Genomic DNA, 57,671 nt, shown 5'->3' on the forward strand with positions numbered 1-57,671 from the left:
GCGGCAGGAAGGGGCTCATAGCTGACTTTCGCAAGTCGGGCCGCCTGGCGGGCGGCGCGATGACTCGTTGCCGCAACGGCAAACAGCGGCTGGCCCACATGTTCGACCACATCTCCGGCCAGAACCGGATCGCCAGGAAAGACCGGCCCGATGTCGGTATGGCCGGGCACGTCCTCGACGGTCATGACCGAAACCACGCCGGGGTAGGCCCAAACCTCGCTGAGATCCATGGCGGTGATACGGGCGTGGGCGTGCGTACTCTGGCCGACGGCCGCGTGCAGGAGTTCTGCGGGCTCGGGGAGGTCGTCTATATAGCGGGCCTGTCCACGAACGTGCTTCCAGGCACTGTCATGAAATGCCTGGGTGCCTGTCAGCCCTTTCGCCGTTGTGGTGGGCCGCGGAATATTGGGAGGTAGTTTACGCATAGTCAGTCACCATGAGGGGCTGGTTTGTTGTTGTGGTGTCTTGAGTGCTCTCCAAAAACGCGCGGCGCAGCAGGTTGCCGGCTACTTGCAGGCGATAGGCTGCGGACCCCCGCACGTCTGTCATGGGTTCAAATTCGAGTTCCAGTGCGGCAATGGCGGCCGCAACCGTGTCTGCATTCCAGGGCTGGCCTCGAAGCGCCGCTTCAGCACCACTGGCCCGCTTTGGCGTTGCCGCCATCCCGCCAAAGGCCAGTCGGCAGTCCTTGATTGTTTCGCCGTCGCGCTTGAGCCAAAAGGCGCCCAGCACTGCCGAAATGTCGTCATCAATGCGCTTGGAGACTTTATAGATGAACAGCTTTTCGTCAGGTGCCGGGTTGGGGATCCAGGTGCCCCGAATGAATTCGTGAGGCTGGAGGTCGGTCTGCTTGTAGCCGTGGAAGAAGTCCTCAAGGCGCAGGCGCCGGGTGCCATCAACGCTGTCCAGGTCGAGCTCTGCGCCCAGCGCAATCAGTGCGGGCGGCATGTCGCCGATTGGCGAAGCGTTCCCGATATTGCCCCCAACAGTCCCGCGGTTGCGGATCTGGCGTGAACCCAGGCGCTCCAGCATCGGCCCGAAGTGCGGCCAACGCTCCTCGAGCTTATGGAACATGGCGCGGTAGGTCACTCCGGCTCCGAGATAGATCCCGTCTTCGTCCTCGTGGATCTCCTGTAGCTCCTTGATGCCACTCAGACCGATCAGGTGATCAAGGTCTTTGAGCTGTTGGGTGATTTCAAGGGACAGGTCGGTGCCGCCGGCAATCAACCTTGCCTTGGGAAACTGACGGCATAGTCCACGAAGCGCGTCCAGAGTGGCTGGCGCATCGTATCGGTAGCCGTGATCGTCGGTGAGTTCGCCAGCCGTATTCTGTACGCTTAACAGGTCGGCGATCATTTCGGGGTTCTGCAGCCAGGCTATGCCGCTAAGGCCCGGCGCGGGGTTGTTCGGAGCCGCGCCATCCGGGCCGCTGAGCGCACTGCTTCGGCTCAGAACCGCGTTACCGGTGCCGGGTTCCCACGTTTGCACGCAAGCCCGACGCCCGGCCTCGATGATTGGCCGGTAACCCGTGCAGCGGCAAAGGTTGCCGGACAGCGCCTCCAATAAGGCGTCGTCGTCGGGCACGGAACCGTTCGCTGCGCTTTCTGTATGCAGGGCAAACAGCGACATGATGATGCCTGGTGTGCAGAAGCCGCACTGGGCTCCGTGACACTCCACCATCTCCTTCTGTACCGGGTGAGCTGGCTCCTGGGTTAGCGCGTCGACGGTCACCAGATGTTTGCCATGCAGGCTTCCGACGAGCGCGATGCAGCTGTTCACGCTGTCGTAGCGGAGTTGCCCGGACTGCTCAGGGTCGGGCGATCCGATCACCACGGTGCAAGCCCCGCAGTCACCCGATGCGCAGCCTTCCTTGGTGCCTGTCAGTCGCTTCCTGGTGCGCAGCCAGTCGAGGATGCTTAGATTCGGGTCGACTTGGTTGAGTTTTTGTAGTTGGCCGTTCAAGTAGAATCTGATCACAAATTTTCCCGCTCTTCTGCACTTGCGCCTGTCTCTTTCTGCTTTTCTCTTTGTTTAAGACTGAGCATCAGAGTCATTGGCGTAAGCCCTTGATTGATTTCAGTAGTTGCACAGGCGATGCCGCATCACGGATGCCAAAAGTCACATGGGCCCGTTATTCTTTTTACAATTTCCTGACCAAATAGTCCAGTTTTTTGTGTAAAGACTATTCCTTTGATTGCCGCACAGAGATCGGCTATCGTCGGAGCCTCGACGTTCCAACCTGAAGCTACTCGACACCATGACCCGTCAAATCGAACCAGACTCCCCCGAAACGAAGCGAACAACGTCATCAGGCAGCAAGCGCAAGAAAGTGCGTCCGGGCCGAATCCGTGAGCGCAATCGTGAGCGTATTCTGATGGCCGCGGAAAAGGAGTTTTCCCAGAACGGCTTCGGGGCAACCACCGTTCAGAAGATTGCGGACAGGGCGGGGCTGCCGAAATCCAACGTGCTTTACTATTTCAGCAATAAAAAACGCATCTACTACGCGTTGATGGATGACATCATGGGGCGGTGGAACGAGATGTTCTCGAAGATACAGCCAGAAGATGACCCCGCCACGACCCTGGCCAGTTTTATTCACGCCAAGGTAGAGCTATCCAGGACCCACCCCCTGGCATCGCGCCTGTTTGCGCTGGAAATTATTCAGGGGGCGCCGGTCCTCAAGGACCATCTGTCTACGACCATGCGTGAGTGGGTGCAGGCGCGAGCGGGTGTGATTCAGCAGTGGATCGACGCGGGGCGAATGGCGCCCGTTGATCCGGTGCAACTCATCCTCCTGATCTGGTCATCCACGCAACACTACGCTGACTTCCAGGTCCAGATCCTCGCGATTGAGGACAAGAGCGAATACACCGAAAGTGACTTTCAGCACGCTGCGGATTTCTTGACGTCTGTCATCCTGCGCGGTTGTGGCCTCGCCGAGCCTTAACGCCTGACTCCGGAATGCCTGGCATAACGCCCGTCGTATGCCTTCGATGGAGTTCGGTCTTGAAAATTTCCTGACTTATTGGTCAGTTTTTTATTGACCAGGCTACCAATCCTGTTTAAATTTCCCTGAGACACGCAATCCAATCGTCGCCAACAATACCAATGCGACAACAAGACTGACGAGAGTGACCATGTCCCAGCGCAAAGCCTACCGTGCCTCTGTTTTCCACTGCATCGCCGACCCGGGCGTGGTGGGTGCGGAACGTTCCTACGAGTATTTTGAAGATGGCCTGTTAGTGGTCGAGGACGGCACGGTCGTCGAGATAGGCGCGGCGGAGAGCCTGTTGCCAACACTGTCTCCTGGTATCGAGGTCGTCCACTACGAGGATGCCCTGATAACCCCGGGCTTCGTCGATACCCATATCCATTATCCGCAGGTGGGAATCATCGGCTCCTATGGCGCCCAGTTGCTGGACTGGCTGGAAACCTACACCTTTCCCTGCGAGGGACAGTTTGATGATTCACGGCACGCTCATGCCCAGGCTGAGATCTTCCTCCGTGAACTGTTGAGAAACGGGACAACGACGGCCCTGGTCTTCGGAACCGTCCATAAGCAGTCGGTGGATGCCTTTTTCGAACATGCCTCCAAGCTGAACCTGCGGATGATTGCGGGCAAGGTGTTGATGGACCGTTGCGCGCCTGACTATTTGGTGGATACAGCGGAATCCGGTTATGCGGACAGCAAGGAGCTTATTGAGCGTTGGCACGGAAAGGGCCGTTTGTCCTATGCGGTGACGCCCCGATTTGCGCCGACGAGCTCCGATGAGCAACTCGAGCTGGCGGGTAAGCTCTTCAAGGAATTCCCGGGCTTGTACATGCACACCCACATTTCCGAGAACCGACAGGAGATTGAGTGGGTTAAAGAGCTGTTTCCTGAGCGAGATGGTTACCTTGATGTATACGACCACCATGGCCTGATTGGTGAACGGTCAGTGTTTGCACACGGTGTTCACCTGCATGACGACGAGTGCAGGCGGCTGGGCGACACTGGCTCTGCGGTTGCCTTTTGCCCGACGTCGAACCTCTTCCTTGGCAGTGGTTTGCTCGACCTGGCGCACCTGGAGTCCCATGGGGTTCGCGTTGGCCTGGGCACGGATGTAGGGGCGGGTACCAGCTTTTCCCAGCTTCAAAGCCTTAACGAGGCGTACAAGGTGTTGCAGCTGCAGGGGCAGAAACTGGATCCTTTCAAAGCCTTTTACCTTGCAACGCTCGGCGGAGCCCGGTCCCTCTACCTGGATGACAGGATTGGCAGCCTGCAGGCCGGGAAAGAAGCGGACTTTGTTGTGCTGGATTACGAAGCCACGCCGCTGATCAGTTACCGCCTGAAGCAATCCAAAAGCCTCGAGGAAACACTGTTTGCCCTCATGATTCTTGGCGATGACCGCGTGGTGAAGGAAACCTTCAGCGCGGGCATGTCCGTTCACCGCCGATAGCGTGCCACTGGTGGGCTGCCCGTTGCCGCTGATGGGCACGCCCACCCTCGGTCCAGAATCTTTCTACCACGCCTCTTCGGGTCCTTCTTTTTTCTTGTGCACAATCGTTATAAGAATTTTGTTGCAATTGTTGTATACAAAAGCATAATCGGAGTTGTGGTTCCTGACCGATAAGTCAGGAAATGCCGATATGGCAAACCAGCCATCACCTGCCTCAAGGGCTCTGCTCTGGGTGATAGAAAACAACAATGATGAGGAATACCTTGTGGAAAACATCGATCAGCAGAAGCGCTCGCTCGGAGCGTTAGCGAGAACGGACTGGCTCGAGCGCATTTTCAAGCTCCGTCAGCATGGAAGCTCAGTCAAGATTGAGCTGATAGCAGGCCTGACCACCTTCGTAACCATGGCCTACATTATCTTCGTTAATCCCAATGTTATGGCTGCGGCCGGCCTTGATCATGGTGCTGCGTTCGTCGCCACCTGTCTGGGGGCGGCACTTGGCTGCCTGCTCATGGGGTTCTACGCCAACTGGCCGGTGGGACTGGCGCCGGGCATGGGGCTCAACGCGTTTTTTACCTACACCGTCGTTGGTGAAATGGGTTACACCTGGCAGGTTGCCCTTGGCGCGGTCTTCCTCTCCGGCATCCTGTTTATGATTATGAGCCTCTCGCGAATCCGCGAATGGCTGCTTAACAGCATTCCGATGAGCCTGCGTTTTGCCATGGGGGCAGGGGTTGGTCTGTTTCTCGGGCTCATTGGCCTGAAGACGGCGGGCATTGTCGTCGACAGCCCCGCGACGCTGGTGACGATGGGGTCTTTTGGTGAGCCTTCGGCACTACTGGCCGCCATCTGCTTTTTGCTGATCGCGGTGCTTAGCCACCGCAATGTGTTTGGCGCCATCCTGTTGAGCATGCTCATTGTAACGGGGATCGGCTGGAGTATGGGGCTTGTGGAGTATGGCGGTGTTGTGTCGCTCCCTCCCAGCCTGGCGCCAACCTGGCTGGCGATGGATATTGCGGGCGCGTTGAACGTGGGAATGATCAGCGTTGTGCTCGCGTTTCTCTTCGTGAACATGTTCGACACCGCGGGAACACTGATGGGGGTGGCTCATCGTGCAAACCTGGTTGACGAGAACGGCAAGATAGAAAACCTTTCCAAATCCCTCAAAGCGGACAGTACATCCAGTGTCCTGGGCTCATTTGTGGGTTGCCCGCCGGTAACCAGCTACGTTGAAAGCGCTTCAGGCGTAGCCGCGGGTGGTCGCACTGGTCTGACGGCAGTCACTGTCGGCGTGCTATTCCTGCTGGCAACCTTCTTTGCACCTCTTGCGGGAATGATCCCGGCCTACGCGACCTCAGGCGCACTGATATACGTCGCTATGCTGATGATGAGTGGAATGGCCCACATCGACTGGAAGGACATCACCGACACCATTCCGGCCATCATTACTGTGGTGATGATGCCGCTGACCTTCTCCATCGCCAATGGCATTGCGCTGGGCTTCGTTACCTATGCCACGTTGAAGCTGCTTACCGGGCAGAGGAAGAAAGTATCCGTAAGCCTGTATGTTCTCTGTGTCATCTTCATCGCCAAGTTCGCCTTCCTGTGATCAAGGCACTCGGTTGACCCGAACCCGAGGTTTTACCCCAAAACAACAAAACGAGAGGTAGTAAAAATGAAACTGTTGCAAAAAATCCTGCTGGCGGCGTGCGTTTTCACCGCGTTTGTTCCGGTTGTTCACGCTGAAAAGTTCTTCGGCAGTTCCAGTGTGTCGCTGCTTTATAGCGATGACTATGAAATCTTTGGCTCTCAAAAAGAGTCTGCGACCGTGTTTACCTTTGAAAACGTGACCGCCCACAACTGGGGGGATACGTTCTTCTTCATTGACCGCTATCAGGTTCAGGGGGATTCCGGTAACGCTGACTCCACCTATGGGGAGTTCGCGCCCCGGCTGAGCCTGAGTTGGCTAAGCGGCCAGGATCTGGGCTTCGGGCCGGTTAATGACGTCTACCTGGCAACCCAGTATGAGTTCGATGGTGGGGTAGAGGCGAACAACTACATGTACGGTCTTGGATTGGGCTGGGACATCCCTGGATTCCAATACTTCAACACCAATGCCTACTATGTTGAAAACAACACCGCGTTCGACACGCCGGACGACTGGCAGCTGACCGTAACATGGGGGGTGCCGTTCGAACTGGGCAGCGCGGCGTTTCTCTTTGACGGTTTTATCGACTATTCATCGGGGGTAAGCGGTGCTCAGAGTGCAGACTTGCACATCAACCCGCAGTTCAAACTCGACCTTGGTCATTTCACGGGAGAGGCTGGCGTGTTGTATGCCGGTATAGAGTACTCGTACTGGCGTAATAAATTCGGTAGCCCAAACATAGATACGGAGAACGCTGTTAGCGCACTGGTCAAGTTCCACTTCTGACCCGCGCTATCATCATCGGATCCATTGGGCCGCTGGTTTCAGCGGTCCAGCTGCCATCACATGACAGGAGAACTTTATGGGACGCCTTACCACACACGTACTGGATACTTCGCTGGGACGCCCCGGACAGGGTATTCGTATCGAGGTTTACCGACTGGAGGGTGAATCGCGCACCTTGCTGAAAGAAGTCACCACTAATGATGATGGCCGTTGCGATGCCCCGATACTTGAAGGTGAGGCCTTTACCGAGGGCCAGTTCGAGCTGGTCTTTCACGCTGGAGACTACCTCCGGCGCCAGGGCGTAGAGGCTGACGAACCGCGCTTTCTCGATGTTATCCCATTGCGTTTCGGCGTGGCTGACGCCTCCCAGCACTTTCATGTGCCCCTCCTGCTTTCTCCCTATAGCTACTCCACCTACCGCGGTAGCTGAGTCGAGATGGTCAGTCATCAATACAACAGTGCGAACAAGAGAACAGGTTAATGGAAGCTTACATTCTGGATTTTGTGAATTTCATGTTGCGGTGGCTGCATGTGATTGCGGCGATTGCGTGGATTGGTGAGTCAATCTACTTCGTGATGCTGGATAACAGCCTCAAGCCGCCACAGGCCGAAAACTGCAAAAAGAAGGGGGTTTTTGGTGAGATGTGGGCTGTGCATGGGGGCGGTTTCTATCACAACCAAAAGTACGCCACCAGTCCGGGTACCTTGCCTGCCGACCTGCATTGGTCGTTCTGGAAATCGTACACCACCTGGCTGTCGGGTTTCGCGCTGTTCGTTATTCTCTACATGGTCAACCCAGGCTTCTACCTGGTGAACACCAATAGCAGTTGGCAGTGGGCTGCTGAGTTAAGTGGATGGCAGGCCAACGTTGCGGCGGTGCTTTTTCTGGTGTTCGGGTGGGTTGTATACAATGAGCTGTGCAAGCGCATAAGCCCGAACATGGAGCGGGACGGCATCCTGAGTATTGCGGTTGGGGTGCTGCTTGTCATAGTTGCCTATGTAAGCACTCAATTGTTTGCTGGCCGTGCTGCGTTCCTTCTGACCGGTGCTGTCATGGCGACAGCCATGTCCGCGAACGTTTTCTTCTGGATCATTCCGGGCCAGCGCCGCATGGTCGATGCCATGAAGGCGGGCGAGGAGCCCAATCCGATTGATGGCAAGCGCGGTAAACAACGCTCTGTCCACAATACCTACTTCACGCTTCCCGTTGTTCTGTTGATGATCAGTAATCACTACGCCTTCGCCTATACAGAGGCTCAGGCATGGTTGGTCATGTCGCTGCTCATATTTGCCGGCGCCGTTATCCGCCAGTTCTTTGTACTGATGCATGCGGGCAAAACCCAACCTTCCTACCTTCTGGCCGGTGGTGTGCTGATCCTGCTGACGTTCTGGGTGGCCGCGCCCACGGGAGAGTCCCAGGTGGCAACGGCTCAGGCAAACGCCGAGCCCAATACGACGACGCATGAGACAAGTGAATCCCCCCTTGCTGCGAACGTGGGCGCGACCATTGAACAGCACTGTGCGGGATGCCATTCAAAGCAACCTGAGAACCCGGCGTTTTCGGCTCCGCCGGCGGGATTTGCGTTTGATGCGGTTGATCAGATCCTCAGCCATCAGGCCAAGATCCAGGAGGTTGTGGCGAACGGATACATGCCGTTGGGCAACGCCACGAACATGACCGAAGAAGAGCGCGAAATCATCAAGAACTGGGGTGAATGAGTGTTGCGTTCATGTTGGATACAATATAGTATGTTTAAGTATACAATACATATTGAAGGCGAGCTGGTACCAACGGCCTGCCAAACGGATTGGAAGAAGGAAGTTGCTTGATGAATCCGGCTAATCCAGACCATTACCCCCGAGACCTGATTGGTTACGGTTCTGAGCCTCCCCATGCAAATTGGCCTGGCCGGGCACGCATTGCCGTGCAGTTCGTTCTCAATTACGAGGAAGGTGCGGAGAACTGCGTCCTGCATGGCGATACGCATTCGGAGCAGTTCCTGTCCGAAATCGCCGGGGCTGAGGCCTACCCAAGCCGGCACATGAGCATGGAGTCAATCTATGAGTACGGCTCGCGGGCAGGGGTATGGCGGGTACTGAAGGAGTTTCAGCGCCGCGGCATGCCGCTGACGGTATTTGGTGTGGCGATGGCCCTTGAGCGACACCCCGAGCTTGCCCATGCGTTTAAAGAGCTGGGGCATGAGGTTGCCTGTCACGGTTGGCGCTGGATTCACTACCAGAATATTCCGGAAGGTATAGAGCGCGCGCACATGCGCCGGGCCATCGAGATCTTCGAGGCTTTATACGGCGAGAAACCGGCAGGGTGGTATACCGGTCGCGACAGCGAGAACACGCGCCGTCTGGTGCTGGACGAAGGCAGCTTTCTCTACGACAGCGATTACTACGGGGACGATCTGCCGTTCTGGACCCGTCAGTACGATAGTGGGGGCGAAATGCACAACCACCTGGTAGTGCCTTATGCCCTGGACACCAATGACATGCGCTTCGCTTCAGCGCAAGGCTTTGGTACCGGAGAGGACTTTTACCAGTATTTACGGGATGCCTTCGACGTGCTTTATGCCGAGGGTGAGGACGCGCCAAAAATGCTGTCTGTTGGTCTCCACTGTCGGCTGGTTGGCCGGCCGGGACGCTTCCGGGCCCTGCAGCGATTCCTCGATCACATAGAAGCCCATGATCGTGTCTGGGTTACGAGACGTGTGGATATTGCTCGCCATTGGGCCGAGCACCACCACCCGCTCTCATCCAAGGAGCAGCAATGAGCAATCGATCTGTGAACAAACCTACGTATTACGCTCCCGCTGGCGGGCATCCACCTCAGACCCAGTTGTTGTCTGACCGTGCGGTTTTTACCGAAGCCTACGCCATCATTCCCAGGGGCGTGATGCGGGATATCGTCGCCAGTGCCTTGCCGCATTGGGAAAAAACCCGGCTTTGGGTGCTTTCACGCCCGCTGTCTGGATTCGCCGAAACGTTCTCCCAGTACATCATGGAGGTGTCCCCTGGGGGCGGCAGCTCGCGACCAGAGCTGGACGCTTGCGCGGAAGGGGTTCTGTTTGTGGTTGAAGGCAAGATGACCCTGACCATCGCCGGCCAACAACACCGGATGCAAGAGGGCGGCTATGCCTTTATCCCGCCGGGTGCGTCCTGGCAGTTGTTGAACGAGAGCGATTCGCCGCTGCGTTTTCACTGGGTGCGAAAAGCCTACGAGCATGTGGACGGTATTGATGTGCCTGAAGCTTTTGTCACCAATGAGACGGACATAACGCCCACCGAGATGCCGGGAACTGAGGGGCGCTGGACGACAACACGCTTTGTTGATCCGCAGGACATTCGACATGATATGCACGTCAACATTGTCAATTTCCAGCCCGGCGGAGTCATTCCATTTGCCGAGACCCACGTGATGGAACATGGCCTTTACGTGCTGGAAGGGAAGGCGGTTTATCACCTCAACCAGGATTGGGTTGAAGTGGAGGCGGGTGACTACATGTGGCTTCGCGCCTTCTGCCCGCAAGCGTGCTATGCCGGTGGGCCGGGGCCGTTCCGTTACCTGCTTTACAAGGACGTGAACCGGCACATGAAACTCAGCGGATTCGGTTCGCGCTGAGCTGAGACGAGGACATTTTTATGCTGGAACTCAAAGCACAACCGTTGAGCCCGGAGGCATTCGCCGAATTCGGGGATGTTATTGACCGGCGCACGGCTGACTCCTTTCCCATCAATGGGGGGCGCACCCAGCGCCACCATGATCTGGCGAAAGTGGAGCTGCTCGGTGATGAGGCGCGGGTTCTGGTGAGTATTTTTGTCAGCCAGCCGGTGACGTTACCGCTGGAGCTGTCGTTCCTGGAGCGCCACCCGCAAGGCAGCCAGGCCTTTATGCCTCTGCACGAGGAGCGATTCCTGGTTGTTGTCGCACCCCCAGGCGACACGATCAGCCCTGATGAAGTTCGCGCCTTTGTCACCGATGGTTTCCAGGGAGTGAATTACCGCGCGGGTACCTGGCACGCCGTGCAGTCGGTGTTGGATCGGGAAGGTGAATTCCTGGTTATCGATCGCGGCGGCTCGGGGAACAACTGCGACGAGTACGGAATGGAGGTGCGTGTGCTCCTCGACCTATCTGACTGATCTACCGGCTGAATTTCCATTCAACCTTTACCGACGGTGCACATACGTTTCAGGCGCCGGGACGAGCTTCGCCTCGAATACAAGAACAACCTTACTTCGGAGGAAACACCATGACTCGCATGACCGCAGCAGAAGCAGCTGTTCACGTTTTGAAGAAAGAAGGTATCGACATTGCCTTTGGAGTGCCCGGAGCGGCGATTAACCCGTTCTATTCCGCCATGCGCAAGGTTGGAGGAGTTGACCATGTCCTTGCGCGCCACGTGGAGGGGGCCTCTCATATGGCAGAGGGTTACACCCGCACAAAAGCAGGCAACATCGGTGTCTGCATCGGAACGTCAGGGCCTGCCGGCACCGACATGATCACCGGGCTGTACTCTGCCACGGGCGACTCCATACCCATTCTCTGCATCACTGGGCAGGCGCCGCGCAGCAAACTGCACAAGGAAGACTTCCAGGCGGTGAACATCCAGGCCATCGCCGGCCCGGTGACCAAATGGGCGGTTACCGTCCTTGAGCCAGCCCAGGTGCCGCGGGCGTTCCAGCAGGCGTTCCAGTTGATGCGCAGCTCCCGTCCAGGTCCCGTTCTGATTGACCTGCCCATCGATGTACAGATGAGCGAGATCGAATTTGATCCGGACACCTACGAATCGTTGCCTGCCTACAAGCCGTCGGCTTCACGGGCGCAGATCGAAAAAGCACTGAACTTGCTGAACGAGGCTGACAAGCCCCTGCTGGTTGCCGGTGGCGGCGTTATCAACAGTGATGCGAGCGACCTTCTGGTTGAGTTTGCAGAGCTTACAGGTGTTCCCGTTGTTCCGACCTTGATGGGCTGGGGGACGATTCCGGATGACCATCCATTGATGGCCGGCATGGTGGGGCTCCAGACGTCCCATCGCTATGGCAACGCCACCATGCTCGCGTCCGACTTCGTGATGGGTATTGGTAACCGCTGGGCGAACCGGCACACCGGTAGCATTGAGGCCTATACCAAGGACCGGAAGTTTGTTCATGTTGACATCGAGCCCACCCAGATCGGCCGTATCTTCGGGCCGGATTACGGGATTGTCTCTGATGCCAAGGCGGCGCTGGAACTCTTCATTACCGTGGCCAAGGAGTGGCGCGCCGAAGGCAAACTCAAGGATCGCGGAGCCTGGGCCCAGGAATGCCAGGAGCGTAAGCAGACACTGCTGCGCAAGACTCACTTCGACGACGTGCCGGTCAAGCCGCAGCGCGTCTACGAAGAGATGAACAAGGTGTTCGGCAAGAATGTCCGGTACGTGACCGCCATTGGTCTGTCCCAGATTGCCGGAGCCCAGTTCCTGCACGTGTACAAGCCGCGGCACTGGATCAACTGCGGTCAGGCCGGGCCGTTGGGCTGGACCATTCCAGCTGCCCTGGGTGTATGCCGTGCCGATCCCGAGGCCGAGGTCGTCGCTCTCTCCGGGGACTACGACTTCCAGTTCATGGTCGAGGAGTTGGCTGCCGGGGCGCAGTTCAAGCTGCCCTACATCCATGTCCTCGTGAACAACTCGTATCTGGGACTGATCCGTCAGGCGCAGCGTGGTTTCGACATGGACTACTGCGTGCAGCTGTCGTTCGAGAACGTCAACTGCCCCGAGATTAACGACTATGGCGTTGATCATGTCTCGGTTGTCGAGGGCCTTGGTTGCAAGGCGTTGCGGGTCACCAAGCCTGATGACATTGGCCCGGCGTTTGTACAGGCGCGGCAACTGATGCAGGAACACCGGGTACCGGTTGTGGTTGAGATCATCCTTGAGCGTGTGACCAACATTGCCATGGGGACCGATCTTGACGGTGTTAACGAGTTCGAAGCACTGGTAGAGAACGTCACCGATGCGCCGACCTCAATTGCCAGCCTGACTTAAGCAACGCAATCAATCGCCCCCGAACCTTTGGGAAATCAACAGGTAGAGGGGGCGAAGACCCAAAAATGGACGAGTAGGAGACCCCAAAATGCCTAAGTTTGCAGCGAATCTAAGCATGCTGTTCACCGAGGAGGATTTTCTCGACCGCTTCCAGGCCGCCGCGTCGGCAGGCTTCCAGGGCGTAGAGTATCTCTTCCCCTACGATTTTCCCGCGGCAGACATCAAAAAGCAGTTGGATGCCCATGGCCTCACCCAGGTGCTGCACAACCTTCCCGCAGGGGACTGGGCGGCTGGTGAGCGCGGTATTGCCTGTCACCCGGACCGGGTCGAAGAGTTTCGTGAAGGCGTGGATCTGGCGATTGACTACGCCACCGTGCTCGGGTGTAAGCAACTGAATTGTCTGGCAGGTATCCGACCTAACACGGTGAGCGAAGAACAGGCCCGTCGCACACTGATCGACAACCTCCGCTTCGCCGCCGAAAAGCTGAAAGCGGCAGGCATCCTGTTGCTCGCCGAGCCCATCAACACCCGGGACATCCCCGGCTTCTTCCTCAACCGGACGGAGCAGGCTCTGGCGCTGTTTGAGGAAGTGGGCAGCGACAACCTGCAACTGCAGTACGACATCTATCACATGCAGATCATGGAGGGCGACCTGGCCCCGACCATCGAAAAGCACCTTTCGAAAATCGGCCATGTGCAGCTGGCGGACAATCCAGGGCGCCACGAACCCGGCACCGGGGAGATTAATTACCCGTTCCTGTTCGGCCATCTTGATCGCCTGGGCTACCAGGGGTGGATCGGCTGCGAGTACAAGCCTGCGGCGACGACGCTGGAAGGGCTCGGCTGGCTGGATAACGCACGATAAGGTCATTCAACAAAAAAGTTAGTAAGGAGAGGATTATGAGCAAGATCGGATTTATTGGTCTCGGAATTATGGGGCGGCCCATGGCCGGACACCTGATGGAAGCAGGCCACGAGCTGGTGACCTATGTTAAGTACGGCTCCCTGGACGAAGGCCTGGCGGCCAAGGGCATGAAAGAGGTCGATAGCCCCAAGGCAGTTGCGGAACAGGCCGAGATTATCATCACCATGGTTCCGGATACCCCCGATGTTGAGGAAGTGCTGATTGGTGAGGGCGGCATCGTTGAAGGTCTCCAGCCCGGTACGCTGGTCATCGATATGAGCTCCATTGCGCCGATCCCCACCCAGGCATTTGCCAAGCGCATCACCGAGGCTGGTGGTGAGTACGTTGATGCCCCGGTATCTGGTGGCGAGGGTGGCGCTGTTAACGCAACCCTGACCATTATGGTAGGTGGTACCAATGAAGGCTTTAACCGGGCTCTGCCCGTCCTTGAGGTCATGGGTAAGACCATCACCCATATTGGCGATCACGGCGCCGGTCAGATCTGCAAAGTTGCCAACCAGATCGTGGTAGCACTGACCATCCAGGCCGCGGCTGAGGGTCTGCTTTTCGCGTCGAAAGCCGGAGCGGATGTAACGAAAGTGCGTGAGGCCCTGCTGGGTGGTCTGGCCCAGTCGAAGATCCTCGATGTCCACGGAGAGCGCATGATCAAGCGTACCTTTGACCCTGGCTTCCGTATTCGCCTGCACCAGAAGGACCTCAACCTGGCCCTGGAAAGTGCACGCAGCCTGAACCTGTCGCTACCTGGCACCGCCAACGCCCAGCAACTGTTCCAGGCCTGCGCCGCGAACAATGGCGCGGATTGGGATCACGCAGGCATTGTGAAGGCCCTGGAAAAACTGGCAGACCACGAGATTGGTGCCTAGTTAAGCAGCCGGCGCAGCACTCAAACCCAATGGCCGGTGTCGATTCGGCACCGGCCATTAGGGCGCGATTGGGGGCGCGCCGGCGTACCACGTCGTTTCTTTAATTTCTATCCGTTGCGAGGAGCCGCAGATGCACGCCTTGTCCAATTCGCTGTCCTTTGATCATCCGACAGAAGTGAATGTCTGGCTCAGGCAGCTTGCCGCAACGGCGGTCTCCGCCGTCCATCCCGATACGCTGCTTTCGGCTGGCCAGCTACCGCCGCGCCCGGCCGGACGTACCGTCGTGATTGGGGCTGGCAAAGCGGCGGCGGCAATGGCTGCGGCCTTCGAGCGCACGTGGGCTGATACCTACGAAGACGCCGACCTTTCCGGCCTCGTTGTTACCCGGTATGGACACGGTGCGGAATGTCGTCACATTGAGGTACTGGAAGCTTCTCATCCCATGCCGGACGAATTGGGCGAGAAGGCTGCCCAGCGTATGCTCGAGTCGGTGGCCGGGCTGACCGAGAATGATCTTGTTGTCGCTTTGATTTCCGGTGGCGGTTCCGCACTCATGACGCTGCCGGCGCCAGGGCTGACACTGCAGCAAAAGCAGGCCATCAACAAGACGCTGTTGCGTTGTGGTGCCCCGATCCGGGAGATCAACACGGTGCGGCGCCACCTTTCGCGCGTCAAGGGTGGGCGCCTGGCTGTCGCTGCCCATCCGGCGAGGGTGATTACCTACCTGATTTCCGATGTGCCCGGCGACGATCCTGCGCTTATCGCCTCAGGGCCAACCATTCCAGATGCGACAACGCCAATGGATGCCCTGGAAATACTGGAGCGGTACTCCATTGATATTCCAGAGGCTGTGCGCAGCCACCTGGTCAGCGACGATACTGCCCCCAAGCCGCATTCACCCGAATTTGGACTTGACCGCACGATCATTCAGGCCAGGGCCTGTGATGCACTTCGGGCCGCCGAAGCGTCCGCAAATCTGGCCGGTGTGGATGTTCGAGTGTTGGGTGACGATCTTGAAGGAGAAGCGAGGGAGCTCGGAGGTGAGCACGCGACAATGGCGTTGAAGCTGCAAAAAGACCTCAAAGAACCTCTGTTGATCCTTTCAGGCGGCGAGACCAGCGTTACGGTGTCCGGTGAAGGGCGAGGAGGTCGCAACGTCGAATACCTCCTGGGTGCCATCTCGGTCCTTCAGGGAGCGTCCAATATTCACGCTTTGGCCATCGACACGGACGGTATTGATGGCTCCGAGGATAACGCCGGCGCCATTTTCGGCCCCAATGACTGGTCGCGGGTTCAGGCCCTGAAGCTTGACCCTGCCACCTATCTCGCCCGCAACGACGCCTACAGCTTTTTTGAGGCGCTTGATGGCTTGATCATCACGGGTCCGACTCGCACCAATGTTAATGATTTTCGGGCCATTCTGGTGCTTCCGAAGTCCATGTGAGGGAAGCACCGAGCACTAATATCGGTCCTGTACGCGGATACCGTGGCAGGGCCTTATTGTTTGGTGCCGGCTTTTTTCCGGGCAAAACCGATGTGTGAAAACACCGCATGCAGGTCATCGGTTGTGCTTTCGTTATCAAAGTTCAGTTTCGCATCGATATGATCCATGTGATGCATCATCAACGAAACGGCTTTGTCGGTGTCACGGGCGGATATCGCATCCAGTAGCTGGTTGTGCTCATCATAGGAGCAGTGCGAACGGGTTCCCTTTTCGTATTGGGCGATGATCAGTGAGGTCTGCGAAACCAGGCTGCGCTGGAAGCCAACGAAGGGGGCGTTGTTTGCCGCCTCGGCCAGTTTCAGATGGAATTCGCCAGACAAGCGAATACCGGCGCCCCGATCCCCGCGGGCGAAGCAATCATGCTCTTCTGTCACCATCTCCCGCAGCTCATCGATCTGTTCTTCAGTGGCGTGCTGAACGGCAAGCTCTGTGATGGCACGTTCGACCAAACGCCTTGCGTAGAGAATCTGGCGGGCTTCCTCCACGCTTGGGCTGGCCACCATCGCGCCCCGGTTGGGGCGAATGGAAACGACACCCTCATGTGCCAGCTGTGACAGCTCCCGCCGGATAATCGTGCGGCTGACTCCAAAAATTTCTCCCAACGCCTCTTCGCTCAATTTGGTTCCCGGGGCCAGGCGATGCTCAAGAATAGCGTCGAACATGTGGGCGTATATGGTGTCGCTTGTCGCCCCCGTCCGTTTCTTCTCGGCTCGGTTCGGGCTTTTGGTGGGCTGCGCTTGTTTGCTCATAATGTCTCGCGAATGAGGTGGTGGAAGTACGAAATCCGGTAGTGGGATAGTATACGAGAAATGACCCCGTTTAGCCGAGCCTGATCCGCTCCCGTGCCACCTTTTGGAGCTCCAGGTCATCGCTGGGGTTGGGGAAGGGGCAAAAAAAACCCGCCGGGAGGCGGGTAAAAACACACTGAGGCAAGTCGAGTGTGTTGCAGGAGGGCGGGTAAGGTTCGCAGATCGAATGTCACAACACCTCCCCGCCGTGGCCACGATGACCTGATCAAAGAGTAACATAATCCAGTCATAAGTGAATACACAATATAGGAATATTGTATCCCATAAATTAATAAATGTCGTCTTTTGTGGATCTTTTGTGGCTTGGTGGTGGTGAGTGATCGCCATGCTGAAGCCAGAGATATTGCCGGCCTGCAAAAAGAATTGCCTCACATTGGTGTCTATGTTAATTGTATACGATATTATGGTGTTTCGCTCTGAAGCGTGGGCGCCAATCGCATTCATTGAGGTATCAGGAGTAAACAATGAGCCGTTTTCGAACCCTGACTCCGTCCAGCCTTGGGCGCGAGGACTTCGTAGCCGCATTTGCGGACATCTATGAGCATTCACCGTGGGTAGCGGATAAAGCCTATGAGATGGGCATCGATGAGACATGTGATGAGGTCGAAAGCCTGCATGAGCGGATGGCCAACATCCTTCTCAGTGCGGATCGCGACACCCAGTTGGCCTTGATCAACGCCCACCCTGATCTCGCAGGCAAAGCCGCTATGCGTGGAGAGCTTACAGCCTCCAGTACGTCCGAGCAGGCCGGTGCCGGCATTCAGGATTGCAGCCCGGAAGAGTTTGAGCGCTTTGTAAGGCTGAATGAGGCGTACAAAGCCAAGTTTGGGTTTATTTTTGTGATGGCGGTGCGAGGTAGTAATCGACACCAGATACTGGCGTCGTTCGAAGAGCGCATTCACAACTCTCCCGAACAGGAATTTCAGCGTGCCCTGAGCGAGATCAATAAAATTGCCTTATTCCGCCTGCAAGCCATGTAGTGGGCGGAGCGCCGAACCTTTTGTGCATCTGGTTCAAAGTATAGATTTATTAGTCTATTGAGACGCAGATCCTTTCGTGCTCACTCCGAAACTGAACTACACTTTATCGTGTTGTTCCTAACAGGATGTGGGCCGAGATATGTTCAACGCATGGAAGTCCTTTCAGTCACTGTCCTTACTTCATTGGGTGGTGATTTCCCTCTCGTTACTGCTTACCCTCACCGCCTGGCAGGTTTCGTCCCGAATTGCAGAGGAGAAGGCCGGGGAGCAGTTTGACCATCAGGTGAAACAGCTCAATGAACTGCTGCGGGACCGGATGCAGAAGTACGAATTTGCATTGATGTCCGGTGCCGGTGCTATCCGTGCCTCAGAGGGCGGCGTGAACCTGGAAATGTGGAAGCGCTTCAGCGAAGTGCTGGCGCTTCAGGAGCGTTTGCCGGGTATCAATGGTATCGGCGTTATTGAGCGTGTCTCCGCGGAAAATCTGGGCGACTATATCGCGGAAAAACAACAGGAGCGTTCCTACTTCCGGGTGCATCCTTCCCATGGTGGCGATGACTTCTGGCCCATTGTCTACATTGAGCCGGAGGCGTCTAATGACGCGGCCGTCGGGCTCGACATGGCTCATGAATCGAATCGATACCAGGCCGCGCTCAAAGCAATGCGAACCGGCCAAACCCAGATCACGGGCCCTATCGTATTGGTACAGGATGAAGAAAAAACACCAGGGTTCCTTTTCTTTCGGCCATTCTACCAATCCGCAGAGGTGCCACCGGCCGATCAACGTGAGTCATTGTTCAGCGGGCTGGTTTACGCACCCTTCATCATGTCAAAACTGATGGAAGGCACGCTCGCCAACGTCAACCGGCTTGTTCACTTTCGGGTTACGGACGGTGAATCCCGCCTGTACAGTGAACTCGATGAAACCCGTGGCGACAATTACGACCCTACTCCCATGTTCGAGACGTCTTACGTGATGGATATGTATGGTCGTCAGTGGCATTTCGATGTCCAGACTACCCGGCGTTTTGAAACGTTCAATGCCGGTAAGCAGCCCATTATCATTCTGGTCAGCGGCCTTGTTATCAATGCCCTGATTTTTCTGGTCTTTGCGCTCATGGCCAACGCTCGCCGCCGCGCCGAAAGTGAGGTTGTTGAGAAAACAGCTGAGCTGCAGGAAAGCCTGAATTTCATCAACACGCTGACTGACCACCTTCCATTAACCGTGTCTGTCTGGGACTCCCGACTCACGTGTCGTTTTATGAACGCCTACGGAGAACACTGGTTCCCGTACAGTAAAGAAGCGGCCATTGGCCAGAATCTGGAGCAGATGCTTGGCCCCGACCTCGTCAAAGAGCGCAGCAAACATTATCAGCAGGCGCTGGAAGGGAAGAGCGTTCAGGCCAGTGCTTCGCTTGAAAACCGCAAGGGTGAGATCCGCGATGTTGTGGTCAGTTATCACCCGGTGACTTTGCAGGGTGAGCGGTGTTTCATGGCGACCACGATTGACGTAACCGATATCGTGCAGCGTGAAAAGGAGCTGGAAGTTCTGAACGCGGAACTTGAGGAACAGAAGCAGGAGGCGGAATCGGCGGTGACCGTCAAAACGGCCTTCCTTGCCAATATGAGCCACGAGATCCGCACACCCATGAACGCGATTATCGGTGTTCTGGTGTTGTTGCAGGAAGCAGGGTTGGAGGATCACCCACGGCGGCTCGTTAAGAAAGCCTTCTCGGCGTCTGAGGCACTCCTGCAACTTCTGAATGACATTCTTGATCTGTCCAAGATCGAAGCGGATCACATTGAGCTTGATATCCATCCATTTGATATCGATGCGCTGGTTCACCGCAGCGTTGACCTGTTTGCCATTGTTGCGGAAGAAAAAGGCCTGAAACTCAGGGTGTCTATTGATCCCGCGACACCCAATCGTGTGTCGGGCGATCTGCTACGCATCTCCCAGATATGCACCAACCTTGTCGGTAATGCCGTCAAATTCACCCGCAAGGGCGGTATCGATGTCCGGATTGATTATCGGACTGAGAGTCAGGCAAGCGGCTATCTGCAAATTGAAGTTGTGGATACCGGTGTGGGTATCAAACCCGAGGACCAGGGGCGAATTTTTGAGAACTTCCGGCAAGCGGACGAATCCACGAGCCGGAATTTCGGTGGGACCGGGTTAGGCCTTGCCATCAGCCAAAGACTGGCATTATTGATGAAGGCGGAGCTGACCCTGGAGAGCGACATTGGCAAGGGCTCGACTTTCCGGCTTTTGGTGCCTGTAGGTGTCTCCCAGGATGATGGCACAGTAAGTTCCTCGAGGACGGGAAGGCCGATTCACGTCTTCCATTACGGTTTCCGTGCCAATCTGGCCTTGCTCGAGGATTATCGGGAGCATTGGCGCCTGACACTTGAAACCGTCGATGATATGGCTCAATGGCCCGCTATCCTTGAGAGTATTGCGAAGGTTGAAGACGTCGAAGACAGGTTCTTCCTGATTGATATGGAAGGCACGGAACCGAGCCTGCTGGACGGTTTCGTGACCGAGCTCCTGACCGATCCCGGCAGGTACCCGCTCTGGGCCATACTGATCATTGCCTCTGCCGGCTATTGGCGGGACTGGGTGGCGGACTTCGAGCGTTCCGGCGGGCACATGGCCTTTGAGCCCCTGACGCCATCAAAGCTCTTCGAGCACTTTTCCCAAAGACATGGGAATAAGCCGGATTCGCGGGGAGGGGGCAAGCCCCAGTTTGACGGATTATCCGCGCTGGTGGTCGACGATGTGCCCTTGAACTGCGAAATTGTTGAGAGTTACCTGAGATCGTTTGGTGTCAATGTGCAGTCTGTCCAGACAGGGGACCAGGCCGTTGAGCGCTTGGGGCAGAGGGGCTTCGACCTTATACTGATGGACCTTCACCTGGACGGTGAAACCGGCCAGGAGGTGACCGAGCGGATCCATGGCTGTGCCAACGCAAATGACTCCATCATCGTTGCGCTCTCGGCCTCTATTTCCGATCACGACCGCATGACGGCTAAGGTGGCGGGAATGCAGGACTATCTCACCAAACCGGTGGTTCCCAAGGATATCCAGTTACTGCTGGAAACCTACTTTGAAGATCGTCGGTCAGTGGTTTACACGCCCGAGGTGTCCGACGAGAGTGAGGTATTCAACGACACGGAGGTGGCGGTAACGGACATGCCGGACTTTATTTCACGTCAGGCTTACGATCGTCTTTTCAGTGATGATCAAGCGTTGTTCACTCGGTGTGTCAGAAGCTTCATTGCCAGTTCCGCGGAGATGGTTGCTGATGTCCGGAAGGCAACGCTGGCGGAAGATGCCCGTCACATGGCGCACAAGATCAAAGGGGCTGCTGTCAGTATTGCCGATACAGAGCTTGCGCAGGTGGCTGGTCTGATTGAGAACGCCCAGGAGGACCATACCTCGTTGTCCATGTTGCCCCAGTTGCTCAACCTGCTCTTGGAGCACAGCCGACGTTTGGAGCAGCACTTTGGCTTGATCGCTTCTGGCGACAATGTCGCTGAAACCGACGCAGAGTTACAAATCGTGCTCTCTCGTGTAAAGACGAAACTGGGTGGCAATCGTATCGCTGAAGATGAAGATTTGAGGGTGATCTTGAATCACCTCATTGCCAGCGGCGAGATGAAACTGGCGAACCAACTGAGGCAAGCGTTGGAGGTCTATGACTTCCCGCTCGCACTCACACTATTGGACGATGTTCCACTGGAGGGATAGGCCAGACAATGAGCAATGAAGAACAGCCAGTTGTACTTGTTGTGGAAGATAATCCCACTGGTATCGCCAGTCTTGTGGGGATACTGGGGGCGGCCTGTGAACTCGTTGTTGCCAAGACGCTGGCCGAGGCAGAGCGATGCCTTTCGCCGGACATGGACCTTGTACTTCTTGACCTCTACCTGCCCGATGGCAACGGTATTGAGTTTCTTAAACGCTTGAAGTCGGACCCGCTCTACCAGGAACTGCCGGTGATCTGTATGTCCGCTTCCGACCAGAGCAGCGACATTGAAGAGGCGTTCAGGGAAGGCGCTATTGATTATGTCCTCAAACCTTTCAACAAGATCATTCTGAGTGCCAAGGTTTCAACCTTTGTTGATTTTAAGCGAAAGACGAATTTGCTGGCCGCCCAGGCGTTGCGGGATACACTGACCGGGATCGGCAACCGACGGATGTTTGAGCAGCAGTTGGACCTGGAGTGGCGGAGGGCGCTTCGACAGGAACTTTCCCTCGGCCTTGCTCTGGTGGATATGGACCATTTCAAATGTATTAATGATCAACATGGGCACGCCCAGGGTGATGTTTGCCTGCAACTGCTGGCGACGTCCATGGAAAAGGCGTTCGGCCGTGCGGGCGATCTGGTGGCAAGACTCGGCGGCGATGAGTTTGTAGCAATGCTGCCCGGTGCCACGCTCAACAGTACGGTTCGGGCGGCCAAACGTCTGAAGGAGGTTCTGGCAAACGAACACGAAAAGTGTCGCCGCAGTGGGCAGGATTGCCCTGGCTTTTCAGTGTCAGTCGGTTGCTACGCTGTCGTTCCTCACAAAGGGACGAATGCTTCAGAGTTGAAGGAAGCAGCGGATCAGTATCTTTATGAAGCAAAGAGGGAAGGGGGGCGTAGCTGTGTCAGACCTGCTATCTAAGCTGGACCGAGACGACTCGATAGGAACGCGCCTCTTTCAGGTGAAACCCAAGATCATGGTCGTGGATGACGAACCCACCAATATACGCGTGTTGTCGGATGCACTGAAAAACGATCATGACATTATCGTGGCCACCAGTGCGAAACAGGCGTTGGGGCTTCTCGATAGGGGAGAACGTCCTCATTTATTGCTACTGGATATCATGATGCCAGACATGGATGGTCTGGAAATGTGTCGACGGCTGAAGATGCGTCAGGAACTTCAGCACATTCCGGTTATCTTCATCACGGCGCTCATTGACACAGACAGTGAGGAAAAGGGATTTGAGGTGGGGGCTGTGGATTTTATTCGTAAGCCAATCAGCATCCCCTCCGTGCGGGCAAGAGTGCGCACGCACATTTCCCTGAAAGGCATGCTCGATCATATGGTCGAGCTCAATCAAACGTTAAACGAAAGATTGCATCAGTCGGACCAGTTGAACTGGCGCTTGATGCAGGAGCAGAAACGGGGCCGTGCCGCTGACTCACGGAACCTCTACGAGCAGGCCTTCATGTCGACCTCGGAAGGTATCGCGGTGCTTGATCACGAGGGCAAAATCACCGCAGTGAACCCCTCCTACAGCCGTATTACCGGTTACTCCGAAGACGAAGCGTTAGGTCGTTATCATGACGTTCTTGATGTGCGCGTGGATAAGCGCCATAACAGCAACAGTATCCTGGACTATCTGGGGGTACATAATCACTGGTCGGGGGAGATCTACAACCGCAGAAGGAATGGCGAGGTTTATCCGGAGCTGAGAACGATCAGCACCATAAGGGCCGAGGACGGCCAGGTGACCCACTACGTGACGGTCTTCAACGATATCACCAACCTGAAAGAAACCGAGCAGCGGCTGGAAGAGCTGACCTGGCGTGACCCCGTTACCGGGTTCCCCAACCGGGCGCTTTTCCTGGACCAGCTGAGTACCGTGCTGAAGTTGTGTCATCACGGTGGCATGGCCACTGCGGTGATCGTTGTTGATATCAACAACTTCCGATATGTAAACGAGACCTTTGGTTTCGACTGCGGTGATATTGTCATTCAGACGTTTGCCGAGAGGCTCAGGAATGCCTGCCATGAAGACGACTCCATCGCTCGTTTGTCGGGCGATGAGTTTGGAATCGTGCTGGCACCAAAGCAGTGGACGTTGGATGAAGCCTATCGGATAGCCCTGCAGGTGTTCGAGCGTATTCAGGAGGCTCTGCGGGAACCCGTGCCTTATCGCTCGGAAGGGGTGTTGACGATAGAGGCAACCGGTGGCATTGCGCTGTATCCAACAGAAAGCTCCGACATGCCTTCCCTGGCTTTACGCCATGCCGAAACGGCGCACCGAAATGCCAAGGACTCGAACCGGGCTGTTGCGGTGTTTGAAGATTCCATGAGCGAGAATATCCGGCGGCAGATGGCGGTGGAGTCGGAACTGGCCCGAGCGATTACCGAGAACGAAATTGCAATGTATGCTCAATCTCAGCATAGCCCGGACCGGAAACTGGCGGGCATCGAACTTCTGGTTCGCTGGGATCATCCTGAAAGAGGGTTGTTGGGGCCCGGCGAATTTATTCCTTTTGCCGAGCGAACCCGGCAGATTGTCGCCCTGGAGCGCCATATCGTTCGCGTGTGCCTGGGAATGTTGGCTCAGATGAGAGCAGATTCGCGAAAGCTCCGCTGCTCGATCAATATTTCCGCCAAGCACATGGCGGAAGAGGATTTTGCTGAGGCGATCCTCGGGTTGGTTGCAGACTCGGGTTACCCTCCCGCGCTGATTACGTTCGAGCTGACGGAAAGCGTGATGGTGAAAGATGTGGACGCCGTTGTCGAAAAGATGGAGAAGATACGGAACTTTGGTTGCACGTTCTCGCTGGACGATTTCGGAACAGGTTATTCCTCGCTTTCCCAATTGCGCCGATTGCCCATATCGGAAATCAAGATTGACCGGTCGTTTGTACTTTCGGCGCTGAACGATTCCACGTCCGCCGATATCGTCGATATGGTGAAACGTATAGGTGAATCCATGAATGTTCGAGTTGTGGCGGAGGGAGTGGAAACGCAAGAACATGCTGATTTCCTGAAAACCCACCATCCGGGGGTGTATTTACAGGGGTACTTCTTTGGGCGCCCGGCACCGTTGTGGACCTTTTTCGTCGAGAAGTCGCACTGAACGCTGCGTCTGAGATGGCCCCGGCTTTTACGTCAATGCCTCAATCGCTTTCGCGTCGGTCGCGAAAATATTCTCCTCTTTGATCAGTTGGGCCAGCCCTGTCCTTGAAAGGGCCTCCCTCAACGGAAGTTTTGGGCCGGACAGGTAGAGGGTGATGCCTCTTGCATCCAGAAAGGACCAGATGTCCTGCAGGGTATCCAGGCCTGTAGAGTCGACCTGATTCAGGGAGGATGCAGAAATCAGCACGGTTCTCAAATCCGGGGCGGCATCCACTCGCTTGCGGATGGAGCGCTCCAGAACCGGTGCCGTCAGGTAAGTGAGTGAGGCGTCCATACGTACCCCGAGAACCCCCTCGGCAATGGGCGGCAGCTGGTAAAGATGTCGGTCACGAAACCCACCTGACTCATGAACCCCCAGTTCAATGATTCGCGGCACGGCATGATGATGAAGGAAGGCGAGCAAAGACGCCGCTATGCCCGCCAGAATTCCCCAGTACAGGTTTGGCACGGTGACCAGTGTCACCACCAGGGTGACGAGAGCTACCATGCCATCCTTGGGGTTTTCACGGCTCAATCGGGTAAGCGAGCGGACATCAATCAGCCGGGTGACGGGCACGATGATGATGGCGGCGAGGATCGCGGTCGGCAGGTGATACAGGAGCTCGGTAAACCCGAAAAGAGAGATCAGCACGAGCAGTGAGGCGATCAGGGACGCCCTCGCGGTTTTCGCGCCACTGTAGGCGTTCAGCGCCGTGCGGGAGAACGAACCGCTGACAGGAAAGGCACCGCTGAAGCCGCTGGCCATTTTGGCCAGACCCTGACCGATTAACTCCTGATTCCGGTCCCACGGTTCTCCTGTTATTCGCGACATGGTGCGGCAACTGGACATCGCTTCGGTAAAGCTGATCAGTGCAATGATCGCAGCGGGCAGCAGAAGCGCCAGGTGCTGGTCAACGGAGAGTGTCAGAGGCAATGAAGGCTGGGGAAGTCCGCTTCCGACCGGACCGATGACCGAGCCGCCAAGCTCTCCAAATCCCAGCAGATAACTGCCGGCGATGCCAATCAGTGTAACGACCATCACCGCAGGCAGGCGCGCGGTCAATTTTCCGAGTAGCAGCAGCGCTGCCACGCCACCGAGGCCGAACCCGGCGGTTGCGACCAGCCGCCAGGGGGCGTGTTGCCATTCCTGCCAGAGAGTGGATAGCCAGTTTTCGCCGGCGCCTGTATCGAAGCCCAGTAGGGCAGGGATCTGTGAAACGATAATGATGACGGCAGCCGCATTCACGAATCCCTGAACGACAGCGTTCGAGATCAGGTTGGCAAGAATGCCCATGCGGAACGCGCCCATAAGAAACTGCATGAGCCCGGAATAGAGGGCGAGCCATATGGCCATCACCACCCATTCCGGGGACCCCGCTTCGGCCAACGGTTGCAGCGCCGCGAAGGTCAGCAGGCTGGTTAATGCCACAGGCCCGACCGCAAGCAGTGACGATGAACCGAACAATGCCCCAACAATGCCCGGCAGCAGTGCCGCGTAGAGACCGGTAACGGGCGGCATCCCCGCGAGTTGGGCGTATGCCAGGGCCTGGGGGATCAGTACCAACCCGACCGTGATGCCGGCAATGGCGTCCGCCCGGTTCTGCCGTCTCGTGGGTCTGGCCCATGTCAGGAAGGGGAAGAGCCTGACGATCAGTTTACTTGAGGATGCCCGCATAACAATTCCAATTGGCAACGTGTCGGTGTAACGCACGTATCCGGTCCGGCTCTCCATTTAAGGGGCTTTGATAACCGTATAGCACATTACCAGCATCGGGATAGAGAAAGTAGAATTCGACTCAATGATCTATGCTGTCATTAGGCTGCATGGCACCGCCTCTGGCCTCTGCTGGCCTCTGGAGAGTGCACGAATAAATTCGCTGATGGAGAAGGCGTATGCAACAGATCCAGAAATACCCCGCGGGCTGGCGGGTACTGCATTGGGTAATGGCGCTGATGGTCCTGACGTTGATACCCGTCGGGCTCTGGATGGCGTCGCGTGCGGAAGCTGATATCTGGGGGGCGCTGACGAATACCTTGTACAGTGGGCACAAAGCCATAGGTTTTACCGTGCTCCTACTGATGATCCTGCGGATCGTGGTTAAGATACGGGTAAAAAGCCCACCCTATCCCGAGAGCATGCCCCGCACATTGCAGATTGCAGCCAAGAGCATGCACCACCTGATCTACGTCATGTTGGTGGTTACGCCTTTGTTTGGCTGGGCCGGTGTGACGGCGTATCCGGCTTTGGGCATCGTGGGCGATGTCAGACTGCCCGCCATGCCTTTTGTGCCGGAGGACAAGGAATTGGCTGGGAGCTTGTTTGCGATACACGGGTGGCTAGCCATAACGCTAGGTGTTCTGGTCGCAGGCCATATCGCGGCGGCCTTTCGCCATATGCTCCGTGGGGATGGTATTTTCCGCCGAATGGTTTGAGTAGGCATGCGAGGACCGCAGCCGGCCTGTTCCGGTGCGATCGCTAAGCCAGACAGATGCGGTACCGAAGCACCCCGGCATCCTCCTCGCGGACCCATTCAATCCGGTGCCCGGTCAGCTCGCACAGCACCTGTAAATCCCGACGACCGCTGGGATCATCGGCCAGGAAGTCAACCTGCGTGCCGCTGGGAAGGCCCTGGGTGCGCTTCTTAAAACGCAGAACGGGCAGTGGGCATACCAAACCGATGGCATCGATCTGGTAAACCTCTGTTTCATGCATCTGGGACTGTTCAGTCAAGCCGCACATTCTCACTGCTGGTTTGCGTGGCGGAGGACCACCCGAACTGGTCAAGAACGGGCGGGGCGGCAAAGGCAATCACCAGCGCCGCGACAAACGCTGAAATCATGACTTTCACGATGACCCTCCTTTACCCTGTTTGGCTTCAACCTCGGCCACCCACAGATCGTGGTGCTGGCGCGCCCACTCCACATCAACCTGGCCGTTACCCATGGCATCGAAGGCGCCTTCCATGCCAACCGAGCCAATATAAATGTGGGCAATGATGGCCAGCATCATCACGAATGCGACAATCGAGTGCCAGAGGTTGGCGTATTGCATCTCTTCGTGGGGCGCCAGATCGGTCGGGAAGCTGGTACCCAGAACACTGTTCATGATGCCGAAGGTATCGGCAAACATGGGCATCTGAAACGGGAACAGCAGCGATAGCCCGGAAAGGGACACTGAGGCGCCCAGCACCATCACGGTCCAGAAAATGATCTTCTGGCCGGCGTTGAATTTCTTCGCAGACGGATGGCTCTTGGTAAAGATACCGCCGCCAGCCTTGAGCCATTGCCAGTCCAGCTTGTTGGGAATGTTGTGGGCCACCCACATGACAAACGTCATCACCAGCCCCAGCATGAACGCCCATGCAACGTTATTGTGGACCCACTTGGAGCCGGCAGCCAGGGTGGCAAAGGCGTCGGCCCCCATGACCGGGATCAGGAAGCTTCGCCCCATCAGGGTGATCAGCCCCGTCAGGCCCAGGGCGATAAACGAGCCTGCCAGCAGCCAATGGCCGAACCGCTCGACGGCTTTGAACCGTTCAATTGTAGTGCCCGCAGGGCCGCCTTCGATTTTGATCCTGCCGCGAATGAGATAGAACACCACCAGCAATGCGATGAAGCCCAGAATGGCACCGCCGCCGTAGGTGATGACCGGCCCTTCACGCAACTGGTACCAGCGCATGCCGCCGTCCTGGATCAGAACATCGGCCGCCGGGTTGCGAACCTGGGTTTCAATGTCGATGTTGTCGTAGCGAATGCCGCGCCAGGCATCAGCATCGGAACGCCCGCCACGGGTGCCCAGTGGCTCGTTGATCGGCGCCGCATTGGCGGGATTACCTGTTTCTTTGGAACGGGATTCCCCGTCAGCTTTCAGTCTTTCCTGCCGGGCCATGATGTCTTCGAGGGTTTGGCCGCCCCCGGTAGACATCTGGTCAGACTCGGGAACGTCCTGCGCCCACACAGGGTTGAAGACCAATGTCGCCAGCACAAAAACGGCGGCACCGAATAGTTTACAGTTCATGAAAGCACTCCAGCGGAATGAACAAAAAGAATCCGTTGCCTTAACGAATGCCGGGGCCCCAGGGCCCCGGAAACATCCAATGGGCTTACGCGCCCTTCTTCTCGTAGGCTGTGCCCCATCCCCAGGCGCCTGAACCAAAACCACGGTTCACCACACGCTGGCGGTAGATGTCCGCTACCTCGTTGCCGTCACCGGCCAACAAGGCTTTGGTGGAGCACATTTCCGCACAGATCGGCAGCTTGCCCTCCGCAATACGGTTGCGCCCGTACTTGGAGAACTCCGCTGTGGAGTTGTCTTCTTCCGGACCGCCTGCACAGAACGTGCATTTGTCCATCTTGCCCCGGCTACCAAAATTGCCCGCTTGCGGGAACTGAGGGGCGCCGAATGGGCAAGCGTAGAAACAATACCCACAACCAATGCACAGATCTTTGGAGTGCAAAACCACACCGTCTTCGGTCTGGTAGAAGCAATCCACGGGGCAGACGGCCATACAGGGTGCGTCTGAACAGTGCATGCAGGCTACCGAGATCGAACGCTCACCGGGCTTGCCATCTTCAATGGTCACCACGCGTCGACGGTTGATGCCCCAGGGGACTTCATGCTCATTCTTGCAGGCCGTTACGCAGGCATTACACTCGATGCAGCGTTCGGCATCGCAAAGGAATTTCGCTCTTGCTTGTCCTTCAATGGCCATGATCTACACCTCTTGTTATGCCGGCATAATCGAACACAGGGTGCACTTGGTCTCTTGCATCTGTGTGACCGAGTCATACCCGTATGTTTGAACTGTGTTGGTGGATTCACCCAATACGTAGGGGTCGGAGCCTTTCGGATACTTGTCCCTCAGATCCTTGCCCTCCAGGTGTCCGCCGAAGTGGAACGGCATGAAGGCGACGCCCTCGCCGACCCGTTCGGTCACCATGGCCTTGACTTTGATGCGTGCGCCTTCCGGGCCAGACACCCAGACATCCTTACCGTCACGAATGTTCATGTTGTTCGCATCACGCGGATTCACTTCAATGAACATGTCTTGCTGCAATTCCGCCAGCCACGGGTTGGACCGGGTCTCGTCACCACCACCTTCATACTCAACCAGTCGGCCTGAGGTCAGAATGATGGGGAAGTCCTTGCTGAAGTCCTTCTTCTGGATGGACTCGTACAGGGTCGGGACACGCCAGAAGGTCTTGTCCTCGTAGGTCGGATAGTCCTCCACCAGGTCTCGGCGGTTGGTATAGAGGGGTTCGCGATGAAGCGGCACGGGGTCCGGGAAGTTCCAGACGATGGCGCGGGCCTTGGCGTTACCAAAGGGCGCGCACTCGTGTTTGATCGCAACACGCTGGATGCCGCCAGACAGGTCGGTTTTCCAGTTGGTTTCGGGGCCGGCAACGGCATCAATGCTGGCCCGCTCTTCGGCCGTCAGGTCGCCATCCCAGCCCAGGTCCATCAGCATCTGCATGGTGAATTCCGGGTATCCGTCCTTGATCTCGGAGTTTTTCGAGTAAACGCCGTCCGCCAGCAGGTTTTCGCCGTTGCGTTCAACGCCAAAGCGGGCACGGAAGGTAAGGCCACCTTTGGACACCGGCAAAGACATGTCATAGAGCACGTGTGTGCCCGGATGGTTCATTTCCGGTGTGCCCCAGGATGGCCATGGCAGGCCGTAGATATCACCATCGCAGGGGCCACCCACCGCACGCAGTGTGGTCTTGTCGAAGTGGTGCTGGTTGGCCATGTGCTTTTTCAGCCGCTCTGGCGACTGACCGGTGTAGCCGATGGTCCACATGCCACGGTTGAATTCACGGGTGATGTCCTCGACGACCGGTTCATTGCCTTCAATGGCGATATTGCGGAACATGCGATCGGTGAAACCGAACTTGTCCGCAAACAGCTTCATGATTTCGTGGTCGACCTTGGAGTCGAACAGCGGCTCAACGACCTTTTCACGCCACTGGAGCGATCGGTTGGAAGCGGTGACCGAGCCCGATGTCTCGAACTGTGTGGTCGCCGGCAACAGGTAAGCGCCCTCCTTACGGTCGTGCAGCACTGCAGACACGGTGGGGAAGGGGTCCACCACGACCAGCAGGTCGAGTTTCTCCATGGCTTCCTTCATTTCCAGCATCCGGGTCTGGGAGTTCGGCGCGTGGCCCCACAGCACCATAGCCCGGGTGTTGTCGGGCTGCTCCAGGTTTTCCTTGGCTTCCAGAACGCCGTCAATCCAGCGCGATACGGGTATGCCTTTCTCGTTCATCATGGCTCTGGATTTGCCATCCTTGTCCCACACGGCAAAACGCCCCTTGAGCCAATCCAGGTCCTCTTCCCAGACGCGGGCCCAATGAGCCCAGGAGCCAGCGGCCAGGCCATAGTAGCCGGGCAGGGTATCGGCCAGTACACCCAGGTCAGTAGCGCCCTGAACGTTGTCGTGGCCACGGAAGATGTTGGTGCCGCCGCCAGGAGCGCCCATGTTACCCAGTGCCAGTTGCAGCACACAGTAGGCGCGGGTGTTGTTGTTGCCGTTGGTGTGCTGGGTACCACCCATGCACCAGATGACCGTGCCAGGGCGGTTATTCGCCAGGGTACGAGCGACGCGCTCAAGCTGTGCTCCAGGCACACCGGTTACACGCTCGACTTCCTCAGGGTTCCATTTCTTTACTTCCTGCCGGATGTCGTCCATGCCGTACACCCGGGTGCGGATGAACTCCTTGTCTTCCCAGCTGTTCTCAAAGATGTGCCACAACAGGCCCCAGACCAGCGCGACGTCTGAGCCCGGACGAAACCGCACATACTCGTCCGCGTGGGCGGCGGTGCGCGTGAAACGAGGGTCGCAGACAATCAGCGGCGCGTTGTTCTCTTCCTTGGCTTTGAGAAGATGCAGCAGCGACACCGGGTGCGCTTCCGCAGGGTTACCACCGATCAGGAAGATCGCTTTCGAGTTGTGGATATCGTTGTACGAATTGGTCATCGCACCGTAGCCCCAGGTGTTGGCTACGCCGGCAACCGTGGTCGAATGGCAGATCCGGGCCTGGTGATCAACGTTGTTGGTGCCCCAGTAGGCAGCGAATTTGCGGAAAAGGTAGGATTGCTCATTGTTGAACTTTGCGCTTCCCAGCCAATAGACCGAATCCGGACCGCTTTCCTCGCGGATCTGTAGCATCTTGTCGCCGATCTCGTTGATCGCTTCGTCCCAGGAGATTTTCTGCCACTGTCCGCCGACCATTTTCATCGGGTACTTGAGACGGCGTTCGCCGTGAGCGTGTTCACGTACTGAGGCGCCTTTTGCACAATGCGCACCCAGGTTGAAGGGGCTGTCCCAACCAGGCTCCTGCCCGATCCAGGTGCCATTCTGCACTTCAGCCTCGACCGTGCAGCCAACCGAGCAGTGGGTACACACGGACTTTTTGCGAACAATTTTCCCACCTTCCGTCGATGGGGTGGCGGCCTCAACGCGGCCGGATGTTAGTGACAGAGCTGCCAGACCACCCACTGTGACACCGGAGGCGGCCAGGAAACCACGACGATCCATGGTTTTGGCAGCGAGGGATGAAAGTAAAGAACCAGCACGGGGGCCTTTCGCTACCCCGTTGGTTTTCTTTCTTAACATGTCAATTACCTCTCTCTTTTTATTCTCGTTTTACGGAGGTGTGGCCATTCAAGAGCCTTTCGCAACCTTGAATGACGCACGCTTCCTTAAAAGCGAGCCGATTCGAAGTACTTACGTGTGTGTTCAGTGTCACGCAGACCGCGGCTTTTCGGGGCTTCTTTCACCACCTCGGCTGCGGCGTTGGGGGAAACTGCCAGCGCAACAGCCGCAGGCGCTGCAGCTGCTGCCACCTTCAAGAAACGGCGGCGGCTGTTTTCACGTTTCGGGTTGTCCATTGGACACCTCCACCTGAGTTAAGGGACCAGGCAGGTCCCAGTTATTGAATGGCAAAAGCATCAGCCTCAACGGCCATGAAAGCCCGGCCCAGCGAGCCCACAGGCGCGTAGAAAACCGCGCTTTGCGCTTCTTCCAGATCGGTAAAGAACAGTGCCGCCCACTTCGCCAGGTGTGCGTCGAAAAAGGCTTTTTGAGAAGGCTGGTCACTGTCACACAGGAACTCGCCCGCAATAATGCCGGCCATGATTTCGCACAGCGTGCCCATGTGATCTTCCGGTTCTTTAACGTTGTCTCTTGCCTTGATGCCCCTGGCCATCAGGTCGCTGCGCAGATCCGCAAGGGGCTTCTCGTTGAGAAAGCCGGTCAGGTAATAACTGGTGTAGGGCAGTAATTCCCCACGACCAATGCCAACGAAAAGGTTGTTGAACTCCCGCTCGGCATCCTTGGGCGTGGTGCGTTGGGCAAGGGCAGCGAGGTTTCTGGAGGCGGTTCCTATCGGAGTGTCGTCGCCCTTTAAGGTCGCCAGTCCCCGCAGCAACTCACTTGAAGGTGGGCCGCCCAGCAAGACACCCAGCAACTGATACATTTGGGCACGGGCTCGATCTTCGTCGCTGATCGAGCGAGGGCACTGAACTTCTGCAGTGTTGGCCAAGACGTCTCTCTCTCTTCTTGTCTCTTGTTTATTGTTGTCTAATTTTTAATCACCGATCTACTGTATATAGCTCCGATTTGTGTCGGGCGCAACTACAGTTGCTAACGATTCACGAATCGCCAAAACGCATTCGTGGGCGGTAGCGCGGTGTCGATTCTTCCCCGGTTTTGGTGACCACTGGTTGGGTATGGCCAGCAGTATCTGATGGAACTTCTTCGAAGTCGGACTCGGATTCCTCGATGGCTTCTGCAGGTTCCGGAGGCGCCATCGTTACCGCAGTTTCGGCCTGCTCCGTGTGCTCTGTGATGGAGTCCCCGCGTTCTTTATCAGCCTGCTCCCCCGCCTTTTTGGTTCGGTCGATCAGTCCTTGTCCCACCTTGTAGAGGGTCTTTACGGCCCCGGTCGCGCTAGCCGCGCTGGTGAAATCCTCATCGTAGTCATTGAGCCCGTCCAGCACGGCAAGTACGGGGTTGGATTTCCAAAGTGATCGCAGGGCCCTGCGGCGTAGCAGCTCGGGGATTTCTTTGCGCATGAACCCGGTAATATCGGTACCCAGCTCAATGGCATCAGGATCTGGTAAGCCGTATTTCTCCAATACATCGTGCTCGGGCAAGGTCTGATTGATGGCGAGTTCCTGTTCTTCCGGTGACGGCTCGGACTCGACCGAGGGCGCCGCCGGCTCAGTTTTATTACCGGTTTCTGCTTTCTTGCGCGACCAACGTTGCAGGCGTGACTCAGCCATCACTGAATCCTCGGTTTTTTGATGTTGGCGGGTGCGCGAAAGACGTCGCTCTCCTGACGGATACGCGGATCGCCTTTGGCGTCTTCGATACCATCGACTTGGACACTGTCACGACGCCGTTTCTTGAAGGGCTCTTCGATGTAGTGCATATCGACAAACTCTTTGATCCAGGCCGCCAGAGACTCGGGAATGGGCACAGGCTCGACGATACTTTCGCCACTGTCCTGTGCATCCAATGCCTCATGGGCACTGGCGGTAATGGAACTGACGGCCCACCCTGAGGGAGAGCGACCGGTCTGGTCCTTATCCATGACAATCCAGACGGAGGGAACGGCCATGTTCAGGGATACAAGGTAGCCTTCCACGTCGGCGCGAAAGAGCTCCATGGTCACCGTGCCTGCGTGGTAATCCACGTCATCGCCTTCACGGATCAGTTCTTTCCAGAACGCCTCGGGGGCGCCCGGTATGACCGCCACCGGCTTCCAGATATACCGCGCCCACTGGGTTACGCCAGGGGACTGGCGAACGACGGCACCGACTTGTAACGCGCGTTTCCAATGATCTGTGCGACTGCTCATGGCTGCTCTCTTTTGTTATTCCTTCAAGCTAGCAGGAGGTCAAAAAATATCCAACTTTCCAATTGTCCAAAAACAAACGGCTGTGGCATGCTCGAAGAGCTATAGTGTTTCGTATACGTATAACAACAATGAAAAGAGTCGAGTTCCTGATGACGGCACACAAGACCTTACTGCTATGCAGCTGCGATAAAACACAGTCCTTTGATCCTGAGGCGCTGCGCAAGGCCGCAGCCGCTGAACAGGTAATCGCGGTGGATCAATTGTGCGGCCACGACATGAAGATGGCCGCTGAGCACCTGGGTGGTGATGCAGACGTACTCATTGCCTGTGGCCAGCAGGCTGCCCTGTTTGAGCGTCTGGGCGAGGATGTGCAAGCTGAAATCGGGCACTCCGCGCCGCTGGGCACCATCGACATCCGGGACCGGGCTGGTTGGGGGAGCGCGAGTGCAAACCCCAAACGTCAGCATGCCAAGCAAGCGGCCCTGGTTGCCGCGGCCCAGCTGCCAGCTCCGATTGCGCCTGCGAAAACGATCCGCTCCAGCGGGGTGTGCTGTATCGTTGGCCCCACCGAACAGGCCGTAAGAATGGCCGAGCTGGTACAGGACGAGCTGGGGGTTACCTGTATCGTCAACGATGCCGGCCCCATACAGCTTCCCTCTGCCGCCTACGACGTGGCCAGGGGCCGACTGACGTCAGCCTATGGCGCACTGGGCAATTTCAGAATGGAGTTTGCCCAGTTGCAAACCCTGAATCCCGCCGGCCGTGGTGCACTGGGTTATGGCGAGGTGCAGGCCACCGCTAGTAGCGAATGTGATGTGTTTATCGACCTCCGTGGTGGCGCTCCGGCCTTTCCCAGCCATCAGAAGCGCAACGGTTATTTCTGGGCCGACCCCGCCAAAACCGGGGAATTGGAGCGCATTGCCCTGACAGCCCGGGAGCGGGTTGGTGAGTTCGAGAAAACCGTCTACTTCAGGTTGGAAGAGTCCCTGTGCGCCCACTCCCGGGCCAACAAAACCGGCTGTACCCGCTGCCTGGATGTCTGCCCTACCGAGGCCATTTTTTCGTTCGGTGACCACGTGCAGATTGATTCGGATATCTGTGCCGGTTGTGGCTCCTGCGCGGCTGTTTGCCCGACCTCAGCCATCACCATGAACGAAAGCCCGTTCGAAGCCCTGACCAAAGCCGTGGACGTGATGGCCAGGGTGTATCGTGAACATACCGAAGAATCCCCTCGGCTGGTGTTCCATACCCTGGACGCCGGTGGTGAGGCCATGGCGCACCTGGCACGGTACGGCGATGGGCTGGCGGACGACCTGATTCCGATGGGGCTTGAGCATATCGATCGTATCGGCCATGCCGAGATCCTGGCCGCACTGGGCGCCGGCTATGCGGAAGTCCTGCTGCTGGCGGACAACGAGACTGACCGCCAGGCCGTTGCCGCGGAAGTGGAACTGGCTCAGGCCATGGTGAGCGGTGCCCACCATTCGCCCACCCGGATCCGGGTGGTTGCGACTGACGAGCTCAGTGCAGAAGGGGACAATGCGGGCCGCGTCAGTGAGCCCGTGTTACTGGTTGGCGGCCGCCGTGACATCACACGGGTTACCGTCAGTGCGATGGCGGACGGTGTTGAAGCGCCGATCCCCCTGCCACAGGGCGCGCCCTATGGTGCTATCGAAATCGATTCCGATAAATGCACGCTCTGTCTGGCCTGCGTGTCTCTGTGTCCGACTGGCGCCCTTGGCGACCATCCGGACCGGCCGGAGGTTCAGTTCACGGAAAATGCCTGTGTTCAGTGTGGCATCTGCGACAGCACCTGCCCCGAGACAGCCATCAACCTGAAGCCGCAACTGGATCTGTCCAAGGGGGCGCTAAGCGCCCGGGCACTGCACGGCGAGGAGCCTTTCGAATGCATCAAGTGTGGAAAGCCCTTCGGTGTTGCCAGCACCATCAACCGGATCGTTGAAAAACTGGAGAATCAGCACTGGATGTACAAAAACGCCGATAACGTCCAGCTTATAAAGATGTGTGACGACTGTCGGGTGAAATCTCAGTTCCACGGGGAAAACGCGCCTCTGGCAGGAGGAGAGCGCCCAAGGGTTCGCACCAGAGACGACTACCTGGACAGCTAGAATAAAAACAGGACGCGACATGGTTGAATACACCGAAGTAGGAAAACCGAACCTGATTGGTACCGACGCTCCCCGGCCTCAGGACAAGAACCCTAAAGGCGTTGACCGCATCATTGCCATCGCCTCCGGCAAAGGGGGAGTCGGAAAGTCGACCGTGGCCTCCAACCTGGCGGTTGCACTGGCTTCGAAAGGTCTGAAAGTGGGCCTGTTGGATGCCGATGTGTACGGTCCCAGCCAGCCCCGCATGATGGGTGTTTCAGGTCGGCCGTCCAGCCCTGACGGAAATACCATACTGCCGCTGCGCAATCACGGGGTGACCCTGATGTCCCTGGGCCTGATGGCCTCCGATGATGAAGCCATTGTCTGGCGCGGGCCCATGTTGATGGGCGCCCTGCAACAGATGATGAACCAGGTGGACTGGGGCCGGCTGGATGTCTTGCTGGTGGACTTACCCCCGGGCACCGGTGATGTCCAGATGACCCTGAGCCAGAAATTCTTTGTCGCAGGGGCGGTTGTGGTCTCAACCCCCCAGGACATCGCGTTAATGGACGCGCGCAAAGGCATCGATATGTTCAAACGGATGGATGTGCCCCTGTTCGGCCTGATTGAAAACATGGCCTCTTTTATCTGCGATGGTTGCGGCAAAGAGCACCATCCTTTTGGGCACGGGGGCGCCAGGGCGGAGGCTGAAAAATTGGGCTCGCCCTTCCTGGGGGAGATTCCGCTGGATCTGGACATCCGCGTTGGTTCGGATGGCGGTGTCCCGATTGTGGTATCGAAGCCGGATAGCCCTCAGTCGAGGGCTTTTCAGCGCATCGCCGATGAACTGATCGCCTCCGAAGTGTACGCCGAGGCCATGCGATGAGCGTGTCGCCGCGCTTACCACCGCTGTTTACAGGCGAACGGGTGCCAAACCAGACGGATCCGTTTGATAAGGCCGTCAGCCGTGCCATTGCCGGAGTTGATTCCGGCACGATCTTCTATTCCGACGCGGTGGACGTCTTGCGCGCGGCCCTGGTGCTGGCGCCGGAAACCTCATTGGAAGAGGCTGTCCAGGTGGTCTACGTGGCCCAGATAGGCCTGGCTGAAAGTCTGGGCGCCCTGGCCCCGCCCGAAGTGCCGGTGTTCTTCCAATGGCCCGATCGTATCAAGGTCAATGGCGCGGTGTGCGGCGGTGTCCGCTTTGCCGCGGATGTGTCAGATCCCAGCGCTCATCCAAACTGGCTGGTGGTCGGCATCGATGTGCCTTTTTTGCCGGTGGGCGGCGAGCCGGGCGAGACGCCGAACCAGACCTGTCTGCACGAGGAAGGCTGTGTTGAGATCACGCCCATGGCGCTTCTGGAAAGCTGGTCCAAGCACACATTGTTGTGGCTGACTTACTTCATGGACAGTGGCTTTGAGCGTATACACAATGAGTGGCGGCCACGCTGTGACACCCTGGGTAAAATGATCGACCTGCCAAAGCCTGGGCTCTTTGTGGGCCTGGATGAAAAGGGCCGGATGCTGTTGCGCCAGGATGTCATGACCGAAACAGTGAGTTTGATCGAGTTTGCGGAGCACGTATGAAACTGGCCCGAACCCTGCGACTGGATGTATCCGATGACAATGTATTTGACCTGCCGGCTCCCAGCGGTGAATGGGCGATATCCGGCGGGTTTGAGTTTTCCAACTGGACCGAAGCAGACCTGAAGGGCAAGGCCCGGCAGGCCTTCAGCAATGGTTGGTACAGCATCGAGTCAGGCGGTCGTGCCAGTTTTGTGGGCGTGTGCGACATCACCGAAGCGGAGTTGGAACATTTACGCCAGACCTTGGCGCAGACGTTTGTTGAGTGTTACGGCGCTCCGGATATCGATGCGGCCTATCCGGTCGCCTGTGAGGAAATCGACCAGATGCGCAGCATGTGTGAGGACTTCGAGGACAACACGCTGTTGATGGTCAGCCGCACGCTCACCGAACTGGGTGTTGAGGAAACCTACCGCTCCCGGGGCCCGCAGGATGCCTCGCTGGAGGCCTTTGCCGTACATGGCAGCGTTGACTGATTACAGTCCGAAACTGCCATAGGGAATAAACCGCACCAGGGTGCCCGGTTCTATCTGCTGGGCGCTTTCGTCCAGCTCCACCAAACCCTCGGACCAGGCCAGGCCGGTTACACGTCCAGAGCCCTCAGAGCCAAATACCTCAACCTGCCCATCCCGAACGCGGGCCCGCAACATCTCGCTGCGCCCCGGTTTCTTATTCTTGGAAAAGCCAGCGGGCACGAGATAACCCTGGGGTTCGAACCAGTTCCCTCCTGCCAGCAACGCCATCGCCGGCGCGCCAAAACGCAGTGCGCAGACCCAGGCGGCGACCGGGTTTCCCGGCAAACCCACCACGGGCGTTCCCTGGAACATGGCCAGCGCCAGCGGGCGGCCCGGTTTGATCGCAATGCGCCAGTTACTGATGTCACCGTGTGCTTTCAGCATTTTCGATACGTGATCCTCGTCGCCGGCAGACACGCCGCCGCTGGTGAGGATCAGGTCGCATTGTTCCGAGCCTCGCTCCAGCGCCGCTTTGACTTCTTCGGCCCGGTCGAGCACATGACCAAGGTCCACCAGCTCATAGCCCAGTTGTGCCACCAGAGCATTCAGCATTGGCCGGTTGGCGTCATAGATCTGCCAGTCGGTGACGGCTGAGCCGACGGGCTTTACTTCATCCCCCGTGGATAAAACGCCGACGCGCAGGCGGTGATAGACGTCGACCGAGTCGACACCCACGCTGGCAAGTACTGAAATCTGGGTTGGCGTCAGGCGGGTGCCTGCCGTGAGGATTTGATCCTGTGCCTTGATGTCCTCGCCGGCTTTGCGCGCGTTGGCGCCGGCTTTTAACGTGCCGTTCAACTGCAGTTGGCCATCTCGGACTTCGCAGTCTTCCTCGAGGACCACGGTATCCGTGCCGGCCGGAATCACCGCGCCGGTCAGAATCCGGATGGCGTGGCCCGCAGGCACGTTCCCCATATACGGTTCCCCGGCGGCGCTGCGGCCCTCAATCAGGGGCAGGCTGCAGGGTACGTCCGTTAGCGGCCCTGCGAAGGCATAGCCGTCGACCGCGGAATTGTTGCTTGGGGGATGAGCGCGAGGCGCAGAGACGTCGCTTGCCAGGATTCGCCCATTGATCTGCGACAGCGGGACGGCGTGTTCCACCTCCACTACCGGATGTAGGCGAGAGCGCAGCCGCTCCAGTGCCTCTTCCACCGGCGTCCAGTTCACCCCGGGGGGCAGGGCGAAACAATCGTTACGAAGTGGAGTCGTTGTTTTCCCGTTCATGATGTCCCTGGGCTCAGAATAAAGTCAGCGATGGCGGGTACATTGTTTACATCGAAAACGGGGCCCGGAAAATCCGCAGCGTAGTCCACTACATAGTCCGCCACCAGGGCAATGATACTGTCGTCCTCCGGGTAGAGGGGCGCACGGGCGCTTTCCTGCCTGTGCACTTCAATCTTGGGATGCGGGTGGGTTTTAAAGCCCTCGACCACCACCCAGTCGCAGGGGCCCAGCCGCGCCAGCAATTCATCCAGCGTTGGCTCTTCAGCGCCGCGCAGTTCGTGCATGATGGCAAAGCGTCGCCCGCCCGCCAGGATAACCTCGCGAGCGCCGGCATCGCGGTGCTTGTAGCTGTCGGTACCGGGTTGGTCCACATCCACCCCGTGATGGGCGTGCTTGATCGAGTTAACCGTTAACCCCCTGCTGGACAGCTCGCGAATCAGGGCTGCTGCCAGCGTGGTTTTTCCGCTGTTCTTCCAGCCCACAATGCCGATGACATTCACTTCAGGTGCTTCTCCGCCCAGGCCAGGTCTTCCGGTGTGTTGATGTTGAAAAAGTCGTCCTCGCCGAACACCACCAGGGTTTCACCCTGGGCTTGTGTCCACTGGCGGATCTTGCGCACGCCGTCGTTCAGGGCGGCTCGAAGATCATCCCGCAACGCGACCCGCCAGCGGCCAAACGTTGGCTGGGGCAGGCGACCACGTTCCGGATCCGGTGTCGCCGCGAGCACCACCGGCGTGTCATGCCCGGCCAACCGTGCAGCCAGGTCCCGGGGGAACGATGGGGTGTCCGCAGCGACGCTGATCAGCCATTCATGCCCTTGTTCGGCCGCCCAATCCATGCCCGCCAGAACACCTGCCAGCGGGCCTGGAAAATCAGCGATCGAATCAGCCACCACTGGCAGCCCCAGATCATCAAACCGACTCAGATCGCCGTTGGCGTTCAACACCACGGCGTCCACCTGCGGTGTAATCCGGTCGATGACCCGCTGGATCAACGACTGATCACCCAGCATCAACCGTCCCTTGTCGCCGCCGCCCATCCGGTTGGCCTGGCCGCCCGCCAGAATGACCGCGCAATCAGTCATGCTCGGCCCCTTTTCGACGGTGCTTTTTGTCCTCGTCAGGAACCTGTGACAAGTCCTGATCGAACACCAGGCGGTGTTGCCCACTGAGGCACGTGAACTTTTTACCGCGCATCCGACCGATCAGGGTCAATCCGACCTGCCGGGCAATATCGACGCCCCAAGCGGTAAAGCCCGACCGGCTGATCAGGGTCGGGATTCCCATCAGGGACGTTTTGATGACCATTTCGGAGGTCAGGCGGCCCGTGGTGTAGAGGACTTTGTCGGCGGCGGTGATGCCGTTCAGGTACATCCATCCTGCGATCTTGTCCACCGCGTTGTGGCGCCCGACATCCTCCATGTAGGCCAGAATCTGGCGATCCTGACACAGAACCGTGCCGTGAATGGCGCCGGTTTCCATGTACAGGCTGGGAGTGTGGTTGATCTGGTAGGAAAGATCGTAAAACGTGCTGGTGTGCACCGGTGTGTCCGGTAGTGACAGGCCTTCAAGCCCCGCCATCATGTCACCGAACACCGTACCCACGGCGCAGCCGGACGTCCGGGTTTTCTTTTCCAGTTTGTCTTCGACATCGGTAACACCTGCGGTACGCACCACGGCGACTTCCAGCTCTTCGTCGAAGTCAATTCCGGTGACCTGATCGTTTTCCTTCAGCATACCTTGATTCAGGAGAAAGCCGAGGGCCAGATACTCCGGGTGATCGCCAATGGTCATGGCGGTGACGATCTCCTGGCTGTTCAGATAGATCGTCAGGGGGCGCTCCTCGATCACGCTGATGGACTTTGATTGACCGTTTTCATCAACGCCCTCGACGGCGCGGGACAAACGAGGGTCTTTGGGATCGGGCAGTATCGGATTAATCGTCATTGTTGTTATAGCTCTTCCAGGAACGCCACGGACTTGAATCTCGATGCACGTCCCCAGAGATTAGCCTATTTGGCATTCGGGAAAAACAGCTGTTGTCCGTCCACCTTGAAGTCTGCAATCGCTTGCTGGCCATCCTCGGAAATCAGCCAGTTGTGCCACTGTTCAGCGAGATCGTGCTTGAGATGCGGATGCTTCTCTTCGGAGATCAGCAGGCTACCGTACTGGTTGAACAATACTTCGTCGCCGGCAAAAAGCAGCCTCAGGTTCTGGCGGTTGCCAAACGCCACCCAGGTGGCGCGGTCCGACATCACGTACGCGTCCATGGCCGCGGCGGTGTTGAGGGTTGGCCCCATGCCACTGCCGAGTTCGCGGTACCAGTCGCCGTCGGGGTCCACGCCGGCGTTCTCCCAGAGGCGTAACTCGGCGCGATTGGTGCCGCTGTCATCGCCGCGTGAGGTGAAGGGTGCCTTGGCATTGGCAATCGCCGCGAAGGCTTCGGCGGCACTTTGCGCCTCACCAATATTCGCCGGATCGTCTGCGGGGCCAATCAACACGAAATCGTTGTACATGACATCGGCCCGCTCACTGGCGAAGCCGTTTTCGACAAAGCGTTTTTCTCCGGCGGTATCGTGTACCAGGAGGCTGTCGGCGTCGCCGCGACGGGCGATTTCAAAGGCCTGTCCGGTGCCCACTGCCACCACCCGTACGTCGATGCCGGTATGGTTTTCGAACTGCGGTAAAATGGCGTTGAACAGCCCCGAGTTCTGGGTGGACGTCGTTGAGGCCAGGGTGATGTAGTCATCAGCGAACGCGCTGAATGCCAGGCCCATGCTGGTTACACCTGCGAGTACAAGGGTTAAGCTTTTTTTCATCTTGTTTTCTCCTTTCGCGCGTGTGGAACTTCCATTGAGTAGCCAGCCGCTAAACCGTCAGGGTAAAACTATCCCACCAGTTCTCCGGCAATAAACGCTTGTGCCTCCCGCGAGACGGGCCTGTTGAAAAAGACGTCGGCGGGGGTGTGTTCGCACACTTTTCCGCCAGAAAGAAACAAGACATCTCCGGCAAGGCGTCTGGCCTGATGCAGATCGTGAGTGGTCATTACGATGCGCGTTCCACGCTGATGAAACTCGCGTACCGCAGCCTCCACGCCTTTAATGGCAGCGGGGTCGAGTGCTGAGGTGGGTTCATCCAGAAACAGCACCTGAGGAGAAAGAACCCAGGCGCGAGCCAGTGCCAGGCGCTGCTGCTCGCCGCCGGATAGCACGCGCGCGGGCGTGTTTGTGCAGGAGGTAAGCCCAAAATGCTCAAGCGCTTCGCAGGCGATCTGTGTACGTGTCTTGCGGGGGACATTGTTGACGGCCAACGCGTGAACGAGATTGGCCAGGGCCGAGCGACGCAACAGTACCGGTTGCTGGAACACCATTGCCTGGCGGGGGCGCCCCCCACGTGACCAGGCCACCTGTCCCTGAGTGGGTGAGAGCAAACCGTGCGCCAGCCGTAACAGAAGACTCTTGCCCGCCCCGTTGGGTCCCATCACCAGGGTAGGGCCGGTGCCGTCCAGGGTGAATGAGCAGGGTCCCAGTAGCGCCTTGCCCTGCTGGTTGAAGGCGACGCCATCAAAACGCAGCGTTGGTGGCGGGAGGAGGGCGGCCGAGGCAAGGAGCGGAACGTTGAATGACGTCATCCTATCCGTCTCCTTGTCAGTTCGCCCACCAAATAGGCGCCTGCGTTAATCAGCATGACCAGCGTCAGCAGCACAATCCCCAGTCCCAGTGCCAGTGGCAGGTTGCCTTTGCCGGTTTCCAGCACAATGGCGGTGGTCATGACCCGCGTGACCCCATCAATATTGCCGCCGACCATCATCACCGCGCCCACTTCGGCGCTGGCGCGGCCAAAACCGGCAAGCAGAACGGTCAATAGCGCAAAACGGGCATCCCACAGCAGAGTGGGCATCATGCGTGAGCGCGACATACCCAGTGACATGAATTGCTCGCGGTACTCACCCAGAAGCTCTTCCACCTTCTGACGCGAGAGCGCGGCAAGAATTGGCAATACCAGGACCACCTGGGCAATGACCATGGCTCCTGGTGTAAACAGGAACCCCCACTCACCCAGAGGGCCGGCTCGCGAGAGCAGCAAGTAGACGGCGAGCCCGGCCACCACCGGAGGCAGCCCCATCAAGGCGTTGAGGACGACAATCATGACGCCGCGCCCGGGGAATCGCCACAGTGCCACCGCCGCACCGAGGGGGAACCCCAGAACGGCCGCGATCAGTACCGCCATAAGCGACACCTGCAGCGAAAGCGCCACGATCTGAAAGAGCGAAGCGTCTAGGTTTAGCAGTAGCGACAGCGCCACGCAGAACGCATTATTTTCCACAGCTGCGTCTCCTTGTTATTGAGCATCGTGGAGTTTCTGACTACGCTTTGCACAGCCTGTTGAAAAATATGCAGCTAAAAACAGTTTAGTGCTTTTCCAGGCAGCAGGAGAGATTGATGACGCTTCCCGCATACCTCACCACGGCCGAAGCTGCCGAGTATCTGCGTCTGAAAGAGCGCAAAGTCTATGATCTGGTCAGCCAGGGCGTGATTCCCTGTGTGCGGGTGACGGGAAAGCTGTTGTTCCCACGCCAGCGTATTGATCTGTGGTTGATGAACCATCTGGAGGGTGACGACGCCGTCAGTTCGCCAACCCCGCCGGTCCTGGCGGGCAGCCAGGATCCACTGTTGGAGTGGGCGGTGAAGGAGAGCGGTGCAGAGCTGGCGCTGCTGTGTCAGGGGAGTGGCGAAGGCGTACAGCGATTGATCGCCGGGCGCGCAATGCTCGCCGGGATGCATATCTGGCACGCTGAAAGCCGGGGCTACAATGATCCTGTCACATTGGGGCTGAGCGGCATGCGCGACCTGGTGCTGATTCGCTGGGCGAAGCGCCAGCAGGGGCTCCTCTTAGCCGCCGATAACCCTCACCGACTTGCCCGCTTGGAGGATATCGCCCGCCCCGGCATACGTCTGGCGCATCGCCAGCCCGATGCCGGCGTCAGCCATTTGTTGCAGAGCTTGCTGGCACGCCACCGCCTCGATGCCAGACACCTCACGTGGGCAACGCATCCGTCGCTCAGCGAAGACGATCTCGCCTTGGCCATTCGCCAGGGCGAAGCGGATGTTGGCGTGGGAATCGAAGCGGCGGCGCGTCGTCAGGGACTGGCGTTTATTCCGCTGCAACAGGAGCATTTTGATCTGGCCATGCGCCGGCGCCACTACTTTGATCCGGCCATGCAGAGGTTGCTGGCGTTTGCCGGTAGCGAGCGATTTGTACAGCGCGCCGAGGCGTTGGGCGGTTACGACATCACGGAGCTGGGACATGTCGTCTATAACGCGTGAGCGTTGCCAATAATAACTCAATAAAAACAGGCCAATGAACCAGGAGCTCGCATGCCCTTAAACCCAAAAGATCCAGTGAAGGAGGTCAGCGGGGCGCTGGGTGACATCGGTACCCTGCTGCCACTGAGTCTTGGGGCGATCGGCGTGGCAGGGCTGGCACCGGTACCTGTACTGCTGGGGTTTGCCGTGTTCTACATTGCAACCGGGCTGTACTATCGGCTGCCGATACCGGTGCAACCGATGAAAGCGGTTGCTGCGTTGTTGCTGACCACCGAGGTGACTTCCCAAAGCCTGGTGGCAAGTGGTGTGCTGATCGGAGCAATACTGTTGTTGCTGGGCGCAACCGGATGGATTAACCGTGTGGCGCGTCTTGTGCCCGGCTCGGTATTGAGCGGCCTTCAACTGGGGCTGGGGTTGCTGTTGGCCAACATGAGCCTGGGGTTGATGGCCACGTCCTTGCCGTTGGGTGTGATCACCTTGGCGGTGTTGGCCATCACCCTCAAGGTGTTGCCGAACTGGCCAGCAGCGCTGATAGGGCTTGGTGTCGCGTTAGCGATCGGCGCGGTACTGGGGGCGCCGGGACTGACGCTGCCCGCAGCAGGTTCGGTTCCATTTGCACTACCTCAACTGCCAGGCATAAACGATTGGCAGCAGGCGATCTCCGTGCTGGTGTTACCTCAGTTGGCGCTTACGATCACCAACGCCGTCGTACTGACGGCCCTGGTGGTTGGGGATTACTTCGGCGAGCAATCGCACCGTGTGTCGCCAGGCCGCCTGTCCGTAACGACAGGTTTGGCAAACCTTTTTCTCGTTCCACTCGGGGCCTTGCCCATGTGTCATGGCGCCGGAGGCGTGGCCGCGCACCATCGTTTCGGTGCCCGGACCGGCATGGCCCCCGTTCTGCTGGGAACCGCTTTGCTCATGGTTGCTTTTCTGCCGGGCGGCTTTTCATTTATTGCCGCCATTCCGGTAGCCGGTCTAGGTGCCTTGTTGCTGGTAGCCGCCGTTGAGCTTGCCGTGTCCAGGCGTCTCTGGGCAGCCAAGCCGTCATGTTGGCCGGTCATTGCGATAACCGCACTGGTGACCGTCTGGGCCGATCCGCTTTTCGGGCTTTTAGCCGGCGTGGTTTCGGAGAGTGTTCGGGCAGTGTGGGTGCGAGGCAAGATGGAATCCGAAGGCCCCACGGACATTTAGGCGTCATGCCTTTGAAAATAATGGCTTGCCAAAGGCCGTTGAATCTCATGACTGGCTTCCATGAATGCGGCTTTGAATAACATTGACGAGTTGTTCTGTTGTCAGGCGGTTCTTCAGCAGAACGGCTTCAACGGTATTGTGCTTTTCTTTGCTGACGTCGTCGCCCGACAGTATGACGATTGCCGCATAAGGTTGCTCGTGTTGAATATCCGGGATCAGGTCCAACCCTGAGCCGTCCGGCAGGCCAACATCCAGCAACACTGCATCGTAAGCGTGCTGCCTTAACAGAGCTTTGGCGCTGGCAATGGTTCCCGCCCGTTCCATAATCAACCGATCGCTGACCATGGCTGAAATGACATTGTGCAAGTCCGCATCATCTTCAATGTGCAGTATTTTCGCGAGCCCGCCATCTGATAATTGATGTTGCACCAGATCAATCAGTTTCTGATGTTGAATGGGTTTGGGCAGCCAGGCGATATTGTTCGCCTCGCCATTAAGCTCAAGCCTTCCCTGCTTCACTTTCGCAGACACCACCACGATAGGTATGTGTGCCGTGTCAGCATGCTTTTTCAGCCGTCGGATAATGTCGAGTCCACCGATGTCCGGCAGTATCAGGTCCAGACTGATCAGGTCATAATCACCCTTGTTCAACGCTTCAAGGGCTTCCAGGCCAGTGTGGCAGACCGCCACCTGGTACCCGACCCCTCCCAGCATGATTTTCAGAAGTTCGGCTGCATCCGGGTCATCTTCCACGATCAATATTCGGGGTGACGCTTGAGCAGGTTGGCGTGCACCCGGATGAGTCGTTGTCGGTGTCTCCTGACCTGATTGCACTGCTGGAAGCGTAAAGAAAAAGCGAGTCCCTTTTCCTTCGGTAGTTTCAAAGCCAATGGTTCCGCCCATGCGTTTAATGAGTTCACGGGTTATGGCCAACCCCAGGCCTGTGCCGCCTTTCTGGCGCGTGTCGGAGCTGTCGGCCTGAGCAAATTTCTGAAACACCTTATGTTGGAAGCCCTCGGGAATACCTGGCCCCTGATCAACCACACTGACCGTGATGTCTGTATCAGTGCTGGTCGCTTCAATGCTGACTGTACCGCCGTCGGGAGAAAATTTGATGGCATTGGACAATAGGTTGGCCAGCACCTGCTTCAGTCGCTGTACATCGACCTTAACGCTGGTTTGGGCCAACTGGCGGGTTAGCGCCAGTTTTATGTTTCGCTCAGCTCCGTAGGTTCTGTTCTCCTCCACCGATTGCTCAAGTATTGGTATAACAGGCACTACCTGCATGTCGAAATGGACTTTACCCGCCGCAATTTTATCGGTATCCAGCAAATCGTTAATCAGATGCGCCAGCCGCTCGCTGTTACGGTGTGCGGTATTCAATAATTCCTGCGCCTTTTCGGGTATATCACCTAACCGTCCGCCCAGCACGAGTCCGATGGCGCCGCTTACCGAGGTAAGCGGCGTGCGCAATTCATGGCTTACCGTAGAAATAAACTCGGTCTTCATTTGCTCAAGGCGCTTATGCTCGGTGATGTCCTGAGCGATACCCAGAAAACCCGTAATATTGTCAACGTCGTCCCGGATAGGTGTGACCGTCAACATGACCGGAATCTGCTCCCCCAGTTTGTTTACATAGGACCATTCGCGGGTTTCTGAGCCCTCTTGCAGAGGGCGTTGTACGAATACATCAAAGCCTGAGACAGTATCGCCAGTTTCTTCATAGAGCTCTTGGGATCGTTCTTCAATCTCGGACGAGAGGTGAAACAGGGCCGGGCTGTGAGTCCCGACTATCGCGCTTGAATTGTATCCCAGAAGGTTTTCTGCCCCTTTATTGAATAGGGTGATTGTGCCGTCGGTATCGGTTGCGATAATTGCCATCTCTGTGGACGCTTCCAGTATGTTGCTCAACATCGCGGAAGTATTGGCCAGTTCTCGGGTACGAGCTTTGACTTCCTGCTCCAGATTGGCCCGTGCGCTGTCCAGTTCGGCGAACGTATGGGCAAGCGTATCGCTCATGTTTTTGAGTGAGGCAGACAAACTCGCATACTCATGCACCCTGCTGTCGGGGAGCTCGGATTGCCTTTGATGACGTATTTTGTCGTGCAGGTGCCTGCTGGCCTTGTCGAGTTGCGACAAGGGGAGAGTCAGGACGCGACTCAGGAAAAAGCTGGCCAGAATGCTCAGTAGCGTCATTCCCGCCAGAAACGCGAAGCTTTTATTGCGTTGAATTTCGATGGCCTGTATCAATGGTGCCGCAGGTATCTCAGCCATTAGCTCGGTACCATCGGGAAGCCCGGTGACAGGAAGCCGATATTGATATTGGCCGGCTTTCCAGCGGCTTACCAGACTGCCTTCGAAATCCGGCAGCCAGATGGCGAGGTTATCCGCGCCACCTAGCTGCTGCACCTTTCCTGGTGAAAAAGCGTTTACCTTTCCAGCCTGCGCAATGGGTTCACCCTGGCCATTCAGCAGTGCGATACCCGATACGTCATCGCTTTTCGAGTACCGCAATAATTCACTTTTAAGGACTGGCGAGGTATCGGGTTGTCGCTGGAGGGTTTCCTGTGCCGCGTTAAGCACTCGTTTCAATTGCTCGGCCAAAATCTGCTCCTGTTCGAATTTCTCGGCGGAGCTGCTGAGAATGACCGGAGTCGTGCCGGCGATAAGCGTCAGAATCAAAAGAGCGTGAAAAAGCAGCTCGTTTAACCGGATGTGAGTGGGTAACCAACTGACAGAGCCGTTCTGGAACCGCCAAACCATCACTTGAACCAGAATGCCTGCGACCAGAGCATTGAACAGGCCGTTCAGGGACTGCTTCAGTGCAATCATGGTGGCAGATGACGTATCTATGCCAATCACGCCTATATAAAGCAGTGGTACCAGGATTGGGCCTGCCACAAGCCAGAAAGCGAGGTCTGCCAGCACGAGGTTCTGCATGCCACGCCGATACAGCAGGCCAACAACGACCGCTTCGAGCGTAAACGTCAGCATGGCGTAGGGGTGACCCCAGAGCACCCAGGTATAGGCTCCGCCCGCCAGCGCAACCCATAGTGCGGGCCATAGCCCCAGCAGCTTCACCGCGACCATGACGGCGACAGAACCAAAGATGAAATGCACGCCAAAAAATAGCGGCAGGTTGAGCATATTGCCCGCAAAGGCCAGGAGAGCCAGGGCTAGTGTGGAAACGGCTTTTGATGAAAACGTCATGGTTCTACAGCCTGTCATTGGAAATAGAGTTCCTGTTTCTTTGCAGCTGAAACAAACGAGCCACCCATGAGTTGGGGCACCGATAAACGATCGGCCCAGTCATAGAATAGCTGCTCTGGCAAGAATCGACAGACTGCAAGGTAGATTTGCCGTTCAAGGTCGAAAGGGATCTGCCGTCGTAAAATCGTTGGTGGGAAGGGCTGGAACTCCGTGGTAACTCCCCGGTTTGTCATGCACCGGGGGCGGTCCACCATTATCAGTCTGCAACTGCTGCATAGACAACCAGCTCAACAAGCATCTCCTCTCGGGCAAGGCCGGCAATGACCAAGGCCGCACGGTTGGGATAGGGTTTTCCGAAATATTCCGCGTAGATTCCGTTAACAGCGGGCAGGTGCGCCCTGTCGGTAACGTAGATCATTACCTGTGTAACGTCCGTGAGGCTGGCGTTTGCACATTCTAGCGTGTGGCAGAGGTTGTTCATGGTCTGGCGGGTCTGTGCTTCGATACCGCCAGGGACCACCTGACCTTGATCATCGATAGGAATCTGGGCAGTGAATAATATGCCGTTCCCAATCGTTGCCCACTCAAGTGGGGACGTAGAAGCATGGAGCTCGGTTTTTACAGTTTTGATCATAGCGGTTCTTTCCTCTGATGGTCCTTCGTTAACGTTCATCACCTGCCAATCGCCGCTCAACGGCGCTGACCATATTGAATCCGATGTGCCGGATTGGCTCCGGCGGCATCCACCCGGGTTTACCCATGAGTCCGGTGACATCCATGCAAGGATGGCCGGCAGCCAGGTTGGCCAACTGGTGGCCAAGGAGAGTGCCCTTAAGGATGCCTACGCCGTTGCAGCCGATGGAGGCGAAGAGGCCTTTTCTGAGCTGTCCCCAGAGCGGGGCACCGTTCGCCGTCAGTGATGTGGTACCGCCCCACCATTTTTCCAGACCGTAGTTGCGAAGTTCAGGAAAACGGCTGAACAGGCTCTGTTCGAGGTAGCTTCGGGTGGAGTCATTGCCCTCGTGTTCATAGCCGTAGAAGCCGCGTATCAGGAGCCTGCCGTCGTCGGTGGTCCTCAACGTGGATCCCAATCGGTGGGCTGGTAGCAGCCCCCAATGGCCCTCTGGCGCGATAGATGCAAACAAATCGGCGGGAAGCGGGGGGCTGACTCCGGCATAGGTAAAGATCTTCACGCTGTAGGCATTTCCGACCCCTAAAGACGCCGCAAAAGCGTTATTGGCCAGGAATACCATGGGCGCCTGAAGAGCCCCCTCAGGGGTTGTTACCAGCCAGCCTGAAGAGGTTTTTGACAGGCGAACCGCCGGGCTCATCTCATAAAGCCTGATGGTAGGCGGAAGGCTCTGCGCCAGGTTTGAAATCAGCGTGTAGGGGTTGACCAGGCTGTTCCCGGGAAGGTTCAGCCCAGCTCGGTAATAGCGGCTGCCTGTTAGTGAGCGCATACGATCAGCGCTCATCCATTCGAAGGGCTGACCGCTTTTCTCCAGATATCGGGCTAACGCGGACAAATTTTTCATGCCCCTGTCAGTGGCAGCGCCTTTAAAAATTTGAGGTTTTGGTGTGTAGGCGCCCTGGTAGCCGGCCTCCCGCATTTCTTGCTGAGTGGTGTGGTACTGCCGATAAAGCATCCCCGCTGCCTCGGGGTTGGTAGCCGTGAACGCATGCTCAAGCACAAAACCCGAGTTGCGACCCGGAGAGCCCGCGCCAACGGTTTCCGCTTCCAGGACTCTGATGTCGCTGTCTGGCAGCAAGGTCGCCAGCTGTCGCGCGATGCCGATACCGGTATAGCCAGCGCCGATAATGATTGCATCGCAAGTCTGGACGTCCGTGAGGCGAGGGTGAGTCGGGTATAGGTCGGATGCCTCAGTCCAACCACAGGCGCGTTGATAGTCGGGATACGGAGGGCCGCTTTTACTCATCGTGACTTTGCTCTCTTATCGGATGGGTTCCATCGGGGTGAAACGGTTGTGACTGATAGCCCTGGTACTGGGCAGAAAAGCTCTTTCCACTTTCCCCATCTCCTGGTGTTACCGGTTTATCGCGAAGTGAGAAAGGACTTCGATTTCATATAAAATACAAATATAAATAATAATTTTAAATATGAATATAATGTTGGCTAAAAGTATTCCAAAACCAGTTTTTGTGTGCTTATATGATCATATATTGAATTTATGAGAGAAAACATAGTGACTTTCAAACCAGCCTCAAAGTGGTACGGCAGGGTGGATACTGAAGAGGGCCCTGATGCGGTCCGATGGCACCAGAAGGTACTGTCGGCACCAACAGGTTGCCCCGGCTCAACTGTCGGCATGCTTGGATTTGCCTGCGATGAAGGCGTCCGGAGAAACAAGGGACGCCTGGGTGCAGTCGCCGGGCCTTCCGCGTTGCGCAGTCAGTTGGCTAATCTGGCATGGCATGGTGAGGGCGATCTGTCAGTGACGGATTTCGGCACTGTTGAAGTCGAAGGCGATGCACTTGAGCAGGCTCAGGATGAACTGGCTTCGAGAGTTGCAGCGGCTCTGCCTTCCGTTAGCCGCCTGTTGGTTATGGGCGGAGGGCATGAGACGGCCTGGGGCAGTTTTTCGGGGTTGGCACGGTTGTTCGACCCGACTCAAACCCGGATAGGCATCGTTAATCTCGATGCACACTTTGATTTGCGCGTGGCAGGTGAGCAGGGGCCTTCCTCTGGTACCCCGTTTGCGCAAATTGCCGAACGCTACGGACGGGAAGCGTTTCACTATTGCTGTCTCGGGCTTGCGAGGAGTAGTAACACTTATTCGCTTTTCAAGCGCGCACGTGCATTGGGTGTCAGTTATCGGGAAGACCAGGATATGCGTGTGTCCGATATCCCCGACGTGCTAAATCAGCTCCGAGAGTTTTGTCAGGGACTGGATATGATCTACCTGACCATCGATCTGGATGTGCTGCCCCACTATCAGGCACCTGGCGTCAGTGCACCGGCGGCGAGGGGCGTTGAATTGGAAGTGGTGCAAGCTGTGATTGACGAGCTGACGCATATTGCCGGGTCGCTGCCTCAGGGCATGCCGCTGGTGGAAATTTCCGAGTTGAACCCTGAATTTGATCAATCTGGTGTGACCGCTAAAACGGCTGCGCTGCTAGCGGACACCTTGTTGTGTTCCAACCGCCGTCTGTGAGGCGGCACCCATAAGCTAAAACAGAAAAGGAAGGTACAACAATGATAAAACTGAAGACGATTCTTATGTCTGCTGTCTTGGGGGTTGGCCTGGCCGCTGGTGCCACTCAAGCACAGGAACGGGTGTTTTTCGGTATTGCGACAGGCGGTACCGGTGGCACTTACTACCCGCTCGGTGGGATGCTGGCGCAGGTCATCTCCAACAACGCAGATCTGGAAGGCAAGAAGTTGTCGGCAACGGCTGAAACCGGTAACGCGTCGGTCGCCAATGCAGGCTTGCTCGGACGTGGTGATATCGAGTCTGCATTCGTCGCAGCTGATATCCTCGATTCCGCCTACCAAGGCAAGAATCAGTTCGAGGGTAAGGCTCAGAAAAAACTGCGCGCCTTGGGTGCTCTCTACCCTGAAGCGGTTCAATTAGTCGCTCAGCCTGAGTTTAGTACCTTCAGCGACCTGAAAGGCCAATCCATTAGCTCCGGTTCTCCCGGCTCCGGCCAGTGGCAACTGTTGGGGGACCTTCTGGAAGCTCATGACATGAGCCGTGACGACGTAAAAGAGGATTACTCTTCTTTCTCCCAATCTGCAGAGAAGATCAAGGACGGCAATCTGGGTGCTTCGTTGATTACGGCTGGTGCCCCAACCTCTTCCATTCTTGAACTGGCTAACGGCCATGACATCAGCATTATCCCGTTGACCGGTGAGCCTATTAAGAAGCTGCAGGAAACTCAGCCATATTACACTTCCATAGTTCTGCCCGGTGGCACTTACAACGGTGTAGATGAGGATGTTGAAACTATTGCTGTACGGGCGATCTGGGCAACCCACGAAGATCTACCGGAAGATATTGCATACGCTGTTACCAAGGCACTGTACGAAAACACCGAAACCCTGGGCAAGGTTCATGTAAAGGGTAAGGAAATTTCGGCTGAAACGGCTCTGCAATCGGTTTCCATTCCATTGCACCCTGGTGCGGAAAGGTACTTCCGTGAAAAGGGCATCATTGAATAAGTCGGTTCTGCCGGTTCTGCTGGTTGGGGCTCTTGCCCTGGCCGGCAATCTCCGGGCAGCTGGCGTTGAGATCAGTCAGTATCGGGAAGGCAGGTTGCTCACCTGTGTTCCCTTGGTTGATCGGACGTTTGAGCTTTCGTTCGTTCACTCCGTGTCGTTGACGCCTGTCACGGATTACTACCGGCTGATTGAATCTCCGGCCGGCGATTTGAAGATTAACCAGACGGCGGAAGTGTTCCTTGCCCATGGGCAAGGGTTGCCCTCGCTGGTGGATGAGCCGGATGCCACGTCGTTTGAGCTCCGTAATGGCCAGTTCATCCTGGAGATGGATCGCGATATTGGTCGTCTGATCGTTCGCACCGATAAGCGCTTCAAAAACAGGCTACACACTGGCAACAGCGTCATCAATCTGAACCAATGGCCGGACAGCGGGCTGATGATTGCTCCGGTCTCCAACTGCCAACAATAACGCAGAGTTAACGGGTATGAGCAATTCGCACAGCCAAGCTGCTAACCGTTCGTCCTCCGGTGAGCCTGAAATGCATCAGGCTGATCTGGACAGTTTGATTAAAAAGTTTGATAACGAGTCAAATTTTCGGGACCTGAAAGGGCCCCTCAAGACACTGGTGACCATTACCTGTGTCGTTCTGAGTATCTTTCATATTTATACGGCCGGGTTCGGTCTTCTTAACGAGATTACCCATCGCAGCGTACACATGGCCTTCATCATGGGCCTGCTGTTCCTTGTGTTTCCCCGGCGGCCGCCAAAACACTTCAAGACCAATATGGTGTTGAGCCTTGCTTACGGGGCTTTCTACCTGCTGGTTGCCCACCAGTTGGTACAGGCGCTGGCCGGTGATATTCCAGCCTGGTGGGGTTGGCTGATCTACGGCTTTGCCGGGCTTTTGGCATTGTCAGCGCTGCCGGTAGCTGCTTTGGGTGGCCGGAACACGCCCAGTTGGATCGACTGGCCGCTGATGCTGGCTGGTGCTGGTTTCTCAGCCTATTTGGTCATTTTTTTCGAAGATATCTTCATCATCAATGTTGGCTTCCCGAAAGCGTTCGACTACCTGATGGGTGGCATCGCCGTGATGCTGGTGGTTGAAGGTGCCCGCCGGACAATGGGGGAGTCGCTTTCCATTATCGGGGTTCTGGCGCTGCTGTATGCCATGTTCGGCCCTTACCTGCCGGGCGTAATGGCGCACCGGGGTTACGATATTATTCGCCTCGTGGAGCACTTGTATCTGGGCACCGAGGGCATTTATGGCATCGCCATCGGAGTTGTGGCCACCTACGTGTACCACTTCGTACTCTTTGGCGTACTGGCCCAGGCCTCGGGGCTTGGTCAGTTGTTTATCGAGCTGGCGACCTTGGTTGCCGGCCGCTATTCCGGTGGTCCGGCCAAGGTATCTGTGGTTTCTTCGGGCTTCTTTGGGATGATTTCCGGTTCGCCGGTGGCCAACACCGTCACCACCGGAGCCTTCACCATCCCGATGATGAAGAAGTATGGCTTCAGCGGTCGTTTTGCTGCAGCAACCGAGGCAGCTTCCTCCTGCGGCGGGCAGGTTACACCGCCGATCATGGGGGCTTCTGCGTTTGTCATGGCGGAAATGCTCGGTGTTCCCTATAACGAGCTGATTCTGATTGCGATCATTCCGGCCGCGTTCCACTATCTGGCCACCTTATGCATGGTGCATTTCGAGGCCCGCCGCCTGAACCTGAAGGGTATGCCGGCTGACCAGATCCCCCGCTTTGGCGCGGTGCTGGCAAAGCACTGGCACCAGGTGATTCCGTTGGTGGTGATGGTGACGCTACTGCTTATGCAGTTCACCCCGTTTCTGGCGGCTTTCTGGGGCATCATCCTGACTATTGTCTGTTCCTATATTCCCGTCGTACTTCGGCCTCTGGGGTTCTTGAAACTGGACCATGAAAGCGTGCTTACGCCACGCAGGCTGGTCGAAAGTCTTGAGGAGGGGGCCAAGCAGTCCATTGCCATTACCGCGGCCTGCGCCTGTGTGGGTTTCCTGTTAGGTGTGACCACTCTGACCGGGCTTGGCTTCAAGTTCTCTGGTGCTATTGTCGGGCTGGCCCATGAATTCGGCGGTACTCTCGCAGCCTTCATACCCTTTGACCTGGTGACCGAAAACAGCCTGACGCTTTTCATTGCGCTGTTGCTGGTGGCCCTTGCCTGTATTCTGATGGGCGCGGGGATCCCAACCACGCCGACCTATATTATCCTTGCCTCCATTGTCGCTCCGGCCCTGGATGAGTTTGGTATTGCTCTGCTTGCATCCCACTTCTTTATCTTCTACTACGGCGTGTTGGCCGATGTGACGCCGCCGGTCGCCTTGGCGGCGTATGCGGGAGCGGGGATTTCCGGGTCTGATCCCATGAAAACGGGGGTTACCGCTTTCCGACTTTCCATGGGTAAGGCGCTGGTGCCACTTATGTTCATCTATGCGCCGAGCCTGCTATTTCTCGATTTCACCTGGTTGGAGTTCTCTATTGCCATGGTCAGTGGCATCCTGTGTATCGTAGCGCTGTCGGCTGCCTATATCGGGTTTTTCAGTGCGCCACTCTCGAAAGTTGAGAAAACCTTGTTGAGCCTTGCCGGGCTGTCTCTGGTCGCTCACAATCCCTGGCTGCTAGTGATTTCCGGCGCGCTGGTGCTCACGATTCTTGGTAGAAACTATAGAGTTGGAAACCGGCAACTGACGGCGCAAACGGGATAGGGGGAAACCATTTGAGTGAAAAGGACTATACAGTTCCGGCCCTGCAGAAGGGCCTGCGCATCCTGGAAATGTTTGATAGCAATTGTCGGGCACTGAGCCAAGTGGAGATGGCGCAACGTCTCGGGGTCAGCGCGAGTTCGATATACAGGATCGTGCAGACGCTGACGTCCATGGGTTACCTGAGTAAGATCGGGACCAACACCTATGCCCTTGGCACTCAAGTAGTGTCGCGTGGTTTCAGCTACCTCGCCAGTCGTGAGATTGTCGAGGTGGCGGCCCCGTTCATCACGAGGCTTCGGGATAGCACTTCGCTGTCCAGCCATGTTGGAGTCCGTGATGGCGCTGAGGTGCTCTATGTGTTCCGTGCGCTGGCATTGCAGAGGGTTTCTGTGAATGTCCCTGTGGGTACTCGTTTCCCGCTGCATACTACCGCCATGGGTAGGGCGCTTTTGCTGGGAACGACGTCGGCAGAGTTGCAAACCCAGTTACAGGGCCAGCGCCTGGATGGTTATCCCAAGCCAGCGCCACAAACGATGCCTGAGCTGATTGCACTGTGTGAAAAAGAGCGTGCTCAGGGGTGGACCCGTCATTACTCTGACCACTCTACGGCGCTGGCGGTGCCTATTCGAAACTTTACCGGACAGGTAATTGCTGCCATCAACATTTCAGGGCCAGACCCTATCATGAACGCCGAAGGCGTTACGGAGACATTGCTCTCGGAGCTTAAGCAAACGGCAAGCGATATTATGCGCCAGGTAGGCGGAATTTAGTTTCCTGCTTTATGCGGAGTCTGTTCGGGGTTCGCCCCGCCTCCGCTTTGCTAGGGCCCGCCCCTCAGGATTCGA

The 57,671-nt window shown here is 57.1% G+C and carries 52 protein-coding genes (1 of these 52 cut by a window edge); 29 read left to right on the forward strand and 23 right to left on the reverse strand.

Annotated elements, in window-relative coordinates; translation table 11 throughout:
• Together xdhB and xdhA are read right to left on the reverse strand one after the other, a co-directional pair.
• Nucleotides 1-425: the 5' end (the start) of a xanthine dehydrogenase molybdopterin binding subunit gene (gene xdhB / locus ACTRWH_RS05405; RefSeq protein ID WP_228210328.1), read on the reverse strand. The gene continues 1,942 nt to the left of window position 1, outside the view; 425 of the gene's 2,367 nt are visible here — the first part of the coding sequence; it begins with the start codon at nucleotides 423-425; its stop codon lies beyond the left edge, outside the window.
• Nucleotides 418-1,977, reverse strand: a complete 1,560-nt coding sequence (gene xdhA / locus ACTRWH_RS05410; protein ID WP_126810695.1) for a xanthine dehydrogenase small subunit — start codon at nucleotides 1,975-1,977, stop codon at nucleotides 418-420. Before xdhA ends, xdhB begins: the two co-directional genes overlap by 8 nt.
• Nucleotides 1,978-2,257: 280 nt before the next feature.
• Here xdhA and ACTRWH_RS05415 point away from each other — a divergent pair, with 280 nt between their 5' ends.
• The 13 genes from ACTRWH_RS05415 to ACTRWH_RS05475 all read left to right on the forward strand — a co-directional run bounded on the left by ACTRWH_RS05415 (nucleotide 2,258) and on the right by ACTRWH_RS05475 (nucleotide 16,137).
• Nucleotides 2,258-2,947: a TetR/AcrR family transcriptional regulator gene (locus ACTRWH_RS05415; RefSeq protein WP_075195340.1), complete on the forward strand. Its 690-nt coding sequence runs from the start codon at nucleotides 2,258-2,260 to the stop codon at nucleotides 2,945-2,947.
• 190 nt (nucleotides 2,948-3,137) lie between these two features.
• Nucleotides 3,138-4,439, forward strand: coding sequence for a guanine deaminase (gene guaD, locus ACTRWH_RS05420; RefSeq protein WP_462826050.1), 1,302 nt, complete (start codon nucleotides 3,138-3,140; stop codon nucleotides 4,437-4,439).
• Between the two features lie 232 nt (nucleotides 4,440-4,671).
• The gene (locus ACTRWH_RS05425; protein ID WP_369810916.1) at nucleotides 4,672-6,048 is read left to right on the forward strand and encodes an NCS2 family permease; all 1,377 of its coding nucleotides are present in this window, start codon (nucleotides 4,672-4,674) and stop codon (nucleotides 6,046-6,048) included.
• A gap of 66 nt (nucleotides 6,049-6,114) precedes the next feature.
• Nucleotides 6,115-6,873: an outer membrane protein OmpK gene (locus ACTRWH_RS05430; protein ID WP_085681759.1), complete on the forward strand. Its 759-nt coding sequence runs from the start codon at nucleotides 6,115-6,117 to the stop codon at nucleotides 6,871-6,873.
• 76 nt (nucleotides 6,874-6,949) lie between these two features.
• Nucleotides 6,950-7,303: a hydroxyisourate hydrolase gene (uraH, locus tag ACTRWH_RS05435; protein ID WP_075195336.1), complete on the forward strand. Its 354-nt coding sequence runs from the start codon at nucleotides 6,950-6,952 to the stop codon at nucleotides 7,301-7,303.
• A 50-nt stretch (nucleotides 7,304-7,353) separates the two neighbouring features.
• Nucleotides 7,354-8,592, forward strand: a complete 1,239-nt coding sequence (locus ACTRWH_RS05440; RefSeq protein ID WP_075195335.1) for a urate hydroxylase PuuD — start codon at nucleotides 7,354-7,356, stop codon at nucleotides 8,590-8,592.
• Between the two features lie 110 nt (nucleotides 8,593-8,702).
• Nucleotides 8,703-9,653 carry an allantoinase PuuE gene (gene puuE / locus ACTRWH_RS05445; protein WP_462826051.1) on the forward strand — a complete coding sequence of 317 codons (951 nt, stop codon included), beginning with the start codon at nucleotides 8,703-8,705 and terminating at the stop codon, nucleotides 9,651-9,653.
• Nucleotides 9,654-9,664: 11 nt separating this feature from the next.
• Entirely contained in the window at nucleotides 9,665-10,501 is an 837-nt protein-coding gene (locus tag ACTRWH_RS05450) for a bifunctional allantoicase/(S)-ureidoglycine aminohydrolase (protein WP_462826068.1), read from the forward strand.
• Between the two features lie 20 nt (nucleotides 10,502-10,521).
• Entirely contained in the window at nucleotides 10,522-11,019 is a 498-nt protein-coding gene (locus ACTRWH_RS05455; RefSeq protein ID WP_462826052.1) for an ureidoglycolate lyase, read from the forward strand.
• A gap of 110 nt (nucleotides 11,020-11,129) precedes the next feature.
• Nucleotides 11,130-12,905: a glyoxylate carboligase gene (gene gcl / locus ACTRWH_RS05460; protein WP_136633656.1), complete on the forward strand. Its 1,776-nt coding sequence runs from the start codon at nucleotides 11,130-11,132 to the stop codon at nucleotides 12,903-12,905.
• Between the two features lie 88 nt (nucleotides 12,906-12,993).
• Nucleotides 12,994-13,770, forward strand: coding sequence for a hydroxypyruvate isomerase (hyi, locus tag ACTRWH_RS05465; protein WP_462826053.1), 777 nt, complete (start codon nucleotides 12,994-12,996; stop codon nucleotides 13,768-13,770).
• A gap of 32 nt (nucleotides 13,771-13,802) precedes the next feature.
• On the forward strand, nucleotides 13,803-14,693 hold the full coding sequence (locus ACTRWH_RS05470; protein ID WP_470368384.1) for a 2-hydroxy-3-oxopropionate reductase: 891 nt from the start codon (nucleotides 13,803-13,805) through the stop codon (nucleotides 14,691-14,693).
• 130 nt (nucleotides 14,694-14,823) lie between these two features.
• A complete protein-coding gene (locus ACTRWH_RS05475) occupies nucleotides 14,824-16,137 on the forward strand; it encodes a DUF4147 domain-containing protein (RefSeq protein ID WP_462826054.1) in 1,314 nt (437 codons plus the stop codon).
• Between the two features lie 53 nt (nucleotides 16,138-16,190).
• Here the strand turns inward: ACTRWH_RS05475 and ACTRWH_RS05480 are convergent, their stop codons facing one another.
• On the reverse strand, nucleotides 16,191-16,946 hold the full coding sequence (locus ACTRWH_RS05480) for a GntR family transcriptional regulator (protein WP_041334486.1): 756 nt from the start codon (nucleotides 16,944-16,946) through the stop codon (nucleotides 16,191-16,193).
• Between the two features lie 524 nt (nucleotides 16,947-17,470).
• Here ACTRWH_RS05480 and uraD point away from each other — a divergent pair.
• The 4 genes from uraD (at nucleotide 17,471) to ACTRWH_RS05500 (ending at nucleotide 24,854) form a co-directional block, all read left to right on the forward strand.
• Complete coding sequence (gene uraD, locus ACTRWH_RS05485; protein WP_041334489.1) at nucleotides 17,471-17,986, forward strand: 2-oxo-4-hydroxy-4-carboxy-5-ureidoimidazoline decarboxylase; 516 nt, start codon at nucleotides 17,471-17,473, stop codon at nucleotides 17,984-17,986.
• Between the two features lie 139 nt (nucleotides 17,987-18,125).
• The gene (locus ACTRWH_RS05490; protein WP_462826055.1) at nucleotides 18,126-21,737 is read left to right on the forward strand and encodes a CHASE domain-containing protein; all 3,612 of its coding nucleotides are present in this window, start codon (nucleotides 18,126-18,128) and stop codon (nucleotides 21,735-21,737) included.
• A gap of 8 nt (nucleotides 21,738-21,745) precedes the next feature.
• Entirely contained in the window at nucleotides 21,746-22,657 is a 912-nt protein-coding gene (locus ACTRWH_RS05495) for a diguanylate cyclase (protein WP_462826057.1), read from the forward strand.
• 40 nt (nucleotides 22,658-22,697) lie between these two features.
• A complete protein-coding gene (locus ACTRWH_RS05500; protein ID WP_462826058.1) occupies nucleotides 22,698-24,854 on the forward strand; it encodes an EAL domain-containing protein in 2,157 nt (718 codons plus the stop codon).
• Between the two features lie 27 nt (nucleotides 24,855-24,881).
• Here the strand turns inward: ACTRWH_RS05500 and ACTRWH_RS05505 are convergent, their stop codons facing one another.
• Nucleotides 24,882-26,567, reverse strand: a complete 1,686-nt coding sequence (locus tag ACTRWH_RS05505) for a SulP family inorganic anion transporter (RefSeq protein ID WP_286812035.1) — start codon at nucleotides 26,565-26,567, stop codon at nucleotides 24,882-24,884.
• Between the two features lie 218 nt (nucleotides 26,568-26,785).
• On the opposite strand from ACTRWH_RS05505, the gene ACTRWH_RS05510 reads away from it, so the two are divergent.
• Nucleotides 26,786-27,325: a cytochrome b gene (locus ACTRWH_RS05510; RefSeq protein ID WP_036202834.1), complete on the forward strand. Its 540-nt coding sequence runs from the start codon at nucleotides 26,786-26,788 to the stop codon at nucleotides 27,323-27,325.
• A 43-nt stretch (nucleotides 27,326-27,368) separates the two neighbouring features.
• Here the strand turns inward: ACTRWH_RS05510 and ACTRWH_RS05515 are convergent, their stop codons facing one another.
• From ACTRWH_RS05515 to ACTRWH_RS05555, 9 genes are all read right to left on the reverse strand, one after another.
• Complete coding sequence (locus ACTRWH_RS05515) at nucleotides 27,369-27,623, reverse strand: sulfurtransferase TusA family protein (RefSeq protein WP_051946750.1); 255 nt, start codon at nucleotides 27,621-27,623, stop codon at nucleotides 27,369-27,371.
• Nucleotides 27,616-27,741: a hypothetical protein gene (locus tag ACTRWH_RS05520; protein ID WP_036202841.1), complete on the reverse strand. Its 126-nt coding sequence runs from the start codon at nucleotides 27,739-27,741 to the stop codon at nucleotides 27,616-27,618. The genes ACTRWH_RS05515 and ACTRWH_RS05520 overlap by 8 nt, the downstream gene beginning before the upstream one ends.
• The gene (locus ACTRWH_RS05525) at nucleotides 27,738-28,910 is read right to left on the reverse strand and encodes a formate dehydrogenase subunit gamma (RefSeq protein WP_091644549.1); all 1,173 of its coding nucleotides are present in this window, start codon (nucleotides 28,908-28,910) and stop codon (nucleotides 27,738-27,740) included. Before ACTRWH_RS05525 ends, ACTRWH_RS05520 begins: the two co-directional genes overlap by 4 nt.
• A gap of 85 nt (nucleotides 28,911-28,995) precedes the next feature.
• Nucleotides 28,996-29,604, reverse strand: a complete 609-nt coding sequence (fdh3B, locus tag ACTRWH_RS05530) for a formate dehydrogenase FDH3 subunit beta (protein WP_007153241.1) — start codon at nucleotides 29,602-29,604, stop codon at nucleotides 28,996-28,998.
• A 15-nt stretch (nucleotides 29,605-29,619) separates the two neighbouring features.
• On the reverse strand, nucleotides 29,620-32,505 hold the full coding sequence (locus ACTRWH_RS05535; protein ID WP_462826059.1) for a molybdopterin-dependent oxidoreductase: 2,886 nt from the start codon (nucleotides 32,503-32,505) through the stop codon (nucleotides 29,620-29,622).
• An 86-nt stretch (nucleotides 32,506-32,591) separates the two neighbouring features.
• The gene (locus tag ACTRWH_RS05540; protein ID WP_007153239.1) at nucleotides 32,592-32,780 is read right to left on the reverse strand and encodes a twin-arginine translocation signal domain-containing protein; all 189 of its coding nucleotides are present in this window, start codon (nucleotides 32,778-32,780) and stop codon (nucleotides 32,592-32,594) included.
• A gap of 41 nt (nucleotides 32,781-32,821) precedes the next feature.
• Nucleotides 32,822-33,433: a TorD/DmsD family molecular chaperone gene (locus ACTRWH_RS05545; RefSeq protein WP_036202853.1), complete on the reverse strand. Its 612-nt coding sequence runs from the start codon at nucleotides 33,431-33,433 to the stop codon at nucleotides 32,822-32,824.
• Between the two features lie 109 nt (nucleotides 33,434-33,542).
• Entirely contained in the window at nucleotides 33,543-34,175 is a 633-nt protein-coding gene (locus tag ACTRWH_RS05550; protein ID WP_136632855.1) for a DUF3306 domain-containing protein, read from the reverse strand.
• Complete coding sequence (locus tag ACTRWH_RS05555; RefSeq protein ID WP_036202858.1) at nucleotides 34,175-34,753, reverse strand: DUF3305 domain-containing protein; 579 nt, start codon at nucleotides 34,751-34,753, stop codon at nucleotides 34,175-34,177. The genes ACTRWH_RS05550 and ACTRWH_RS05555 overlap by 1 nt, the downstream gene beginning before the upstream one ends.
• A gap of 149 nt (nucleotides 34,754-34,902) precedes the next feature.
• Here ACTRWH_RS05555 and ACTRWH_RS05560 point away from each other — a divergent pair, with 149 nt between their 5' ends.
• From ACTRWH_RS05560 to ACTRWH_RS05575, 4 genes are read left to right on the forward strand one after another with little or no spacing between them, the layout of a single operon-like run.
• Complete coding sequence (locus ACTRWH_RS05560) at nucleotides 34,903-36,882, forward strand: 4Fe-4S binding protein (protein ID WP_286812038.1); 1,980 nt, start codon at nucleotides 34,903-34,905, stop codon at nucleotides 36,880-36,882.
• A 19-nt stretch (nucleotides 36,883-36,901) separates the two neighbouring features.
• Entirely contained in the window at nucleotides 36,902-37,747 is an 846-nt protein-coding gene (locus ACTRWH_RS05565; RefSeq protein ID WP_075195319.1) for an Mrp/NBP35 family ATP-binding protein, read from the forward strand.
• Nucleotides 37,744-38,448: a biotin/lipoate--protein ligase family protein gene (locus ACTRWH_RS05570; protein ID WP_091644562.1), complete on the forward strand. Its 705-nt coding sequence runs from the start codon at nucleotides 37,744-37,746 to the stop codon at nucleotides 38,446-38,448. The genes ACTRWH_RS05565 and ACTRWH_RS05570 overlap by 4 nt, the downstream gene beginning before the upstream one ends.
• Nucleotides 38,445-38,921, forward strand: a complete 477-nt coding sequence (locus tag ACTRWH_RS05575) for a DUF6505 family protein (RefSeq protein WP_136633937.1) — start codon at nucleotides 38,445-38,447, stop codon at nucleotides 38,919-38,921. Before ACTRWH_RS05570 ends, ACTRWH_RS05575 begins: the two co-directional genes overlap by 4 nt.
• Here ACTRWH_RS05575 and ACTRWH_RS05580 read toward each other — a convergent pair whose 3' ends face one another.
• The 7 genes from ACTRWH_RS05580 to ACTRWH_RS05610 form a co-directional block, all read right to left on the reverse strand.
• On the reverse strand, nucleotides 38,922-40,184 hold the full coding sequence (locus tag ACTRWH_RS05580) for a molybdopterin-binding protein (protein ID WP_462826060.1): 1,263 nt from the start codon (nucleotides 40,182-40,184) through the stop codon (nucleotides 38,922-38,924).
• Nucleotides 40,181-40,684, reverse strand: a complete 504-nt coding sequence (mobB, locus tag ACTRWH_RS05585) for a molybdopterin-guanine dinucleotide biosynthesis protein B (protein WP_462826061.1) — start codon at nucleotides 40,682-40,684, stop codon at nucleotides 40,181-40,183. The genes ACTRWH_RS05580 and mobB overlap by 4 nt, the downstream gene beginning before the upstream one ends.
• Entirely contained in the window at nucleotides 40,681-41,268 is a 588-nt protein-coding gene (gene mobA, locus ACTRWH_RS05590) for a molybdenum cofactor guanylyltransferase MobA (RefSeq protein ID WP_036202872.1), read from the reverse strand. The genes mobB and mobA overlap by 4 nt, the downstream gene beginning before the upstream one ends.
• Nucleotides 41,261-42,130, reverse strand: a complete 870-nt coding sequence (locus ACTRWH_RS05595; protein WP_036202874.1) for a formate dehydrogenase accessory sulfurtransferase FdhD — start codon at nucleotides 42,128-42,130, stop codon at nucleotides 41,261-41,263. The genes mobA and ACTRWH_RS05595 overlap by 8 nt, the downstream gene beginning before the upstream one ends.
• A 65-nt stretch (nucleotides 42,131-42,195) precedes the next feature.
• Complete coding sequence (locus tag ACTRWH_RS05600; protein ID WP_462826062.1) at nucleotides 42,196-43,002, reverse strand: substrate-binding domain-containing protein; 807 nt, start codon at nucleotides 43,000-43,002, stop codon at nucleotides 42,196-42,198.
• Between the two features lie 68 nt (nucleotides 43,003-43,070).
• The gene (locus ACTRWH_RS05605; protein WP_085681739.1) at nucleotides 43,071-43,814 is read right to left on the reverse strand and encodes an ABC transporter ATP-binding protein; all 744 of its coding nucleotides are present in this window, start codon (nucleotides 43,812-43,814) and stop codon (nucleotides 43,071-43,073) included.
• On the reverse strand, nucleotides 43,811-44,509 hold the full coding sequence (locus ACTRWH_RS05610; RefSeq protein WP_036202883.1) for an ABC transporter permease: 699 nt from the start codon (nucleotides 44,507-44,509) through the stop codon (nucleotides 43,811-43,813). The genes ACTRWH_RS05605 and ACTRWH_RS05610 overlap by 4 nt, the downstream gene beginning before the upstream one ends.
• A gap of 116 nt (nucleotides 44,510-44,625) precedes the next feature.
• Here ACTRWH_RS05610 and ACTRWH_RS05615 point away from each other — a divergent pair, with 116 nt between their 5' ends.
• The gene (locus ACTRWH_RS05615; RefSeq protein WP_462826063.1) at nucleotides 44,626-45,510 is read left to right on the forward strand and encodes a substrate-binding domain-containing protein; all 885 of its coding nucleotides are present in this window, start codon (nucleotides 44,626-44,628) and stop codon (nucleotides 45,508-45,510) included.
• A 51-nt stretch (nucleotides 45,511-45,561) separates the two neighbouring features.
• Nucleotides 45,562-46,704, forward strand: coding sequence for a putative sulfate/molybdate transporter (locus ACTRWH_RS05620; protein ID WP_085681738.1), 1,143 nt, complete (start codon nucleotides 45,562-45,564; stop codon nucleotides 46,702-46,704).
• Between the two features lie 45 nt (nucleotides 46,705-46,749).
• Here ACTRWH_RS05620 and ACTRWH_RS05625 read toward each other — a convergent pair whose 3' ends face one another.
• The 3 genes from ACTRWH_RS05625 to ACTRWH_RS05635 all read right to left on the reverse strand — a co-directional run bounded on the left by ACTRWH_RS05625 (nucleotide 46,750) and on the right by ACTRWH_RS05635 (nucleotide 51,851).
• Nucleotides 46,750-49,932: an ATP-binding protein gene (locus ACTRWH_RS05625; protein WP_462826064.1), complete on the reverse strand. Its 3,183-nt coding sequence runs from the start codon at nucleotides 49,930-49,932 to the stop codon at nucleotides 46,750-46,752.
• 238 nt (nucleotides 49,933-50,170) lie between these two features.
• Nucleotides 50,171-50,548, reverse strand: a complete 378-nt coding sequence (locus tag ACTRWH_RS05630) for a RidA family protein (RefSeq protein ID WP_085681736.1) — start codon at nucleotides 50,546-50,548, stop codon at nucleotides 50,171-50,173.
• A 28-nt stretch (nucleotides 50,549-50,576) separates the two neighbouring features.
• The gene (locus tag ACTRWH_RS05635; protein WP_085681735.1) at nucleotides 50,577-51,851 is read right to left on the reverse strand and encodes an NAD(P)/FAD-dependent oxidoreductase; all 1,275 of its coding nucleotides are present in this window, start codon (nucleotides 51,849-51,851) and stop codon (nucleotides 50,577-50,579) included.
• Nucleotides 51,852-52,118: 267 nt separating this feature from the next.
• On the opposite strand from ACTRWH_RS05635, the gene hutG reads away from it, so the two are divergent.
• From hutG to ACTRWH_RS05660, 5 genes are read left to right on the forward strand one after another with little or no spacing between them, the layout of a single operon-like run.
• Complete coding sequence (gene hutG / locus ACTRWH_RS05640; protein WP_198324872.1) at nucleotides 52,119-53,087, forward strand: formimidoylglutamase; 969 nt, start codon at nucleotides 52,119-52,121, stop codon at nucleotides 53,085-53,087.
• Between the two features lie 41 nt (nucleotides 53,088-53,128).
• Nucleotides 53,129-54,094, forward strand: coding sequence for a TAXI family TRAP transporter solute-binding subunit (locus tag ACTRWH_RS05645; RefSeq protein WP_085681733.1), 966 nt, complete (start codon nucleotides 53,129-53,131; stop codon nucleotides 54,092-54,094).
• A complete protein-coding gene (locus tag ACTRWH_RS05650) occupies nucleotides 54,087-54,563 on the forward strand; it encodes a DUF1850 domain-containing protein (RefSeq protein ID WP_169052459.1) in 477 nt (158 codons plus the stop codon). The genes ACTRWH_RS05645 and ACTRWH_RS05650 overlap by 8 nt, the downstream gene beginning before the upstream one ends.
• A 16-nt stretch (nucleotides 54,564-54,579) precedes the next feature.
• A complete protein-coding gene (locus ACTRWH_RS05655; protein WP_199480614.1) occupies nucleotides 54,580-56,826 on the forward strand; it encodes a TRAP transporter permease in 2,247 nt (748 codons plus the stop codon).
• 11 nt (nucleotides 56,827-56,837) lie between these two features.
• Complete coding sequence (locus ACTRWH_RS05660) at nucleotides 56,838-57,596, forward strand: IclR family transcriptional regulator (RefSeq protein ID WP_085681730.1); 759 nt, start codon at nucleotides 56,838-56,840, stop codon at nucleotides 57,594-57,596.
• Nucleotides 57,597-57,671: the final 75 nt, after the last annotated feature.

The organism is Marinobacter sp. G5_S1_61_S3 (genome assembly GCF_054968585.1).

Excerpts from the sequence above, each read along its gene's own strand:
- puuE (WP_462826051.1), top strand. The coding sequence starts at position 8,703 with ATGAATCCGGCTAATCCAGACCATTACCCCCGAGACCTGATTGGTTAC.
- ACTRWH_RS05625 (WP_462826064.1), bottom strand. The coding sequence starts at position 49,932 with ATGACAGGCTGTAGAACCATGACGTTTTCATCAAAAGCCGTTTCCACA.
- ACTRWH_RS05570 (WP_091644562.1), top strand. The coding sequence starts at position 37,744 with ATGAGCGTGTCGCCGCGCTTACCACCGCTGTTTACAGGCGAACGGGTG.
- ACTRWH_RS05440 (WP_075195335.1), top strand. The coding sequence starts at position 7,354 with ATGGAAGCTTACATTCTGGATTTTGTGAATTTCATGTTGCGGTGGCTG.
- ACTRWH_RS05490 (WP_462826055.1), top strand. The coding sequence starts at position 18,126 with ATGTTCAACGCATGGAAGTCCTTTCAGTCACTGTCCTTACTTCATTGG.
- ACTRWH_RS05565 (WP_075195319.1), top strand. The coding sequence starts at position 36,902 with ATGGTTGAATACACCGAAGTAGGAAAACCGAACCTGATTGGTACCGAC.
- hyi (WP_462826053.1), top strand. The coding sequence starts at position 12,994 with ATGCCTAAGTTTGCAGCGAATCTAAGCATGCTGTTCACCGAGGAGGAT.
- ACTRWH_RS05645 (WP_085681733.1), top strand. The coding sequence starts at position 53,129 with ATGATAAAACTGAAGACGATTCTTATGTCTGCTGTCTTGGGGGTTGGC.
- ACTRWH_RS05580 (WP_462826060.1), bottom strand. The coding sequence starts at position 40,184 with ATGAACGGGAAAACAACGACTCCACTTCGTAACGATTGTTTCGCCCTG.
- ACTRWH_RS05620 (WP_085681738.1), top strand. The coding sequence starts at position 45,562 with ATGCCCTTAAACCCAAAAGATCCAGTGAAGGAGGTCAGCGGGGCGCTG.
- ACTRWH_RS05595 (WP_036202874.1), bottom strand. The coding sequence starts at position 42,130 with ATGACGATTAATCCGATACTGCCCGATCCCAAAGACCCTCGTTTGTCC.
- ACTRWH_RS05535 (WP_462826059.1), bottom strand. The coding sequence starts at position 32,505 with ATGTTAAGAAAGAAAACCAACGGGGTAGCGAAAGGCCCCCGTGCTGGT.
- guaD (WP_462826050.1), top strand. The coding sequence starts at position 3,138 with ATGTCCCAGCGCAAAGCCTACCGTGCCTCTGTTTTCCACTGCATCGCC.
- ACTRWH_RS05455 (WP_462826052.1), top strand. The coding sequence starts at position 10,522 with ATGCTGGAACTCAAAGCACAACCGTTGAGCCCGGAGGCATTCGCCGAA.
- ACTRWH_RS05480 (WP_041334486.1), bottom strand. The coding sequence starts at position 16,946 with ATGAGCAAACAAGCGCAGCCCACCAAAAGCCCGAACCGAGCCGAGAAG.
- mobA (WP_036202872.1), bottom strand. The coding sequence starts at position 41,268 with ATGACTGATTGCGCGGTCATTCTGGCGGGCGGCCAGGCCAACCGGATG.
- ACTRWH_RS05495 (WP_462826057.1), top strand. The coding sequence starts at position 21,746 with ATGAGCAATGAAGAACAGCCAGTTGTACTTGTTGTGGAAGATAATCCC.
- ACTRWH_RS05600 (WP_462826062.1), bottom strand. The coding sequence starts at position 43,002 with ATGAAAAAAAGCTTAACCCTTGTACTCGCAGGTGTAACCAGCATGGGC.
- ACTRWH_RS05615 (WP_462826063.1), top strand. The coding sequence starts at position 44,626 with ATGACGCTTCCCGCATACCTCACCACGGCCGAAGCTGCCGAGTATCTG.
- ACTRWH_RS05635 (WP_085681735.1), bottom strand. The coding sequence starts at position 51,851 with ATGAGTAAAAGCGGCCCTCCGTATCCCGACTATCAACGCGCCTGTGGT.
- ACTRWH_RS05510 (WP_036202834.1), top strand. The coding sequence starts at position 26,786 with ATGCAACAGATCCAGAAATACCCCGCGGGCTGGCGGGTACTGCATTGG.
- ACTRWH_RS05575 (WP_136633937.1), top strand. The coding sequence starts at position 38,445 with ATGAAACTGGCCCGAACCCTGCGACTGGATGTATCCGATGACAATGTA.
- gcl (WP_136633656.1), top strand. The coding sequence starts at position 11,130 with ATGACTCGCATGACCGCAGCAGAAGCAGCTGTTCACGTTTTGAAGAAA.
- ACTRWH_RS05505 (WP_286812035.1), bottom strand. The coding sequence starts at position 26,567 with ATGCGGGCATCCTCAAGTAAACTGATCGTCAGGCTCTTCCCCTTCCTG.
- fdh3B (WP_007153241.1), bottom strand. The coding sequence starts at position 29,604 with ATGGCCATTGAAGGACAAGCAAGAGCGAAATTCCTTTGCGATGCCGAA.
- uraD (WP_041334489.1), top strand. The coding sequence starts at position 17,471 with ATGAGCCGTTTTCGAACCCTGACTCCGTCCAGCCTTGGGCGCGAGGAC.
- ACTRWH_RS05540 (WP_007153239.1), bottom strand. The coding sequence starts at position 32,780 with ATGGACAACCCGAAACGTGAAAACAGCCGCCGCCGTTTCTTGAAGGTG.
- ACTRWH_RS05415 (WP_075195340.1), top strand. The coding sequence starts at position 2,258 with ATGACCCGTCAAATCGAACCAGACTCCCCCGAAACGAAGCGAACAACG.
- ACTRWH_RS05475 (WP_462826054.1), top strand. The coding sequence starts at position 14,824 with ATGCACGCCTTGTCCAATTCGCTGTCCTTTGATCATCCGACAGAAGTG.
- ACTRWH_RS05630 (WP_085681736.1), bottom strand. The coding sequence starts at position 50,548 with ATGATCAAAACTGTAAAAACCGAGCTCCATGCTTCTACGTCCCCACTT.
- uraH (WP_075195336.1), top strand. The coding sequence starts at position 6,950 with ATGGGACGCCTTACCACACACGTACTGGATACTTCGCTGGGACGCCCC.
- ACTRWH_RS05550 (WP_136632855.1), bottom strand. The coding sequence starts at position 34,175 with ATGGCTGAGTCACGCCTGCAACGTTGGTCGCGCAAGAAAGCAGAAACC.
- ACTRWH_RS05555 (WP_036202858.1), bottom strand. The coding sequence starts at position 34,753 with ATGAGCAGTCGCACAGATCATTGGAAACGCGCGTTACAAGTCGGTGCC.
- ACTRWH_RS05605 (WP_085681739.1), bottom strand. The coding sequence starts at position 43,814 with ATGACGTCATTCAACGTTCCGCTCCTTGCCTCGGCCGCCCTCCTCCCG.
- ACTRWH_RS05430 (WP_085681759.1), top strand. The coding sequence starts at position 6,115 with ATGAAACTGTTGCAAAAAATCCTGCTGGCGGCGTGCGTTTTCACCGCG.
- ACTRWH_RS05655 (WP_199480614.1), top strand. The coding sequence starts at position 54,580 with ATGAGCAATTCGCACAGCCAAGCTGCTAACCGTTCGTCCTCCGGTGAG.
- ACTRWH_RS05525 (WP_091644549.1), bottom strand. The coding sequence starts at position 28,910 with ATGAACTGTAAACTATTCGGTGCCGCCGTTTTTGTGCTGGCGACATTG.
- ACTRWH_RS05560 (WP_286812038.1), top strand. The coding sequence starts at position 34,903 with ATGACGGCACACAAGACCTTACTGCTATGCAGCTGCGATAAAACACAG.